General features: G+C 65.0%; 55 protein-coding genes (2 of these 55 running past the window's edge). 29 read left to right on the forward strand and 26 right to left on the reverse strand.

What is annotated here, in order from left to right; all coding sequences use genetic code 11:
* The 6 genes from G4G71_RS03895 to G4G71_RS03920 form a co-directional block, all read right to left on the reverse strand.
* Positions 1-33: the 5' end (the start) of a putative periplasmic lipoprotein gene (locus G4G71_RS03895; protein ID WP_169935478.1), read on the reverse strand. It extends 702 nt beyond the left edge of the window; only the first 33 of its 735 coding nucleotides appear in the window; it begins with the start codon at positions 31-33; its stop codon lies beyond the left edge, outside the window.
* Between the two features lie 60 nt (positions 34-93).
* A complete protein-coding gene (locus tag G4G71_RS03900) occupies positions 94-474 on the reverse strand; it encodes a RidA family protein (protein ID WP_024762056.1) in 381 nt (126 codons plus the stop codon).
* 20 nt (positions 475-494) lie between these two features.
* Positions 495-2603: a bifunctional GTP diphosphokinase/guanosine-3',5'-bis pyrophosphate 3'-pyrophosphohydrolase gene (gene spoT, locus G4G71_RS03905; protein WP_169935480.1), complete on the reverse strand. Its 2109-nt coding sequence runs from the start codon at positions 2601-2603 to the stop codon at positions 495-497.
* 60 nt (positions 2604-2663) lie between these two features.
* The gene (rpoZ, locus tag G4G71_RS03910) at positions 2664-2930 is read right to left on the reverse strand and encodes a DNA-directed RNA polymerase subunit omega (protein ID WP_169935482.1); all 267 of its coding nucleotides are present in this window, start codon (positions 2928-2930) and stop codon (positions 2664-2666) included.
* A 99-nt stretch (positions 2931-3029) separates the two neighbouring features.
* Positions 3030-3641: a guanylate kinase gene (gene gmk, locus G4G71_RS03915; protein WP_169935484.1), complete on the reverse strand. Its 612-nt coding sequence runs from the start codon at positions 3639-3641 to the stop codon at positions 3030-3032.
* Between the two features lie 51 nt (positions 3642-3692).
* Positions 3693-4556: a YicC/YloC family endoribonuclease gene (locus G4G71_RS03920; RefSeq protein WP_054910059.1), complete on the reverse strand. Its 864-nt coding sequence runs from the start codon at positions 4554-4556 to the stop codon at positions 3693-3695.
* 166 nt (positions 4557-4722) lie between these two features.
* Here G4G71_RS03920 and rph point away from each other — a divergent pair, with 166 nt between their 5' ends.
* The gene (gene rph / locus G4G71_RS03925) at positions 4723-5442 is read left to right on the forward strand and encodes a ribonuclease PH (RefSeq protein ID WP_169935487.1); all 720 of its coding nucleotides are present in this window, start codon (positions 4723-4725) and stop codon (positions 5440-5442) included.
* Positions 5443-5477: 35 nt separating this feature from the next.
* Entirely contained in the window at positions 5478-5849 is a 372-nt protein-coding gene (locus G4G71_RS03930; RefSeq protein ID WP_088419871.1) for a DUF4870 domain-containing protein, read from the forward strand.
* Positions 5850-5925: 76 nt separating this feature from the next.
* On the opposite strand, the gene G4G71_RS03935 is transcribed toward G4G71_RS03930, so the two are convergent.
* Positions 5926-6705, reverse strand: coding sequence for an exodeoxyribonuclease III (locus tag G4G71_RS03935; RefSeq protein WP_037009721.1), 780 nt, complete (start codon positions 6703-6705; stop codon positions 5926-5928).
* A gap of 81 nt (positions 6706-6786) precedes the next feature.
* Between G4G71_RS03935 and pyrE the strand changes: the two genes are divergently transcribed.
* Together pyrE and G4G71_RS03945 are read left to right on the forward strand one after the other, a co-directional pair.
* Positions 6787-7428 carry an orotate phosphoribosyltransferase gene (gene pyrE, locus G4G71_RS03940; protein ID WP_054910061.1) on the forward strand — a complete coding sequence of 214 codons (642 nt, stop codon included), beginning with the start codon at positions 6787-6789 and terminating at the stop codon, positions 7426-7428.
* A 20-nt stretch (positions 7429-7448) separates the two neighbouring features.
* Positions 7449-8069 carry a DUF4124 domain-containing protein gene (locus G4G71_RS03945; protein ID WP_169935489.1) on the forward strand — a complete coding sequence of 207 codons (621 nt, stop codon included), beginning with the start codon at positions 7449-7451 and terminating at the stop codon, positions 8067-8069.
* Positions 8070-8086: 17 nt separating this feature from the next.
* On the opposite strand, the gene G4G71_RS03950 is transcribed toward G4G71_RS03945, so the two are convergent.
* The 5 genes from G4G71_RS03950 to coaBC all read right to left on the reverse strand — a co-directional run bounded on the left by G4G71_RS03950 (position 8087) and on the right by coaBC (position 13918).
* On the reverse strand, positions 8087-8533 hold the full coding sequence (locus G4G71_RS03950) for an acyl-CoA thioesterase (RefSeq protein ID WP_024762064.1): 447 nt from the start codon (positions 8531-8533) through the stop codon (positions 8087-8089).
* Positions 8534-8645: 112 nt separating this feature from the next.
* A complete protein-coding gene (argB, locus tag G4G71_RS03955; RefSeq protein WP_024762065.1) occupies positions 8646-9551 on the reverse strand; it encodes an acetylglutamate kinase in 906 nt (301 codons plus the stop codon).
* A gap of 30 nt (positions 9552-9581) precedes the next feature.
* On the reverse strand, positions 9582-12206 hold the full coding sequence (locus tag G4G71_RS03960; protein WP_169935491.1) for a phosphomannomutase/phosphoglucomutase: 2625 nt from the start codon (positions 12204-12206) through the stop codon (positions 9582-9584).
* Positions 12207-12246: 40 nt separating this feature from the next.
* On the reverse strand, positions 12247-12702 hold the full coding sequence (gene dut / locus G4G71_RS03965; protein ID WP_169935493.1) for a dUTP diphosphatase: 456 nt from the start codon (positions 12700-12702) through the stop codon (positions 12247-12249).
* Between the two features lie 7 nt (positions 12703-12709).
* Positions 12710-13918, reverse strand: a complete 1209-nt coding sequence (gene coaBC / locus G4G71_RS03970) for a bifunctional phosphopantothenoylcysteine decarboxylase/phosphopantothenate--cysteine ligase CoaBC (RefSeq protein ID WP_169935496.1) — start codon at positions 13916-13918, stop codon at positions 12710-12712.
* A 140-nt stretch (positions 13919-14058) separates the two neighbouring features.
* Between coaBC and radC the strand changes: the two genes are divergently transcribed.
* Complete coding sequence (radC, locus tag G4G71_RS03975; RefSeq protein WP_024762069.1) at positions 14059-14733, forward strand: RadC family protein; 675 nt, start codon at positions 14059-14061, stop codon at positions 14731-14733.
* Positions 14734-14737: 4 nt separating this feature from the next.
* On the opposite strand, the gene G4G71_RS03980 is transcribed toward radC, so the two are convergent.
* The gene (locus tag G4G71_RS03980; RefSeq protein WP_169935498.1) at positions 14738-16309 is read right to left on the reverse strand and encodes an ABC transporter substrate-binding protein; all 1572 of its coding nucleotides are present in this window, start codon (positions 16307-16309) and stop codon (positions 14738-14740) included.
* A 364-nt stretch (positions 16310-16673) separates the two neighbouring features.
* Between G4G71_RS03980 and rpmB the strand changes: the two genes are divergently transcribed.
* Positions 16674-16910 carry a 50S ribosomal protein L28 gene (rpmB, locus tag G4G71_RS03985; RefSeq protein WP_009614118.1) on the forward strand — a complete coding sequence of 79 codons (237 nt, stop codon included), beginning with the start codon at positions 16674-16676 and terminating at the stop codon, positions 16908-16910.
* Between the two features lie 12 nt (positions 16911-16922).
* On the forward strand, positions 16923-17078 hold the full coding sequence (rpmG, locus tag G4G71_RS03990) for a 50S ribosomal protein L33 (protein ID WP_017520721.1): 156 nt from the start codon (positions 16923-16925) through the stop codon (positions 17076-17078).
* Between the two features lie 122 nt (positions 17079-17200).
* Here rpmG and G4G71_RS03995 read toward each other — a convergent pair whose 3' ends face one another.
* On the reverse strand, positions 17201-17563 hold the full coding sequence (locus G4G71_RS03995) for a cupin domain-containing protein (protein ID WP_024762072.1): 363 nt from the start codon (positions 17561-17563) through the stop codon (positions 17201-17203).
* A 303-nt stretch (positions 17564-17866) separates the two neighbouring features.
* On the opposite strand from G4G71_RS03995, the gene G4G71_RS04000 reads away from it, so the two are divergent.
* Positions 17867-19360 carry an aldehyde dehydrogenase gene (locus G4G71_RS04000; RefSeq protein ID WP_169935500.1) on the forward strand — a complete coding sequence of 498 codons (1494 nt, stop codon included), beginning with the start codon at positions 17867-17869 and terminating at the stop codon, positions 19358-19360.
* A 157-nt stretch (positions 19361-19517) separates the two neighbouring features.
* The gene (locus G4G71_RS04005) at positions 19518-20687 is read left to right on the forward strand and encodes an MFS transporter (RefSeq protein WP_169935502.1); all 1170 of its coding nucleotides are present in this window, start codon (positions 19518-19520) and stop codon (positions 20685-20687) included.
* Here the strand turns inward: G4G71_RS04005 and G4G71_RS04010 are convergent.
* The 3 genes from G4G71_RS04010 to dadR form a co-directional block, all read right to left on the reverse strand.
* A complete protein-coding gene (locus tag G4G71_RS04010; RefSeq protein WP_169935504.1) occupies positions 20684-22237 on the reverse strand; it encodes a phospholipase D family protein in 1554 nt (517 codons plus the stop codon). The genes G4G71_RS04005 and G4G71_RS04010 overlap by 4 nt on opposite strands.
* A 67-nt stretch (positions 22238-22304) precedes the next feature.
* On the reverse strand, positions 22305-23624 hold the full coding sequence (locus G4G71_RS04015) for an NAD(P)/FAD-dependent oxidoreductase (protein WP_169935506.1): 1320 nt from the start codon (positions 23622-23624) through the stop codon (positions 22305-22307).
* Positions 23625-23789: 165 nt separating this feature from the next.
* The gene (gene dadR, locus G4G71_RS04020; RefSeq protein WP_015479539.1) at positions 23790-24278 is read right to left on the reverse strand and encodes a transcriptional regulator DadR; all 489 of its coding nucleotides are present in this window, start codon (positions 24276-24278) and stop codon (positions 23790-23792) included.
* 163 nt (positions 24279-24441) lie between these two features.
* Here dadR and G4G71_RS04025 point away from each other — a divergent pair, with 163 nt between their 5' ends.
* From G4G71_RS04025 to G4G71_RS04065, 9 genes are all read left to right on the forward strand, one after another.
* Positions 24442-27006 (forward strand): intermembrane phospholipid transport YdbH family protein, encoded by a 2565-nt coding sequence (locus G4G71_RS04025; RefSeq protein ID WP_169935508.1) that lies wholly within the window; start codon positions 24442-24444, stop codon positions 27004-27006.
* Between the two features lie 17 nt (positions 27007-27023).
* Positions 27024-27215: a YnbE family lipoprotein gene (locus G4G71_RS04030; protein WP_024762075.1), complete on the forward strand. Its 192-nt coding sequence runs from the start codon at positions 27024-27026 to the stop codon at positions 27213-27215.
* 15 nt (positions 27216-27230) lie between these two features.
* Positions 27231-27575 (forward strand): YdbL family probable chaperone protein, encoded by a 345-nt coding sequence (locus G4G71_RS04035; RefSeq protein WP_024762076.1) that lies wholly within the window; start codon positions 27231-27233, stop codon positions 27573-27575.
* 361 nt (positions 27576-27936) lie between these two features.
* Positions 27937-29232, forward strand: a complete 1296-nt coding sequence (gene dadA, locus G4G71_RS04040; RefSeq protein ID WP_169935510.1) for a D-amino acid dehydrogenase — start codon at positions 27937-27939, stop codon at positions 29230-29232.
* Entirely contained in the window at positions 29207-29560 is a 354-nt protein-coding gene (locus G4G71_RS04045) for a RidA family protein (RefSeq protein ID WP_169935512.1), read from the forward strand. The genes dadA and G4G71_RS04045 overlap by 26 nt, the downstream gene beginning before the upstream one ends.
* An 82-nt stretch (positions 29561-29642) precedes the next feature.
* Positions 29643-30722, forward strand: coding sequence for an alanine racemase (gene alr / locus G4G71_RS04050; protein WP_054910072.1), 1080 nt, complete (start codon positions 29643-29645; stop codon positions 30720-30722).
* Between the two features lie 163 nt (positions 30723-30885).
* Entirely contained in the window at positions 30886-31434 is a 549-nt protein-coding gene (locus G4G71_RS04055) for a cupin domain-containing protein (RefSeq protein ID WP_037009703.1), read from the forward strand.
* 185 nt (positions 31435-31619) lie between these two features.
* Positions 31620-32048, forward strand: coding sequence for a c-type cytochrome (locus G4G71_RS04060; protein ID WP_338110203.1), 429 nt, complete (start codon positions 31620-31622; stop codon positions 32046-32048).
* Positions 32049-32247: 199 nt separating this feature from the next.
* Entirely contained in the window at positions 32248-34089 is a 1842-nt protein-coding gene (locus tag G4G71_RS04065; protein WP_240964936.1) for an acetyl-CoA hydrolase/transferase C-terminal domain-containing protein, read from the forward strand.
* A gap of 165 nt (positions 34090-34254) precedes the next feature.
* On the opposite strand, the gene G4G71_RS04070 is transcribed toward G4G71_RS04065, so the two are convergent.
* Both G4G71_RS04070 and rep read right to left on the reverse strand, forming a co-directional pair.
* Positions 34255-34830 (reverse strand): xanthine phosphoribosyltransferase, encoded by a 576-nt coding sequence (locus G4G71_RS04070; RefSeq protein ID WP_024762083.1) that lies wholly within the window; start codon positions 34828-34830, stop codon positions 34255-34257.
* Between the two features lie 224 nt (positions 34831-35054).
* On the reverse strand, positions 35055-37064 hold the full coding sequence (gene rep / locus G4G71_RS04075; protein WP_169935514.1) for a DNA helicase Rep: 2010 nt from the start codon (positions 37062-37064) through the stop codon (positions 35055-35057).
* Positions 37065-37357: 293 nt separating this feature from the next.
* Between rep and G4G71_RS04080 the strand changes: the two genes are divergently transcribed.
* Positions 37358-39034, forward strand: a complete 1677-nt coding sequence (locus G4G71_RS04080; protein ID WP_169935516.1) for a putative bifunctional diguanylate cyclase/phosphodiesterase — start codon at positions 37358-37360, stop codon at positions 39032-39034.
* Here G4G71_RS04080 and G4G71_RS04085 read toward each other — a convergent pair.
* Complete coding sequence (locus G4G71_RS04085) at positions 39031-40425, reverse strand: NorM family multidrug efflux MATE transporter (protein ID WP_169935519.1); 1395 nt, start codon at positions 40423-40425, stop codon at positions 39031-39033. The genes G4G71_RS04080 and G4G71_RS04085 overlap by 4 nt on opposite strands.
* Before the next feature lie 137 nt (positions 40426-40562).
* On the opposite strand from G4G71_RS04085, the gene G4G71_RS04090 reads away from it, so the two are divergent.
* From G4G71_RS04090 to G4G71_RS04105, 4 genes are all read left to right on the forward strand, one after another.
* The gene (locus tag G4G71_RS04090) at positions 40563-41483 is read left to right on the forward strand and encodes a LysR substrate-binding domain-containing protein (RefSeq protein WP_169935522.1); all 921 of its coding nucleotides are present in this window, start codon (positions 40563-40565) and stop codon (positions 41481-41483) included.
* A 48-nt stretch (positions 41484-41531) separates the two neighbouring features.
* Positions 41532-42440: an AraC family transcriptional regulator gene (locus G4G71_RS04095; RefSeq protein WP_169935524.1), complete on the forward strand. Its 909-nt coding sequence runs from the start codon at positions 41532-41534 to the stop codon at positions 42438-42440.
* Between the two features lie 184 nt (positions 42441-42624).
* Entirely contained in the window at positions 42625-43677 is a 1053-nt protein-coding gene (locus G4G71_RS04100) for a haloacid dehalogenase-like hydrolase (protein WP_169935526.1), read from the forward strand.
* A 722-nt stretch (positions 43678-44399) separates the two neighbouring features.
* Positions 44400-44876 carry a BRO-N domain-containing protein gene (locus tag G4G71_RS04105; RefSeq protein WP_169935528.1) on the forward strand — a complete coding sequence of 159 codons (477 nt, stop codon included), beginning with the start codon at positions 44400-44402 and terminating at the stop codon, positions 44874-44876.
* A 118-nt stretch (positions 44877-44994) separates the two neighbouring features.
* Here G4G71_RS04105 and G4G71_RS04110 read toward each other — a convergent pair whose 3' ends face one another.
* From G4G71_RS04110 to G4G71_RS04120, 3 genes are all read right to left on the reverse strand, one after another.
* The gene (locus G4G71_RS04110) at positions 44995-46266 is read right to left on the reverse strand and encodes a hypothetical protein (RefSeq protein WP_169935530.1); all 1272 of its coding nucleotides are present in this window, start codon (positions 46264-46266) and stop codon (positions 44995-44997) included.
* Between the two features lie 538 nt (positions 46267-46804).
* Positions 46805-47608, reverse strand: a complete 804-nt coding sequence (locus tag G4G71_RS04115; protein WP_169935532.1) for a TlpA disulfide reductase family protein — start codon at positions 47606-47608, stop codon at positions 46805-46807.
* Between the two features lie 82 nt (positions 47609-47690).
* Positions 47691-49139, reverse strand: a complete 1449-nt coding sequence (locus G4G71_RS04120) for an aminotransferase-like domain-containing protein (RefSeq protein WP_169935534.1) — start codon at positions 49137-49139, stop codon at positions 47691-47693.
* Between the two features lie 184 nt (positions 49140-49323).
* Between G4G71_RS04120 and G4G71_RS04125 the strand changes: the two genes are divergently transcribed.
* Positions 49324-49554, forward strand: a complete 231-nt coding sequence (locus G4G71_RS04125; protein WP_024762090.1) for a DUF1127 domain-containing protein — start codon at positions 49324-49326, stop codon at positions 49552-49554.
* Between the two features lie 28 nt (positions 49555-49582).
* A complete protein-coding gene (locus G4G71_RS04130) occupies positions 49583-50071 on the forward strand; it encodes a RidA family protein (protein WP_169935536.1) in 489 nt (162 codons plus the stop codon).
* Here the strand turns inward: G4G71_RS04130 and G4G71_RS04135 are convergent.
* Both G4G71_RS04135 and G4G71_RS04140 read right to left on the reverse strand, forming a co-directional pair.
* Entirely contained in the window at positions 50068-51558 is a 1491-nt protein-coding gene (locus G4G71_RS04135) for a YifB family Mg chelatase-like AAA ATPase (protein WP_169935538.1), read from the reverse strand. The genes G4G71_RS04130 and G4G71_RS04135 overlap by 4 nt on opposite strands.
* A gap of 39 nt (positions 51559-51597) precedes the next feature.
* The gene (locus tag G4G71_RS04140) at positions 51598-51879 is read right to left on the reverse strand and encodes an accessory factor UbiK family protein (protein ID WP_169935540.1); all 282 of its coding nucleotides are present in this window, start codon (positions 51877-51879) and stop codon (positions 51598-51600) included.
* Between the two features lie 403 nt (positions 51880-52282).
* Here G4G71_RS04140 and glnK point away from each other — a divergent pair, with 403 nt between their 5' ends.
* From glnK to sutA, 4 genes are all read left to right on the forward strand, one after another.
* Entirely contained in the window at positions 52283-52621 is a 339-nt protein-coding gene (gene glnK / locus G4G71_RS04145; protein WP_003457590.1) for a P-II family nitrogen regulator, read from the forward strand.
* A 41-nt stretch (positions 52622-52662) separates the two neighbouring features.
* Entirely contained in the window at positions 52663-53997 is a 1335-nt protein-coding gene (locus G4G71_RS04150) for an ammonium transporter (protein WP_169935542.1), read from the forward strand.
* Between the two features lie 106 nt (positions 53998-54103).
* Positions 54104-54529, forward strand: a complete 426-nt coding sequence (locus G4G71_RS04155) for a secondary thiamine-phosphate synthase enzyme YjbQ (protein WP_169935544.1) — start codon at positions 54104-54106, stop codon at positions 54527-54529.
* Between the two features lie 78 nt (positions 54530-54607).
* Entirely contained in the window at positions 54608-54940 is a 333-nt protein-coding gene (sutA, locus tag G4G71_RS04160; RefSeq protein ID WP_054910833.1) for a transcriptional regulator SutA, read from the forward strand.
* Positions 54941-55093: 153 nt separating this feature from the next.
* Here sutA and G4G71_RS04165 read toward each other — a convergent pair whose 3' ends face one another.
* Positions 55094-55668, reverse strand: partial view of an HAD family hydrolase gene (locus G4G71_RS04165; protein WP_169935546.1) — the 3' portion only. It continues 118 nt past the right edge of the window; 575 of the gene's 693 nt are visible here — the last part of the coding sequence; its start codon lies beyond the right edge, outside the window — the gene reads right to left on this strand; the stop codon is at positions 55094-55096.

Below are 55668 nucleotides of genomic sequence, written 5' to 3' on the forward strand. Positions count from 1 at the left end.
GATCAGGGCGCTCAGGATCAGGGCGCGACGCATGTTTGCTCCTTGCAGACAAAGGAACGGGGCCGCTGGGGCCCCGTAGGTGTTTCGTGACGCTTATTCGAGGACGACGATGGCGTCCATCTCGACCTGGGCGCCTTTGGGCAGGGCGGCGACGCCGATGGCGGCGCGGGCCGGGTAGGGCTGGGTGAAGTACTTGCCCATGATCTCGTTGACCTTGGCGAAGTGCGACAGGTCGGTGAGGAAGATGTTCAGCTTGGCGACGTCGTGCAGGTAGCCACCGGAAGCCTCGATAACGGCTTTCAGGTTCTCGAAGACCTGGACGGTCTGCTCTTCGAAGCCCTCGACCAGTTCCATGGTTTTCGGGTCCAGCGGGATCTGACCGGAGACATAGACGGTGTTGCCGGCCTTGATGGCCTGGGAGTAGGTACCGATGGCGGCCGGGGCTTTGTCGGTATGGATTACGGTCTTGGTCATGTCGACTCCTTAGGGTGGGATCAGCTGCGCATGCGGGTGATGCGGATCACGCCCTTGAGCGCGCGCAGCTTCTTGATGACGCGGGCCAGGTGCACACGGTCATGCACGCTGACGACGAGCTGGACCACGCTGATGCGGCCGTCGCGCTCGTCCATGCTGATCTTCTCGATGTTGCCGTCGGCGGCGTTGACGCTGGTGGCGAGCAGGGCGATCAGGCCGCGCTGGTGTTCCAGTTCGACGCGCAGTTCGACGTTGAATTCGCCGGTGACATCCTTGGCCCAGCTGAGCTGGATGCATTTTTCCGGATTGTGGCGAATCTCGCTGATGTTCCGGCAGTTCTCCAGGTGCACGACCATGCCCTTGCCGGCCGACAGGTGGCCGACGATCGGGTCGCCCGGAATCGGCGTGCAGCACTTGGCGTAGCTGAGTACCAGGCCTTCGGTGCCGCGGATGGCCAGCGGGCCCTCGGCGCTCGGCGCTTCCTCGCCTTCGCTGGACAGCAGGCGACGCGCGACCACGTAGGCCATGCGGTTGCCCAGGCCGATCTCTTCGAGCAGGTCCTCGAAGACTTCCATGCGGTATTCGCTGAGCACGCCCTGGATGCGTTCCTGCGGGATCTTTTCCAGGTGGCTGTCGAAGCCGGCCAGGGTCTTGTTCAGCAGGCGCTCGCCGAGGTTGATCGACTCGGAGCGGCGCTGCAGCTTGAGCGCGTGGCGGATGTGCGTGCGCGCCTTGCCGGTGACCACGAAGTTGAGCCAGGCCGGGTTCGGCCGGGTGCCCGGCGCGGTGACGATTTCCACCGTTGCGCCGCTCTGCAGCGGTTCGGACAGCGGCGCCAGGCGGCGGTTGATGCGGCAGGCGATGCAGCTGTTGCCGACGTCGGTGTGCACCGCGTAGGCGAAGTCGACCGCCGTGGAGCCCTTGGGCAGCTCCATGATGCGGCCCTTGGGCGTGAAGACGTAGACCTCGTCCGGGAACAGGTCGATCTTCACGTTCTCGATGAATTCCAGCGAGTTGCCGGCGCGCTGCTGCAGTTCGAGGATGCCCTTCACCCACTGGCGGGCGCGGGCGTGGGTGCCCTTGGGCGACTCGTCCTCGCTGGACTTGTACAGCCAGTGCGCGGCGATCCCGTGGTTGGCCATCTCTTCCATCTCGCGGGTGCGGATCTGGATCTCGATGGGCACGCCGTGCATGCCGAACAGCGTGGTGTGCAACGACTGGTAGCCGTTGGCCTTGGGAATCGCGATGTAGTCCTTGAAGCGACCGGGGAACGGCTTGTACAGGTTGTGCACGGCGCCGAGCACGCGGTAGCAGGTGTCGACCTTGTCGACGATGACGCGGAAGGCGTAGACGTCCATGATCTCGTTGAACGCCTTGCGCTTGCCGCGCATCTTCTTGTAGATGCTGAACAGGTGCTTCTCGCGGCCCAGGACCTGGCCTTCCATGCCCTCGCGGGCGAGGCAGTTGACCAGCGATTCCTGGATCTTGCCGACGATCTCGCGGCGGTTGCCACGGGCTTTCTTCACCGCCTGGCGGATGCGCTCGGAGCGCATCGGGTGCATGGCCTTGAAGCCCAGGTCCTCGAATTCCACGCGCATGCTGTGCATGCCCAGCCGGTTGGCGATGGGCGCGTAGATTTCCAGGGTTTCCTTGGCGATACGCCGGCGCTTCTCGCCGGACAGTACTTCCAGCGTGCGCATGTTGTGCAGGCGGTCGGCCAGCTTCACCAGGATCACGCGGATGTCGCGCGCCATGGCCATGGCCATCTTCTGGAAGTTCTCGGCCTGCGCCTCGGCCTTGGACTCGAAGTTCATCTGGGTCAGCTTGCTGACCCCATCCACGAGTTCCGAGACGGTTTCGCCGAACTGCGCGGTGAGCGCTTCCTTGGCGATGCCGGTGTCCTCGATCACGTCGTGCAGCATGGCCGCCATCAGGCTCTGATGGTCCATGTGCATGTCGGCGAGAATATTGGCGACGGCGAGCGGATGGGTGACGTAAGCCTCGCCGCTGCGGCGGCGCTGCCCGTCGTGGGCCTGCTCGGCGTAGTAGTAGGCGCGGCGGACCAGGTTGACCTGGTCCGGGCCCAGATAGCTCGACAGACGATCAGCGAAGGCGTCTATGCTCGGCATGGGTCTACCCCCTGCCGAGCGGCCAGTCGTGGTGTGCCAATTCGTCGGCCGGACATCGACTTACAGGGCCTCGTGGTTGGCCTCGTCTTCGAAGGCAGCGAACAGCGGTTCTTCTTCAACCACGTCCTCCAGCAGAACGATTTCGTTGTCAATCAGGCCGGAAGCGATTTCGCGCAGAGCAACGACGGTGGGCTTGTCGTTTTCCCACGGTACCTTGGGCTCTTTGCCGCCGGTAGCCAGTTGGCGCGAACGCTTGGTGGCGAGCATGACCAGCTCGAAACGGTTATCGACGTTGTCCAGGCAGTCTTCAACGGTGACGCGGGCCATGGTGTTCCTCGTTACTAAATGGAAGCCCGGAGAAAGCCGGGCGGACTGAGTAGTTTAAAAAATCGCCAATCTTTATGGAAGTGCCTTCTCTCGGCTGCTTCAGGCCAGCAAACGCTGCAGCAGATCGGTGTGGCGCTGCTGCTGGGCATCCTGGCGCAGCTGGCGGGCGCGGAAGATCGCCTTGAGGTCTTCCAGCGCGTGGGCGAAGTCGTCGTTGATCACCAGGTGATCATATTCCACATAGTGGCTCATTTCACTGACGGCTTCCTGCATGCGCCGCTCGATCACCTCGTCGCTGTCCTGGCCGCGGTTGGTCAGGCGCTGGCGTAGGGCTTCCTGGGTCGGCGGCAGGATGAAGATCGACTGCGCCTGGGGCATCAGCCGGCGCACCTGCTGCGCGCCCTGCCAGTCGATCTCCAGGATCAGGTCGTTGCCCTCGGCAAGGGTCTTTTCCACCCAGCGCTGAGAGGTACCGTAGAGGTTGTCGAAGACCTGCGCGTGCTCGAGGAACTCGTTGCGCTCGAGCATGGCCTTGAAGGTGTCATGGCCGACGAAGTGGTAGTTCACCCCGTCCACTTCGCCCGGACGCATGCCGCGGGTGGTGTGGGAAACGGAGACGCGCACGTTGGGCATGGCGTCAAGCAGGGCCTTGACCAGGCTGGTCTTGCCGGCGCCCGACGGCGCGGAAACGATGTACAGGGTGCCGGACATGGCGCTTTCCTGGAGTAACGGTTGACTGAATGGAAGCCGGAGGCGTCCGGCTTACTCGATGTTCTGGACCTGCTCGCGCATCTGCTCGATCAGGACCTTGAGGTTGACCGCCGCCTGGGTCGAGCGCGGGTCGAAAGCCTTCGAACCCAGCGTGTTGGCTTCGCGGTTGAGTTCCTGCATCAGGAAGTCCAGGCGGCGGCCGGCAGCTCCGCCGGCCTTGAGCACGCGGCGCACTTCGGTGACGTGGGTGGTCAGGCGGTCGAGTTCTTCGGCGACGTCGCTCTTCTGCGCCAGCAGGACCATTTCCTGCTCCAGGCGCTGCGGGTCGAGCTCGGCCTTCATCTCGTTGAAGCGATCGAGGATCTTCTGGCGCTGGTTGGCGAGCATCTGTGGCACCAGCTCGCGCAGGTTCACCACTTCTTCCTGCATGGCGCTCAGGCGTTCGTCGATGATCTTCGCCAGGTCCGCGCCTTCGCGGGCGCGGCCGGCCTTGAGCTCGTCCAGGGCCTGATTGAAGGCGGCCAGCGCGCTGGCATTGAGCGCCTGCGGATCGGCGGCATCGCCCACCAGCACACCCGGCCAGGCCAGCACGGCCAGCGGGTCGAGCGGGGCGGGCTGCTGGATCAGGCCGGCGACGGTCTCGGCGGCGGCGACCAGTTGCGCGGCGCGTTCGCGGTCGACTTGCAGCGGCTTGCCGGCGTTTTCCTCGTTGAAGCGCAGGGTGCATTCCACCTTGCCGCGCGACAGGCCCTGGCGCAGCGCCTCGCGCACCGCGCCTTCGAGGTCGCGGAAGGCTTCGGGCAGGCGCAGGTTGGGCTCGAGGTAGCGATGGTTGACCGAGCGCAGTTCCCAGCTGAGGGTTCCATGGGTGCCGGCGCGCTCGACGCGGGCGAAGGCGGTCATACTGTGGACCATGGAATTACCTCGCTTGAAGACTGTGGGAAACGGCCGACAGGTCGTCGGAAACCGGCAATTGTAACCCAGCGTAGCGCGCCGTCGCACGCCGGCGGTGGTTGCGTCCGTCCGCTGGCCTCTATAATGGCCGACATTCCCCCGCCAGCAATCTGTACAGGATGCCTCCATGAACCGTCCCAGTGGCCGCGCCGCCGACCAACTGCGCCCGATCCGTATCACCCGCCATTACACCAAGCACGCCGAGGGCTCCGTGCTGGTCGAGTTCGGCGACACCAAGGTGATCTGCACCGTCAGCGCCGAATCCGGCGTGCCGCGCTTCCTCAAGGGCCAGGGCCAGGGCTGGCTGACCGCCGAATACGGCATGCTGCCGCGCTCCACCGGCGAGCGTAACCAGCGTGAAGCTGCGCGCGGCAAGCAGGGTGGCCGCACCCTGGAAATCCAGCGCCTGATCGGCCGTTCCCTGCGCGCCGCGCTGGACCTGACCAAGCTGGGCGAAAACACCCTGTACATCGATTGCGATGTGATCCAGGCCGACGGGGGCACCCGCACCGCGTCCATCACGGGCGCCACCGTGGCGGTGATCGATGCGCTGGCCGTGTTGAAGAAGCGCGGCGCGCTCAAGGGCAACCCACTCAAGCAGATGATTGCCGCCGTTTCCGTGGGCATGTACCAGGGCGAGCCGGTGCTGGACCTGGACTACCTGGAGGATTCCGCCGCCGAGACCGACCTGAACGTGGTCATGACCGATGCTGGCGGCTTCATCGAAGTCCAGGGCACTGCCGAGGGCGTTCCCTTCCAGCCGGCTGAGCTCAATGCCATGCTGGAGCTGGCCCAGAAAGGCCTGCAAGAGCTGTTCGAACTGCAGCGCGCCGCACTGGCGGACTGATCCGCACTCGATACCCAACGGCAAGGAGCGAAAGGATGAGCGACGAAGTACCGGTACAGCAGGTTCAGCCGAGCCAGGAAGCCCGCCAGTGGGCGATGTTCTGCCACTTCGCCGCCTTCCTCGGCTTCATCTTTCCCTTTGGCAACCTGCTCGGGCCGCTGATCGTCTGGCAGATCAAGCGTGAATCGGACCCGTTCGTGGACCGCCAGGGCAAGGAGGCACTGAACTTCCAGATCACCGTGAGCCTCGCGGTGGTGGTCAGCTGCCTGCTGATGCTGGTGGTGATCGGCTTCTTCCTGCTGGGGCTGGTGAGCATCGGTGCGCTGGTGCTCACCATCATTGCCGGGATCAAGGCCAACGAAGGGCTGGATTATCGCTATCCCTTCACCTGGCGCCCGATCAAATAGGGACTGAACTCCAGGCACGAAAAAGCCGGCTCGAAGCCGGCTTTTTTCTGTCCGCCTTTCGGCGGCACGACGGGGCTCAGATGCTCAGCGTCCAGTCGTAATCGACGATCAGCGGCGCATGCTGGGAGAAGCGCGGCTGACGCGGCAGCTTGGCGCCGCGCACGAAGCGGCGCAGACCCGGCGTGAGGATCTGATAGTCGAAACGCCAGCCCAGGTTGAGCAACTCGGCCTGCTCGCTTTCCGGCCACCAGCTGTACTGGTCGCCTTCGCGGTTGACCTCGCGCAGGGCGTCGACATAGCCCATGGTGCCGAAGATCTCATCCATCCAGCCACGCTCCGGCGCCATGAAGCCCGGAGATTGCTGGCATTCGCGCCAGTTCTTCACGTCCAGCTTCTGGTGCGCGACGTAGAGCGAGCCGCAATAGATGTATTCGCGGCGCTTGCGGCGCTGCTTGTTCATGTACTGGGCGAAATCGTCCATGAACTTGAACTTGTGGTTCAGGTTCTCGTCCCCTTCCTGCCCGGTAGGCAGCAGGAGAGTGGCGATACTCACCTTATCGAAATCGGCTTGCAGGTAGCGCCCGTAACGATCGGCCATCTCGAAACCCAGGCCGCTTATGACAGCCTTGGGTTGCAGACGACTATAGATTGCGACGCCGCCCTGACTGGGCACTTCGGCATCGCAGGCGTACAGGAAGTAGCCATCCAGTTGGTAGGACGGGTCATCCAGATCGAAAGCGGAGGCGCGGGTATCCTGCAAGCAGATCACGTCGGCATTCTGGGCTTGCAGCCAACTGAGCAAACCACGCTCGGCTGCAGCCTGAATACCATTCACGTTCACACTGATGATCCGCATAAATGGCCCCCAAAATCACGTGTGTGTATGATACCCGAGCTCAAACGGTTTAGCTAAATTCATACCGGCCGGTTCTCTCCCATGCACGCATATCAACGCGATTTCATCCGCTTCGCCATCGAGCGCGGCGTTCTTCGCTTCGGCGAGTTCACCCTCAAGTCCGGGCGCACCAGCCCGTACTTCTTCAACGCCGGTCTGTTCAATACCGGGGTTGCGCTGTCCCAGCTGGGTCGTTTCTACGCCAGCGCGGTGGTCGACAGCGGCATACCTTTCGACGTGTTGTTCGGCCCGGCCTATAAAGGAATCCCGCTGGCGGCCGCTACAGCGATTGCGTTGGCCGAACAGCATGGCCGCGACCTGCCCTGGTGCTTCAACCGTAAGGAAGCCAAGGACCATGGCGAAGGCGGCACGCTGGTCGGCGCCCCGCTGACCGGCCGCGCGCTGATCATCGATGACGTGATCACCGCCGGCACTGCGATCCGCGAGGTCATGCAGATCATCGACGCCCAGGGTGCCCAGGCAGCCGGCGTGCTGATCGCGCTGAACCGCCAGGAGCGCGGCAAGGGCGAGTTGTCGGCGATCCAGGAAGTTGAACGGGACTTTTCGATTCCGGTCGTAAGCATTGTCTCGCTGGAGCAGGTGCTGGAATATCTGGCCGGTGACGGTCAGCTCAAGCAGCATCTGGCGGCTGTCGAGGCCTATCGGGCGCAGTACGGTATCTAACCGCAACCAGGACGTAGGGCATGGCCAAGCAGGGTGCTTTCCGCTACAGGGTGTTGATGGGGCTTCTGGGAGCCATGCTCGCAGGCCAGGTTACGGCTGCCGGGCAGCCGACCAGCCAGGTCGAGATGTACCGCTACGTCAATGACAAGGGCATCACCGTCATCGACCGGCTGGGCGTCCCTCCGCAATACATCGGCAAGGGCTACCAGGTGCTCAACGACCAGGGCCGGGTCATCCGCGAGGTTCCGCCGGCACCGACCGCCGCCGAGATCGAGCAGCGCAAGGCGGACGCCGCCCGCGCCAGCTCCGATCAGCAACTGATGCGCATGTATACCAGCGTGGAAGACGTCGACCGTGCCCGTGATCGCAAGCTGGCCGAGCTGGATGGGCTGGCCAGCGTGGCCAAGGGCAACCTGCAATCGCTGAAGATGCAGCAGGCCAACCTGCAGGCCCGTGCCGCCGACCAGGAGCGCGCCGGTCGCCAGGTGCCGGACGACCTGGTCGCGCAACTGAACAACCTGCGCGACGATGAACAGCGCCTGCAGCAGGATATCGCTCGCTACCAGCAGTTGCGGGTTCAGGCGCAGAGCAGCTTTGCCTCCGATCGGGCGCGCTTCGCCCAGATATCCGGCGGTAATTGAAGAGCCTGCCGCCGCGCTTACTGCTGCGGCGAGACGCGTTCGAATTCGTTGATCTTCCCGCGCAGCCAGTCCGGCAGGGGCTGGCTCGTCCGATCCTCGCCGGCATAGGCGTAGATCAGTTCCCCCAGCGTCAGCAACTGTTCGTCGCACCAGATCGACACCTGGAAGGTCAGGCTGCTGCGACCCAGGCGGCTGACGCGCACGCCCATTTCCAGCCAGTCGTCGAAGCGCGCCGGCGCCAGGTACTCCAGGGTGGTCTTCACCGCGAACAGGTCGCCGCCGCCACGCAGCAGGTCGGCCGGGTAGCTCACGCCCAGGTGGCGGTAGTACTCGGTGGTGGCGACGTCGGCGTAGGTCAGGTAATTGCCGTTGAAGACGATGCCCTGCGGATCGACCTCCGACCAGCGCACGCGCAAGCCATGGAAGAAGCTGAAGTCGTTGCGGGAAACGGGAGACGCGGCCATGTCAGAAGGACTCCTGTAGACCTGTTCGAGGCCGGGCATCCATGGGGCTGAAGCGGCCTGGAACAGGCAAAAAAACACCCGCGAGGATCGCTCCTGGCGGGTGTCGTTGCGATCAGCGCTGCTTGCGGTTGGTGATCAGCGTGCCGACACCGCTGTCGGTGAAGATCTCCAGCAGCACGGCGTTGGGCACGCGGCCATCGATGATGTGCGCACTGGTCACGCCGCCTTGGACCGCTTCCAGGGCGCAGCGAATCTTCGGCAGCATGCCGCCGTAGATGGTGCCGTCGGCGATCAGCTCGTTGACTTGCTCGGTGGTCAGGCCGGTGAGCACCTGACCCTGCTTGTCCATCAGGCCGGCGATGTTGGTGAGCAGCATCAGCTTCTCGGCCTTCAGCGCTTCCGCCACCTTGCCGGCCACCAGGTCGGCGTTGATGTTGTAGGACTCTCCGTTGGCGCCCACGCCGATCGGCGCGATGACCGGGATGAAGTCGCCCTGCACCAGCATGTTCAGCAGGTCGACGTTGACCCCGGTGACCTCGCCCACGTGGCCGATGTCGATGATTTCCGGCTTGGTCATTTCCGGCGTCTGGCGGGTGACGGTGAGCTTCTTCGCGCGGATCAGCTCGGCGTCCTTGCCGGTCAGGCCGATGGCGCTGCCGCCATGACGGTTGATCAGGTTGACGATGTCCTTGTTCACCTGGCCGCCGAGGACCATCTCCACCACGTCCATGGTCTGCGCGTCGGTGACGCGCATGCCATCGATGAAGTGGCTTTCGATCGACAGGCGGCTGAGCAGGTCGCCGATCTGCGGACCACCACCATGGACCACCACCGGGTTGATGCCGACGGCCTTCATCAGCACCACGTCGCGGGCGAAGCTGTTCTTCAGCTCGTCCGTTTCCATGGCGTTGCCGCCGTACTTGATCACCAGCGTCTTGCCGACGAAACGGCGGATATAGGGCAGGGCTTCGGCAAGGACGCGGGCAACCTGGGCGGCGTCATCGCGGCTCTGGGTCATGGTGGGCTCCGGCATAATGCTACGTAAGTGTCAGAAGGGCAGGCTGAGGGCGGGATCGACCGCTTTCAGCTGGGTGCGGAACACTTCCTTGATGCGTTCCAGTTCGTCCTGGGAATCCGCCTCGAAACGCAGGACCAGCACCGGGGTGGTGTTGGAGGCGCGTACCAGGCCCCAGCCTTTGGGGTAATCCACACGTACGCCGTCGAGGGTGGTGAGGTTGGCTTCACCCCACTGGCCGCGGGCCTGCAGCGCCTCGATCAGGGCGAACTTGCCCTCGTCGGTGACGGTGATGTTGATTTCCGGGGTGGAGATGTCCATCGGGAATGCGGAGAACACGCGCTCGGCATCGCGTTTGTCGAGGCTGATGATTTCCAGCAGGCGCGCGGCGCTGTAGATGCCGTCGTCGAAACCGTACCAGCGCTCCTTGAAGAAGATGTGGCCGCTCATCTCGCCGGCGAGCAGGGCGCCGGTTTCCTTCATCTTCTTCTTGATCAGCGAATGGCCGGTCTTCCACATCACCGGGCGGCCGCCGTAGCCGCTGATCAGGGAGATCAGGCGACGGGTGCATTTGACGTCGAAGATGATGTCGGCGCCCGGGTTGCGCGAGACAACGTCCTTGGCGAACAGCATCAGCAAGCGGTCCGGATAGATGATGGTGCCTTCGTTGGTCACCACGCCCACGCGGTCGCCGTCGCCGTCGAAGGCCAGGCCCAGGTCGGCGCCGGTTTCCTTGACCTTGGCGATCAGGTCTTCCAGGTTTTCCGGCTTGCCCGGATCCGGGTGGTGGTTGGGGAAGGTGCCGTCGACATCGCAGTACAGCGGGATCACGGTGCAGCCCAGGGCCTCGATCAGCTGCGGGGCGATCACGCCGGCCACGCCGTTGCCGCAGTCCACCACCACCTTCAGCGGTTTGGCCAGGGCGATGTCGTCGCGGATCTGCTTGAAGTAGCGCGGCAGGATGTCGATCTGCTGCACGCTGCCCACGCCAGAGGCGAGATCACCGTTCTGGATGCGCTCGCGCAGGGCCTGGATCTGTTCGTTGGCCAGGGTTTCACCGGCTACGACGATCTTGAAGCCGTTGTAGTCCGGCGGGTTGTGGCTGCCGGTGAGCATGACGCCGGATTTGCCTTCCAGTACGTTGGCCGCGTAGTACAGCACTGGCGTGGGCACCATGCCCACGTCGGTGACCTGGCAGCCGCAGTCGAGCAGGCCCTGGATGAGGTGCTGGACCAACTCGGGGCCGGACAGGCGGCCGTCACGGCCCACGGAGACGCACGGCTCGCCGCGCGCAAGGCTTTCGGAACCGATCGCACGGCCGACCCAGTAGGCCGTCTCGGTGGTCAGGGTGTCGCCGACCACGCCACGGATGTCGTAGGCGCGGAAGATGCTGGCGGGCAGTTGCGGGGCTTTGGGCGTGCTCATAGCGGGTGTGTGCTCCAATCCCAGGAGATCCTGGTCTTCATCAAGAATGTCGATGTCCAGAATGTCGGTGTTCTGGAATAGCGGATCGACCAATGGCGATTCAGTGGCAGCGGCCGGGGCACTGGCAGCGGTGGCAGCCGGGACCGGCTGAACGGCTGCTGCAGGCGCGGAAGGGGCGCTGGCACTGGGTGTTTCGGTTTTACGGCGTGGCTGGCGGGCCAGCGCCTGAGCCAGTGCCCGCAGGCTCGGCAGGCTCAGCTCAGGAGCTTTGGCAGTGCGTTGGCCGGCGAGTTCCTGAATGAACTGCCCCAGGGCCTGGGCATCCTTGCTGACCCGGCGCTGCATCGCACTTTGCGCAAGGTAGAGGCCAAGCAGGCTGCCCACCAGTGCCAGCAGAGCGGCGATACCCAGCAGGGTTGGCGAGTACAGATGGTCGGTGACGGTCGGGCCGGGGGTGAAGCTCAGCTTCCAGTTCGGATTGCCACTGGGCAGCGCTACCGGAGCAGCGTCGCTGGCCTCCCCGCGTTGCAGCAGCAACTGGGCCGGCGAGTTGCCGAACTGCTGGGAAATCTGCAGCTGGCCGATATCGGCGGACATCGGCGGCAGGTTGCCGAGCAGGCGCTGCAGATCGACGACCAGCAGCAGCGAACCCTGGATCGAGTTATCCGCGGCGCGCAGGGCAACCGGGCTGTAGACCATCCAGCGAGTGCCGACCTTGTAGGCCTCCGGCGCCACAGCTTGGCCGCTTTCGACGCGGTGCAGCATATCTAGCGCGGCGTAGTTCAGCGGGCCGGGGCGGGCGGTGTCCTGCACGGCCTGACCATTGGCGTTCAGGTGGACGTCCACCAGTCCGTCCAGATGGCCCTGGGTCAGCGCCTTCTCCAGCGCGGCGATGCGCGTCGGGTCATTGCTCTGCAGGGCGGGCAGCAGTTGCGGGTCGCCCGCCATGGCGCGGCTGTCGGCGGCCAGCAGATTCAGGGACTGGCGCAGCGCGCCGGCCTGGCTTTCCGACCAGGCGTTGCTCAGCTGGGTGACGTGTGCCTTGTCGGCCTGGCCGAACAGGCTGAACCACAGCAGCGCGCCGGCCGCCGCCACACCGCCCACGGTAAGGACGAGGGATGGCAGCAGTGGTTTGAGGTCGACCTTGGGGGCCGATCCCTTGACGGGCTTCTCCGCCGGTACGAGTTCCGGCAGTTCGGCGCTGTCCTTGGCAGTGCGTTGGAAAAGTTTCATGCAACGTCTCCTCGGCGATTCATCCTGAAAGGGGTAGGGGTCAATGGCTGCCGGAGTGCCCGAAGCCGCCGGCACCGCGCTGGCTTTCGTCGAAGCTCTCGACCAGCTCGAAATGCGCCTGCACCACCGGCACCAGCACCAGCTGCGCGATGCGCTCGCCGATGGCGATCTTGAAAGCGGTATTGCCGCGGTTCCAGCAGGAGACCATCAGCTCGCCCTGGTAGTCCGAGTCGATCAGGCCGACCAGGTTGCCCAGCACGATGCCGTGCTTGTGGCCCAGGCCCGAGCGCGGAAGGATCAGCGCGGCCAGGCCAGGATCGGCGACGTAGATGGACAGGCCGGTGGGGATCAGCACGGTCTGGCCCGGCTCGAGGATGAGGTCTTCCTTGAGCATGGCGCGCAGGTCGAGGCCGGCGGAACCCGGGGTGGCGTACTGAGGCAGCGGGAAGTCGCTGCCCAGGCGGGAGTCGAGGATCTTGGCTTGCAGGGAATGCATTGAGTTCTCAGTGTTGATTGATGCGTTCGGCGATGAAGGCGACCAGCTGACGGGCAATCTTGCCCTTGCTGGTCTGGGCGAACGCAGTCTTGTGCAATTCGCGGTCGATGACCGTGATGGCGTTCTCTTCACTATTGAAGCCGATTGACGGATTTGCCACGTCATTGGCGACAATCAGGTCGAGATTCTTGTCCTTGAGCTTGCGCGAGGCGTACTCGAGCAGGTTCTCGGTCTCCGCCGCGAAGCCGACGCTGAAGGGCCGGTCTTCGCGCAGCGAGAGGGTGGCGAGGATGTCGGGATTGCGCACCAGCTGCAAGAGCAGGCCATCACCCTTGGTGGGATCTTTCTTCAGCTTTTGCGTTGCGACCAGTTCCGGGCGGTAGTCGGCCACGGCGGCAGAGGCGATCAGGATGTCCGCCGGCATCGCCGCTTCACAGGCGGCGAGCATGTCGCGGGCGCTGACCACGTCGACGCGGCTCACGCGGTCCGGGGTCGGCAGGTGCACCGGGCCGGTCACCAGGGTCACGCGGGCGCCGGCCTCGGCGGCCGCCTCGGCCAGGGCGAAGCCCATTTTCCCGGAGCTGTGGTTGGTGATGTAGCGCACCGGGTCGATGTTTTCCTGGGTCGGGCCGGCAGTGATCAGGATGTGCTGGCCGGTCAGTGCCTTGAACTCGAAGCAGTCGGCGGCCAGTTGCGCCAGTTCTTCGGCTTCCAGCATGCGCCCGGGGCCAACGTCGCCGCAGGCCTGGCTGCCGGCAGCGGGGCCGAAGAAGTGCAGGCCGCGGCTGCGCAGCAGCTCGGCGTTGACCTGAGTGGCCGGGTCGCGCCACATGGCCTGGTTCATCGCCGGAGCGAGCGCGACCTGGGCATCGGTGGCCAGAACCAGGGTGGTCAGCAGGTCGTTGGCCACGCCTTGGGCCAGGCGCGCCATGAGGTCGGCGGTGGCGGGGGCGATCAGTACCAGGTCGGCCCAGCGAGCCAGTTCGATATGCCCCATGGCCGCCTCGGCGGCAGGGTCGAGCAGGTCCAGGTGTACCGGATGGCCGGAAAGGGCCTGAAGGGTGAGCGGGGTGATGAACTCGCGGCCGCCCTGGGTCATCACGACACGCACCTCGGCGCCCTGGTCGCGCAACCGGCGGACCAGTTCGGCGCTCTTGTAGGCGGCGATACCGCCGCCGACGCCCAGAACGATGCGTTTACGATAGAGCCGCTGCATAGGCCAGCCTTAAATACGGAAATGGATGACGCGCGCTGAAGCCGACGACGCCTCCCCAGGCCTCCGGCTGCGCGCAGCGAGGGGGCTAAGATAGCACAGCGCCTGCGCGGGAACAGCGGGCGGCCTGACCGGGAGGTTCCTTGAGTATTCGTGATTGGCCTGCGGCGGAGCGCCCGCGGGAAAAGCTTCTCGAACGGGGCGCGGCGAGCCTGAGCGACGCTGAGCTGCTGGCAATCTTCCTGCGTACCGGCGTGGTCGGCTGCAGCGCCGTCGACCTGGCGCGGCGCCTGCTCAGCGAGTTCGGCAGCCTGCGGGCCCTGCTGGAGGCCGATCTGGAATCGTTCTGCAGTCACCTGGGGCTGGGCGTCGCCAAGTTCGTGCAGTTGCAGGCCGTGCTGGAAATTGCCCGGCGCCACCTGGCCGAACAGCTCAGTCGCGACTCGGCGCTGGAAAGCCCTCAGGCCGTGCGCGACTTTCTCAAGGCACGGTTGCGCCACGAGCACCACGAGGTGTTCGCCTGCCTGTTCATGGACAATCGCCACCGGGTGCTGGACTTCGAAGTGCTGTTCCACGGCTCCATCGACAGCGCCAGCGTCTATCCCCGGCAGATCGTCAAGCGCGCGCTGGCGCACAACGCTGCCGCGCTGATCCTGGCGCACAACCATCCCTCGGGGATTTGCGAGCCGAGCCACTCCGACCGCCTGCTGACCCGCCGCATCATCGAGGCGCTGGCGCTCATCGACGTACGTGTGCTGGATCACTTCATTGTCGGTGACGGCGAGCCGCAATCAATGGCCGAGCTGGGGATGGTCTAGCGCGTTACAGCTGCACCTTCGAGAAATCCTGGCGACCGAAGGGACTGACTGCATAGCCCTTCACGTTCTGGCGGGTGAGCGCCGAGGCTGTCGGGTGCGCCAGCGGCAACCACAGCGCCTGCTCGTGGATGATCTGCTGGGCCTGGTGGTACAGCGCGCTGCGCTTGGCCTGATCGGCGACCGCCTTGCCCTGGCTGATCAGGCTGTCGAGCTTCTCGTCGCAATAACGGGCGAAGTTGAGGCCGGACTTCACGCTGGCGCAGGAGAATTGAGGGGTGAGGAAGTTGTCCGGGTCGCCGTTGTCGCCGGCCCAGCCCATGAACAGCAGGTCATGTTCGCCGGCCTTGGCACGGCGAATCAGCTCGCCCCATTCGATCACGCGAATCTCGGCCTGGATGCCGATCTGCGCCAGGTCTGCCTGCAGCAGTTGCGCGCCGACGCTGGGGTTGGGGTTGAGCAGGCTGCCGGAGGGGCGGGTCCAGAGGGTGGTCTTGAAGCCGTCCTTGTGCCCGGCCTCGGCCAGCAGGGCGCGGGCCTTGTCTAGGTCGCGGGGATAGCCTTGGATGTCCTTGGCGTAGCTCCAGGTGTTGGGCGGGTAGACGCCGTCGGCGACGGTGGCGCTGCCGGCGAACACGCTCTTCAGGTAGGTGCCTTTGTCGAAGGCGAGGTTGATCGCCTGGCGCACCTTGGGGTTGTCGAGCGGCGGGTGCTGGCTGTTGATGCCGACGAAGGCGGTCATGAACGCCGGGGTCTGTTCGACCTTGAGCTCGGCGCTCTTGGTCGCGGCTTCGACGTCCAGCGGTTTGGGCGACAGGGCGATCTGGCATTCGCCGCGCTTGAGTTTCTGCAGACGCACGCTGGCGTCCGGCGTAATGGCGAACACCAGGTTATCCACAGCCGGCTTGCCGCCGAAGTACTCGGCGTTGGCGCTGTAGCGCACCACGGCGTCCTTCTGGAAGCGCTTGAAGACGAAGGGCCCTGTGCCGATCGGCTGGGCGTTGAGCTTCTCCGGGGTGCCGGCCTTCATCAGCTGGTCGGCGTATTCGGCGGAGTAGATGGAGGCGAAGCCCATGCTGAGCATCGCCAGGAAGGTCGCGTCCGGGTGGTTGAGGGTGAAGCGCACATGGCGCTCATCGACCCTCTCCACGGCTTTTACCAGGCTCGGCAGCTGCATCGACTGGGCATGGGGGAAGCCGCTCTGCGCGACCTTGTGCCAGGGTTGGGCCGGGTCGAGCATGCGCTGGAAGCTGAACACCACGTCGTCGGCGCTCAGCGCGCGGCTGGGCTTGAAGTAGTCGGTGTGGTGGAAGGCTACGCCCTCGCGCAGCTGGAAGTCGTAGGTCAGGCCGTCATCGGAGACCTTCCAGCTCTCGGCCAGGCTCGGCACCACTTCGCCGCGGGCGGCATCGAAGTCCACCAGGCGGTTCATCAGTACATCGGCCGAGGCGTTGGTGGTGGTCAGCGAGTTGTACTGCACCACGTCGAAGCCTTCAGGGCTGGCTTCGGTGCACACGCTCAGCGAGGCTGCGCTGGCGAGGGCGGGAGAAAGAAGGAGGGCGAGAAGGGCAAGACGCATGACGGACTCCGTGTAAGCTGGCAAGATGCCCATCCGCGAGGCTGGGCGGGTCATGCAAGGCTGTTGGCAGCCTCGAAGGAGCTACCCTAGACCAAGCCGCTGCCCGTCACAACGATGACAGGCGACGAACGGCACCAGTGCCGCGGCCCGCGGGGGCTGGCGTCGGCTTTTCCGAGTCATGCTTTCCCTTGCAGCGTGAAGTGACTTTCTGATATAAAGCTGCGCTCTTTTCTGGGGCCCTGCCTGATCCTGCGACTCGATCGCGGCGAAGCGGCAGTTAAGACCCCGGTGAAACTGAGAATCCTATTGAGTTAAGCAGCCAACCCATGCCGGGTTTGGCATGTGGTTTACAGAGGGCTGAGCCATGTCGAGAGTTTGCCAAGTGACCGGTAAGGGTCCGGTTACCGGGAATAACATTTCCCACGCACACAACAAAACCCGTCGCCGTTTCCTGCCGAACCTGCAGCATCACCGTTTCTGGGTTGAATCCGAGAAGCGCTTCGTGCGTCTGCGCGTTTCCGCCAAAGGCATGCGTATCATCGACAAGCGTGGCATCGAGGCCGTTCTGAACGACCTGCGCGCCCGCGGCGAAAAATTCTAAGGAGCTGCAGTCATGCGCGAACTGATCCGTTTGGTGTCCAGCGCCGGTACCGGCCACTTCTACACCACCGACAAGAACAAGCGTACCAAGCCTGAGAAAATCGAGATCAAGAAATACGATCCGGTTGTTCGCAAGCACGTGATCTACAAGGAAGCCAAGATCAAGTAATTGATCTTCGCCCTTGTGAAGAAACCCGCCCTTGTGGCGGGTTTTTTCTTGCCTGCGGTTTCTCACGGAACCGCAGGCACAAAAAAGCCCGCCGATCGGCGGGCTTTTTCATGTTCGGTGGATCAGGCCTTCTGCTCGAAGATCACGTAGACCTTGCGGCACGGCTCCAGCACCTCCCAGGTGCCGCTGAAGCCGGCGGGGATGACGAAGCGGTCGCCGACGCGCACGGTCTTGGCACCGCCATTGGCGTCACGGATCACCGACACGCCCTGGAGAATCTCGCAGTACTCGTGCTCGGTGTAGCTGACGTTCCAGTGGCCCGGCTCGCCTTCCCAGATGCCCACGTTGAACTGGCCGCAGTCGCTGGCGTAGTGGTTGCGCACGTTCTGCGCCGGGTCGCCCTTGATGATGCGGTCCGGGGCGGGGCGGTAGTGTTCGGGGGCGGTGGTGGCCTGGGCGAAATCGACGATCTGCTCGACGTTCATGGCGGTCTCGGTTCTTTAGAGTTGTTGGCGAGAGTGCGTGCGGGCACGCGCAGCGCTGTTGGATATTTACTCCGAAGCGGCTGTCGGAAAACCATCAGCCGACGAATCAGGGCAGTCTATGTTTAATAAAACGAACGTGACAAGGCCATTTGGCCGCTTAGTGTAAAAAATATTGAAAATTGGCGGCCTCCGGTTTAGGGTTGCCAACAGCATGCGTTTGCTCCGCCTTGCGGAATATTTGACAGTGCGCCCACGCCGGGCGCCTGCACCTGAATAAGTACATTAATAAGAGGACACGTTGTCATGGGTACCCTCACTCGCGCCGATTGGGAAGCTCGCGCCAAGGACCTGCAGATCGAAGGCCGCGCCTTCGTCAACGGTGAATACGTCGACGCCGCATCCGGCGCCACCTTCGACTGCATCAGCCCTGTGGATGGCCGCTTCCTGGCCAAGGTCGCCAGCTGCGACCTGGCCGATGCCGAGAGTGCCGTGCAGGTCGCCCGTGCCGCGTTCGATTCCGGCGTGTGGTCGCGCCTGGCCCCGGCCAAGCGCAAGAAGGTCATGATCCGCTTCTCCGAGCTGCTGCTGGAGAACGCCGAGGAACTGGCCCTGCTGGAAACCCTCGACATGGGCAAGCCGATCAGCGACTCGCTGAGCATCGACGTGTCCAGCGCCGCCAACAGCCTGCGCTGGAGCGGTGAAGCGATCGACAAGATCTACGACGAAGTGGCTGCCACCGCCCACAACGAACTGGGCCTGGTCACCCGCGAGCCGGTCGGCGTTGTCGCTGCCATCGTGCCGTGGAACTTCCCCCTGCTGATGACCTGCTGGAAGCTCGGCCCGGCGCTGACCACCGGTAACTCGGTGATCCTCAAGCCTTCCGAGAAGTCTCCGCTGACCGGTATCCGCATCGCCCAGCTGGCCATCGAGGCCGGCATCCCGAAAGGCGTGTTCAACGTCCTGCCGGGCTTCGGCCACACCGTGGGCAAGGCCCTGGCCCTGCACATGGACGTCGACACCCTGGTGTTCACCGGTTCGACCAAGATCGCCAAGCAGCTGATGATCTACGCCGGCGAATCCAACATGAAGCGCGTCTGGCTGGAAGCCGGCGGCAAGAGCCCGAACATCGTCTTCGCTGACGCCCCGGACCTGAAAGCCGCCGCCGAAGCCGCTGCCAGCGCCATCGCCTTCAACCAGGGCGAAGTCTGCACCGCCGGCTCTCGTCTGCTGGTGGAGAAGTCGATCAAGGCCGAGTTCGTGCCGATGGTTGTCGAAGCCATCAAGGCCTGGAAGCCGGGCAACCCGCTGGACCCGGAAACCAACGTCGGTGCGCTGGTCGACACCACCCAGATGAACAACGTGCTGAGCTACATCCAGGCTGGCCATGACGATGGCGCGAAACTGGTGGCCGGCGGCAAGCGCACCCTGGAAGAAACTGGCGGCACCTACGTCGAGCCGACCATCTTCGACGGCGTGACCAACGCCATGCGCATCGCCCGTGAAGAGATCTTCGGCCCGGTGCTTTCGGTCATCGAGTTCACCGATGCCGAAGAAGCCGTGCGCATCGCCAACGACACTCCGTACGGCCTGGCCGCGGCGGTGTGGACCAGCGACCTGTCCAAGGCCCACCTGACCGCCAAGGCGCTGCGCGCCGGCAGCGTGTGGGTGAACCAGTACGACGGCGGCGATATGACCGCTCCGTTCGGTGGCTTCAAGCAGTCCGGCAACGGCCGCGACAAGTCGCTGCACGCCTTTGATAAATACACCGAGCTGAAAGCCACCTGGATCAAACTCTGATCCTCGGCTGAAGCAGGTCGGCCCCGATCCAGGGGCCGGCTCTGACAAAGAGCCACACCCGCGGCCGGGTTTCCCTCAGGGAAACCCGGCCGCTGTGCATTGCGCATCGGGCACCCTCGCGCCTGGCGTGCGCTCCGGATGGAACGGGAGAAAGACAATGCGTTGGGGTCCTTATTTTGCTGTGTGTGCTGCCGTGATCAGCATCGGTCTGGCCCTGGGCCTGACCATGCCGCTGGTTTCTCTGCGTCTGGAGGGCTGGGGTTACGGCAACTTCGCCATCGGCGTCATGGCGTCCACGCCTGCGGTTGGCGTGCTGCTGGGCGCGATGATCGCCGGCCGCCTCGCCGCGCGGGTCGGCACACCGCTGCTGATGCGCATCTGCCTGATTTCCGGGGCCTTCTCGGTGGGCCTGCTGGCATTGCTGCAGAGCTATCCGATCTGGCTGTTCCTGCGCCTGCTGATCGGCGTGCAACTGACTGTCGTGTTCATCCTCGGTGAAAGCTGGATCAACCAGTTGGCCATCGAGAAATGGCGCGGCCGCCTGGTCGCCCTGTATGGCACCGGCTACGCGCTGAGCCAGCTGTCCGGCCCGGTGCTGCTGACCTTCATCGGTACCGCCGACGACCGTGGTTTCTGGTTCAGCGTCTGCCTGCTGGTGGGCGGTTCCCTGTTGCTGCTCGGCCGTACCGGCGCGCCCAAGGTCGACCCGCACAGTGCCAACGGCCGCGGGTTGTTCAGCTTCTGCGCCCAGCTTCCGGCGATCGCCTGGGCGGTGGTGCTGTTCGCCGGCTTCGAGGCCATGATCCTCACCCTGCTGCCGGTGTATGGCATCCAGCAGGGCTTTACCCAGGCGGTGGCGCTGGCGATGGTCAGCACCGTGGTGGTCGGCGATGCGCTGCTGCAACTGCCCATCGGCTGGCTGGCCGACCGCATCTCCCGGCAGACGTTGTTCAAGGGCTGCGGCATCGTGCTGTTCCTCAGCAGCCTGGCCATGCCGCTGCTGCTGCACCATAGCGCCATCTGGCCGGTGCTGGTGCTGTTCGGCGCCAGTGCGGGCGGGTTGTTCACCCTGTCGCTGATCCTGATTGGCGAGCGCTACCGTGACGACGCGCTGGTTCGCGCCAACGCGCATATCGCCCAGCTCTGGGGAATTGGCTGCCTGATCGGCCCCCTGGCGACCGGCGCGGCCAGCCAGTGGATCAGCGGCCATGCGCTGCCGCTGGTGATGGCACTGGGCGCTGCCGGTTTCGTGGTGCTGGTGTCCTATCGCGGCTTGCCGCCGGTGATGCGCGCGACCGACGCCGAGCTGCAGCAGGAGCGCTCCTAGAGCATCTTCTCCAGCCCGATGGCGCCGGCGATCCATACGTTGAGCCGGCGCCAGGCGTTGCCCGGCTCACGGTCCAGCGCCACCAGCTTGCCGCCACGCTCCTCGATCCAGACCAGCTTCGGCGGGTCGCTGTTCGGCGCGATCTTCACCTGGTAGCTGACGCTCGGCGACATACTGGCCAGCGCCAGGCGGCGCACCTGATCGGCCAGCTCCGGGCTGTCGACGATGATGCCGACCTCGGTGTTCCACAGCACCGAACGCGGGTCGAAGTTCAGCGAGCCGACGAACACCTTCTGCTGGTCGAACACTGCTGCCTTGCTGTGCAGGCTGGCGCTGCTCGAGCCGCGGACCATCCACGGCGCGCCGGACAGGCGCTGGTCCGGGTCGGCGCGCAGCTCGTAGAGCTTCACCCCATGCTCAAGCAACTCCAGGCGATAGGGCGCGTAGCCGGCATGCACCGCCGGCACGTCGGTGGCTTCCAGCGAGTTGGTCAGCAGGCGCACGCTGACGCCGCTTTCGGCGCGTTGGGTCAGGTAGTCGACGCCGGCGCTGGTCGGCACGAAGTAGGCCGAGACCAGGATCAGCTCTTTCGACACTTCGTCGAACAGCGGTTGCAACTGGGTGCTGAGCAACTGCTCGCCTTTCGGATCGCCCTGGTCGAGTACCTTGAGTGGCGTATCCCAGACTGCCTTGCCCGGCGCCCAGACCAGGTCGTCCAGCCAGTTCTGCAGGTGCGGGCGGTCGCTGTTGCGATTCAGCCGGGCGATATAGCTGGAGCTCTTCACCCGTTCCTTCGCCAGGTAGTGATCCAGCTTGCGGCGCATGCGATTGAGCTCGTCGAGGTCCGGCTCGCCCCACAGGTAGTCCTCGACGGGCCGGCTGATGCGGCTGTTCCAGTACTGGTCGAAGCTCTGCCCCAGCGATTGCGCCACCGGCCCTACGCCCATCAGGTCGAGGTCGCTGAAGTTCATCTCGGCCTTGGCGTCGAAGTACTCGTCGCCCAGGTTGCGGCCGCCGACGATGGCCACGCTGTTGTCTGCCAGCAGCAACTTGTTGTGCATTCGCCGGTGCTGCTCGGAGAGGTTGAACAGCCGCCCGAGGTTGCGCGTGACGCCGGTGCTGCGGCCCAGATGCAGCGGATTGAACAGGCGCACCTGAATGTTCGGGTGGGCGGCGAGGGCGCCCAGTTCGTAATCCCAGCCATCGCTGCTGGTGTCGTCGATCAGGATGCGCACGCGTACGCCGCGATCCGCCGCGTGCAGCAGTTCGCGGATCAGCGCGCGGGTGGTGAGGCCGTCGTGGACGATGTAGTACTGGACGTCGAGGCTGCGCTGGGCCTTGCGGATCAGCTCGGCGCGGGCGAGGAAGGCGTCGACGCTGGAAGCCAGCAGGTGGAAGCCGGACTGGCCGGGATGGGCGGCGGCGCGCTCGCTGATCTCATTGTCCAGCCGCGTGCCCTGCACCGGCAGCACGTGCGAGGGCTCGGGCGGCGGCGCACTGGCGCAGCCGCCCAGGGCCAGCAGGATCAGCAGGAGCAGGCGTGGAAGCAAGGGAAGTCTCCGACAAGCCCGCCGGTGACGGGCTGCGGAAGATTCTAGCCGCTGCAGCGCGCAGGGGTCAGCCGCCGAGGGTTTCCTTGAAGCGGTACCAGGCCATGCCCAGGGCCAGCAATGGCGAGCGCAGCAGCTTGCCGCCGGGGAAGGTGATGTGCGGCACCTTGGCGAACAGCTCGAAGCCGCTGCCCTGCTGGCCGGCAATGGCCTCGGCGAGCAGCTTGCCGGCCAGGTGCGTGGCGTTCACGCCATGGCCGGCATAGGCCTGGGCGAAGTACACATTGGGCTGGTCGGGCAGGCGGCCGATCTGCGGCAGGCGGTTGGCACCGATGCCGATCATGCCGCCCCACTGGTAGTCGATGCGCAGGTTTTCCAGGTGCGGGAAGACCTTGAGCATCTTCGGTCGCATATAGGCGGCGATGTCCGCCGGATCACGCCCGGAGTAATGGCAGGCACCGCCAAACAGCAGGCGGTTGTCGGCGGAAAGACGGTAGTAGTCCAGCGCTACGCGTTGGTCGCACACGGCCATGTTCTGCGGCAGCAGCGCATGAGCCTGTTCGGCGGACAGCGGCTCGGTGGCGATGACGTAGCTGCCGGCCGGCAGCACCTTGCCGTCGAGGTAGGGATTCAGGCGGTTCTGGTAGGCGTTGCAGGCGATCACCAGGGACTTGGCGCGCACGCTGCCCTGGGCGGTACGCACGCGCACTTCGCTGCCGTAGTCGATGCCGGTGACAGCGGAGTTCTCGAACAGCTTCACGCCCAGGCGCTGCGCCGCGGCGGCTTCGCCGAGGGCGAGGTTGAGCGGGTGCAGGTGGCCCGAGCCCATGTCCACCATGCCGCCGACATAGAGATCGGAGCCGACGATGGAGCGCATCTCCTCTTTCGGGACCATGCGCAGTTCGTGGCGGTAGCCGAGGCTCTTCAGTTCATCGAAGTCTTCCTGGAAGCCTTCGACGTCGGAAGGCTTGTTGGCCAGATCGCAGTAGCCCCAGGTCAGGTCGCAGTCGATGGCGTATTTCTCGACGCGGCGGCGGACGATTTCCACCGCCTCCAGACCCATCAGCTTGATGGCATGGACGCCATCGGCGCCGATCACCGGCTCGAACTGCTCCAGGCCGTGGCCGACGCCGCGGATCAGCTGGCCGCCGTTGCGGCCGCTGGCGCCCCAGCCGATCTGGTGGGCCTCCAGCAGGATGACCGAGAACCCGCGCTCGGCCAGCTCGATGGCCGTATTCAGCCCGGAGAAACCACCGCCGATGACGCACACGTCGGCCCTTTCCTCGCCGGCCAGGGGCGGTACTTCGAGGCGGCGATTGACGCTCGCGGCGTAGTAGGACGGGGCGTGGCGGTCGGTGTGTACCGGCTGGTGAACGCGGGCGTTCATGTGCGATATCCTGATTTTTGTGTTGTTAAAATTTTACGCAGGATAAACGCCGACTTCCCGCCCAGCCAATAGGCAGCGGCGCAAAAAGCGCTGGGAAGTCGTAAATAAACTCGATGAGCCTGCCGCGAACGGCGGGGAATCAGTCCGGCTTTTTAGTCCGGCTATTTAGTCGGGGATAGGCAGGGTGAGGCTTTCCTTCACCTCTTCCATCACGATGTAGCTCTTGGATTCGCGCACGTGGGGCAGCTTGAGCAGGATGTCGCCCAGCAGCTTGCGGTAGGAGGCCATCTCCGAGATACGCGCCTTCACCAGGTAGTCGAAGTGGCCCGACACCAGGTGGCACTCCAGCACGTGGGGCAGTTTGAGCACCGAGCGGCGGAAGTCCTCGAAGGTGTCACCGGATTTGTAGTCCAGGCTGATTTCGACGAACACCAGCAGGCTCGCTTTCAGGTACTGCGGGTTCAGCCGGGCGTTGTAGCCCATGATGATCCCCTCGCGCTCCAGCCGGCGCACGCGCTCGGTGCACGGCGTGGTGGAGAGGCCGACGCGCTCGCCCAGTTCGGTGAAGGAGATGCGACCCTCTTCCTGCAGGATGCGCAGGATATTGCGGTCGATCTTGTCCAGTTCGCGGCGGCTTTGGTGCTGGGTTCTCATGGGAAAGACTCTGGGATGAGCTTTGGGGGAATGTCGGCAATATAGTCGGTTGTGCAGGGAATATCACTGGCATCCCTTGAACTTCCCGCGCCGGGCGGCCAGCCTGTAGGCCAGAGTTCTGCCGTTTCCGGCTGTAATCGCCTGTTCTTTCCGGAGCCTTCGCATGTCGTTCCCCCGCCTGCGCACCGTCCTCCTGCTGCTGTTGCTGCTCCTGGCACTGGCGGTCGGCGCGGCGTGGCTGGCGGTTCCACGTCTGCTGGCCAATGCCGGGGTGAGCATCGAGCAGTGGCAGGGTCTGAGCGTTTCGCGACAAGGGCTGACCTTGGAACAGATGGCTCTTCAGCGGCAGACACCCGATGGCGCGCGGTTGGCCATCCAGTTGCGCGAGGTCCGCGTCGGCTGGCCCGAACATGCCGATGGCCGCTGGCGCTTGAAGGAACTGGCCGCCGGCAGGATCGATGTCCGCCAATGGCCGGGAGAGAGGGCGGAAGATGAGGATGCTGCCCTGCCGGACCTTGCGCAGCTCAACCGCTGGTTGGCGCTGCTGCCCGGGCGGCTGGCGCTGGAGCAGGTTTTCCTCGAGCTGCCCTGTGCCCGCGAACAGCGCTGCACCCTCAATGGCAGCGCCCACTGGCAGCAGATCCAGGGCGGCGCCGCGGCGCTGGGCGGCGAGCTGCGCCAGGGTGGGCAGCAGCTCGCCTTCAATGGCCTGTTGCAGCCCGGCGACGGGCAGTGGCGCTTGCAACTGGACAGCTTCCTCGATAACGAACAGCTGCTGTCGCTGGATTCGACCTGGGCGCCGGGCGCCCGCCAGCTCAGCGGCAACCTTGCCAGCCCCGCCGTGCCGCCGGTGCAGGCGGTGCGCAACTGGCTGGGCATGTGGTTGCCAACGCCGAACCTGCCGCTGCCTATTCCCGAAGCCGGCCGTCTGCGCCTGAGCTGGAATACGCAGCTGGCTGGCAGCGCCGCGTGGCCGGACTGGCCCGGCCTGCGCGATGGCCGCGGCAACATCGATCTTTCCCTGCAATTGCCGCAACCCTGGCCGCTGCCAGGCCTGGGCAACCTGCAGGGCGACCTGCGGCTGATCGCCAGCGGCACCGACGTTGGCTGGCGGCCCTCGGTGCTCAGCGGCGATCTGCGCCTGTCCGACCTCTACGGCGACTGGCTGCAGGTGCTGCCAGTGGGCCTGCGCCCGGCACGAGTGACGCTGCACATGGAGCCCGGCGTGGATGAAGAGGCCGGTAGTGTTCGCGCCGACCTGCACGCCGTGGGCGCCGCCGACCTGCGCCTGCGTTCCCGCGTGGCATTGCTGGAAGCGACGCCACTGGCGCTGCAACTGATGGACTCGCGGCTGGAGGGCAAGGTCCCGCACCTGGAACTGGCCGGCTTGCGTGGCGACACCAGCCGACTCGACCTGAGCTTCGAGGGGCGCGTCGACCAGCAGTCAGCCAACTTCGCCTTCGCCGATGGCGCGCAACTCCAGGTCGGCACCCTGGCCGGCCCACAGTCGCTCAAGGCGAGCAAGCTCAGCGCCGTTCTCGGCAAGGGCACGCTCGACCTGGGCTATGCGGCCGATACACCAGCCACCCTGCAACTGAATGCGCCGCTGAAACTGGCCGTGGGCGAACTGCGCCAGCCCCACGTCAAAGCGCTTTCCTGGAATGCCCTCGGGACGCTGGCGGCGAGCCTCGACAGCCAGCAGTTCAAGGGCCGGCTGCTGAACAGCGGCGGGCTGAACGCCGAAGTCGATCTGAACAATTCCGCCAAGCAGGGTGTTGCGCTGGTTGCGCGCCAGCCGGAGTTCTTCCTGCGCACCGGCAACCCGTTGGAGAAGTCCCTTGGCGACTGGCCGGCGCTGCTCAGCCTGAACAACGGCAAGGCCAGCTTCGACCTGAATTGGCGCCTGCCGCCGGGTAGCGCGCCGCAGAGCCTGGACCTGAACCTGCGCGGGCAAGGTCTGGAAGGCGTGTACGACCGCAGTGAGGTCCACGGCCTCGACCTGCAGGCGAAGTTCGCGCTGAAAGGCTCGCAGATGGAGCTTCAGCTGCCGCAGGTGAAAGTCGCCTCGCTCAACCCCGGCGTGACGCTGGGGCCGCTGTCGCTGCAGGGCAACTACAAAGGCTCGCTGGACGCGCCGCTGGCCGGGCGGGTCGACTGGCAGCAGGTGGAGCTCGGTTTGTTCAACGGTCGTGCATGGCTACCGCCGGGGGCTGTGGATCTTTCCTCGCGCCGCGAGGGTCTGACGCTGAAGCTGGAAGGGCTGGCGCTGGAGGCGATCCTGGCGGCGTACCCGGCGGAAGGGCTGTCCGGCAACGGCATCATCGACGGCAACCTGCCGCTGGGCCTGCATGACGGCAAACTGGTCATCCACGGCGGGGAAGTCGCCGCGCGGCAGCCGGGAGTGCTGCAGTTCCGTTCGGAGAAGATCCGCTCCCTGGGCCAGAGCAACCCGGCCATGCAACTGGTGGCCACGGCCATCGACGATTTCCGTTACGACAAATTGAGCAGCCGCGTGGATTATGATGAATCGGGCAAGCTGCTCCTCGCCCTGAGCCTGAGCGGGCGCAACCCCGCGCTGGAACAGGGCCGGCCGATCAACCTCAACGTCAACCTGGAGGAGAACGTGCCCAAGCTGCTCACCAGCCTGCAACTGAGCGACCGGGTCAGCGACACCATTCGCAAGCGCGTGCAGGAACGCCTGCGCAACGACCCGGCCGCTGCGCCATGACCGCAAGGAGAACCCCGATGCGCCTTCGCGCCGTTTTACCCTTCCTGCTTCTGGCAGGCGTCGTCCAGGGCTGCACGCCCACCGTGCAGCTGGCCGCGCCCAAGGAGCCGATCAACATCAACCTCAACGTGAAGATCGAGCACGAGATCTATATCAAGGTCGACAAGGCGCTCGACGGCATCATCAACGAGAACAGCGGCCTGTTCTAAAGAAGGAGCCTTTGCATGAGATTGCACCGCAAACTGGGCGTCGCGCTGGTCGCCCTCTGCCTGAGCCTGCCGGTCATGGCCATGAGCCTGGAGCAGGCGATGTCCGCCCTGGGTGGCGCCAAATCCCAGGGGCTGGTCGGCGAGCAGACCGACGGCTACCTGGGCGTCGTGAAGAATGGCGGTGACGCCGCCGATATCGCTGCGCAGATCAACGCCGCGCGCCGTGCCGAGTACCAGAAGGTCGCCGGCCAGAGCGGCGCCAAGCTGGCTGACGTGGAAGCACTGGCCGGCAAGAAGGCCATCGAACGTACGCCATCGGGGCAGTACGTGCAGGTCAATGGTCAGTGGGTACGCAAGTAACCGCGCCAAGGGGATATCCCTGCTCGCCGCCGCTTCGGGCGGCGAGTCCGGGAAGCCGCTGCGCAAGCAGGTAATTCCCGTCGGGGAACGGCCCGGCGCGAGAAGTTCTGGCCAATCCCGCTCTGTTCGCTATTTCATCTGGGTCTGGTGAGGTTTTCACCAGATCCTCGACCATTCGGTCTCGGGTGAAAATGCCGTAATCCTGGTGGATGTCCCTCCGTGAAAGCGACTTTTGCCAGGATTTTTCGTCAAATACCGCATCGCAATCAGTGAATATCTCTGAGCCTGACTTCCTATACTGCGCGCATCTACGTTCAGAATAAGAAACGTCTGCGCCCCTGGCGCGACGTAGGAGGCAAAGATGCGCGTTCTGGTGCTTGGCAGCGGTGTGATCGGTACCGCCAGTGCTTACTATCTCGCCCGTGCCGGCTTCGAAGTGGTCGTCGTCGACCGCCAGCCCGGCCCGGCCCTGGAAACCAGCTTCGCCAACGCCGGCCAGGTGTCGCCTGGCTACGCCTCGCCGTGGGCCGCCCCGGGCATCCCGCTCAAGGCCATGAAATGGCTGCTGCAGACCCACGCCCCGCTGGCCATCAAGCTGACCGGCGACCCCAGCCAGTACACTTGGATGTGGCAGATGCTGCGCAACTGCAACGCCAAGAGCTACGCGGTGAACAAGGAGCGCATGGTGCGTCTGTCCGAGTACAGCCGTGATTGCCTCGACGAGCTGCGTGCCGAGACGGGCATCACCTACGAAGGCCGCTCCCTGGGCACCACCCAGTTGTTCCGCACCCAGGCTCAGCTGGATTCCGCCGCCAAGGACATCGCCGTCCTGGAAAGCACCGGCGTTCCTTATGAAGTGCTGGACCGCGCCGGTATTGCCCGCGTCGAGCCGGCCCTGGCCAAGGTGGCCGACAAGTTGGTCGGCGCCCTGCGCCTGCCCAACGACCAGACCGGCGACTGCCAGATGTTCACCACCAAGCTGGCCGAGATGGCCAAGGCCCTGGGCGTGGAATTCCGCTTCGGCCAGGACATCCAGCGCCTGGACTTCGCTGGCGACCGCATCAACGGCGTCTGGGTCGATGGCCAACTGGTCACCGCCGACCGCTACGTGCTGGCGCTGGGCAGCTACTCGCCGCAGATGCTCAAGCCGCTGGGCATCGACGCCCCGGTCTACCCGCTCAAGGGCTACTCGCTGACCGTGCCGATCACCAACCCGGACATGGCGCCGACCTCGACCATTCTCGACGAGACCTACAAGGTCGCGATCACCCGCTTCGACCAGCGCATCCGCGTCGGCGGCATGGCGGAAATCGCCGGCTTCGACCTGTCGCTGAACCCGCGTCGCCGCGCCACCCTGGAAATGATCACCACCGACCTCTATCCGGAAGGCGGCGATGTCAGCCAGGCCGAGTTCTGGACCGGCCTGCGCCCGGCTACCCCGGACGGCACCCCGATCGTCGGTGCCACCCGCTACCGCAACCTGTTCCTCAACACCGGCCACGGCACCCTGGGCTGGACCATGGCTTGCGGCTCGGGTCGCTACCTCGCCGACCTGATGGCCAAGAAGCGTCCGCAGATCAGCACCGAAGGTCTGGACATCTCCCGCTACGGTTCCACTTCGGAGGCTCAGAATGGCCATCCAGCGCCTGCACACTAATCAGCGGATGAGCCAGGTCGTCGTCCACAACGGCACGGTGTACCTCGCCGGCCAGGTGGCGGATGACCTCACCGCTGGTGTCGAGCAACAGACCCGTGAAGTCCTCGCCAGCATCGAGCGCCTGCTCGATGAAGCCGGCACCGACAAGTCGCGTGTCCTCTCGGCAACCATCTATCTGAAGGACGTCGCCGCCGACTTCGCCGGCATGAACGGCGTCTGGGACCAGTGGGTCCCGCAGGGCTGCGCCCCGGCGCGCGCCACCGTCCAGGCGGCGCTGTGCTACCCGGAGATCCTCGTCGAGATTTCCATCGTCGCTGCACTGCCCTGATCGTTTTTGCGTGGCCCGGCCGGAGCGCCGGGTTTTTTTCGTCTGCAGTTTCGTACCACGTTGATAAAAAGAGAGCCTCGCCATGCGTCCCGCCCGTGCCCTGATCGATCTCGCCGCCCTGCGCCACAACTACCGCCTGGCTCGTGAAGTCACCGGCGCGCGAGCGCTGGCCGTGGTCAAGGCCGACGCCTACGGCCACGGTGCAGTGGTCTGCGCCCGCGCCCTGGAAGGCGAGGCTGACGGCTTCGCCGTGGCGTGCATCGAGGAAGCGCTGGAGCTGCGCGAAGCCGGCATCCGCGCGCCGATCCTGCTGCTCGAAGGCTTCTTCGAGGCCAGCGAGCTGGAGCTTATCGACGCCCATGATTTCTGGTGCGTGGTGCACTCGGCCTGGCAGCTGGAAGCCATCGAGCGCGCGCGCCCGAGCAAGCCGCTGACCGTCTGGTTGAAGATGGACTCGGGCATGCACCGCGTCGGCTTCTTCCCGCAGGACTACGCCGCCGCGCTGGCGCGCCTGAAGGCGTTGCCCCACGTGGCCAAGGTCGTGCTGATGAGCCACTTCTCCCGCGCTGACGAACTGGACTGTGCCCGCACCGAAGAGCAGGTCGCCGCCTTCCAGGCCGTGCGCGAAGCCGCAGGCCAGGGGCATGAGATCAGCCTGCGCAACTCCCCCGGCATCCTCGGCTGGTCCGAAGTGCCCAGCGACTGGGTGCGCCCCGGCATCATGCTCTACGGCGCCACTCCGTTCGAGCAGGCCCATCCGCTGGCGGACCAACTGCGCCCGGTGATGACCCTGGAATCCCAGGTCATCAGCATCCGCGAGCTGCCGGCCGGCGAGCCGGTGGGGTACGGCGCGCGCTTCATCGCCGACCGCCCGGTACGTGTCGGCGTAGTTGCCATGGGTTACGCCGATGGCTATCCGCGCCACGCGCCGGACGGCACGCCGGTGTTCATCGATGGCAAGCCCAGCCGCATCATCGGCCGTGTGTCCATGGACATGCTCACCGTGGACCTGACCGACCTGCCGCAGGCAGGCCTGGGCAGCCGCGTCGAACTCTGGGGCCCGAACGTCCCCGCCAGCCAACTGGCTTCCCTGTGCGGCAGCATTCCCTATCAGCTGTTCTGCAACCTCAAGCGCGTCCCGCGGGTCTACAGCGGCGAGTGACGGATACCGCCCGTAAAGTTTGCGCAGGATCGTCGGGCGATCTGTTGTAAATACTGAACGGTGTTGCCATGATACGTGGCACTTGGAACCCGCTCGGCTCAAGCCGCTGCGGGTTCTGCCTTTCAGAGCCTGCCTGATCACAAGAATAAGGAGGACCCCACCCTTGGACGTCGGTGCTCGTCTGCAAGCCATCCGTAAGCTCAAAGGTTTGTCCCAGCGCGAACTCGCCAAACGGGCGGGTGTGACCAACAGCACAATCTCGATGATCGAGAAGAACAGCGTCAGCCCCTCCATCAGTTCGCTGAAGAAAGTGCTGGGTGGTATTCCGATGTCCCTGGTCGAGTTCTTTTCCCTCGATCTTGAGCAGAGCAGCAACACTCCTGTGGTCTACAAGGCAGACGAACTCAGTGACCTGTCCAGTGGCTCGATCATCATGAAGCTGATCGGCAAGGACTACCCCAGCCGCGCCATCACCCTGCTCGACGAGACCTATCCGCCGGGCTCCGACACCGGTGACGACATGTACGCCCACGAAGGCGAAGAGACCGGCGTATTGGTCGAAGGCCGTCTGGAACTGACGGTCGGCGACGAGACTTTCGTCCTCGAATGTGGCGACAGCTACTATTTCGACAGCACCAAGCCGCACCGCTTCCGTAATCCGTTCGAAACTCCGGCACGACTGATCAGCGCGACCACACCGGCAAATTTTTGAACAGCCGGTAGGACCGGCCAGATCAGCTGCGACCTAATGCCGCAAAGCCCGGTAAGAAAGCCCGGCAAGGTGGCGCAATGGTTTCGAGCTTCGAAGCTTTGCCGTTATACTTGCGCCCGCTCGCGCGGCCCGAGACTGTGACTGCACCGCGACCGGGCGTGATAAGCCACGATGAGGGTGAAAGGGTGAACCTGATTAGAAAAATCCTGGCAGCCCAAGCTGCCGTACTGGCCCTGTGGGCAGTGAGCGTTCAGGCCGCGACCAACGATGACGCCATTGCCAAGCGTCTCGAACCTGTCGGCAAAGTCTGCGTCCAGGGCAAGGAGTGCGAAGGCGTTGGCGCCGTGGCTTCTGCTGGCGGTGGCGGTGCTCCGCGTTCGGGCGAAGAGATTGTCGGCAAGGTCTGCACCACTTGCCATGGCAGCGGCCTGCTGGGCGCGCCGAAAGTCGGCGACAAGGCTGACTGGGGCAAGCGCGCGAAAGAGCAGGGCGGTATCGACGGCCTGCTGGCCAAGGCTATCTCGGGTATCAACGCCATGCCGCCCAAAGGCACCTGCGCTGATTGCTCCGACGACGAGCTGAAAGCTGCGATTCACCACATGTCCGGCCTGTAACAGCCGACCTGTGCGAAAAAGCCGCCCAAGGGCGGCTTTTTCATGCCCGCGATTTGTCGCTGCGCGTGTCGCGGGAGCAACTTTTGCGTAAAGCCGGTCCAAACTCCTGTCGTGGACAACGAACCCGGAGGGATGCCCGGTGCAATCCTGCTCGATCGAAACCGCTGTTGAAGAACTGTTGCACCGCCTGGACGGGCACATCCGTCTCGGGCTTCCGCTGGGCCTGGGCAAACCCAACCGACTGGCGAACGCGCTGTACCGGCACGTGCGCGAGAATCCGCGCCGGCAACTGACGTTCTACACGGCGCTGTCCCTCGGCCGCCCGCAGGCCGGCGGCGAACTGCAGCGGCGCTTCCTCGAACCCTTCGTCGAGCGCATCTACGGCGACTACCCCGAACTGGACTACCTGCACGACCTGCGCAGCGGCAACGTGCCGGAAAACATCCGCGTCGAAGAGTTCTACCTGCAGCCCGGCAGCCTGCTGGACAGCGCCCCGGCGCAGCAGAACTACATCAGCTGCAACTACAGCCACGTGGCGCGGGACATCAACGCCAAGGGCGTCAATGCCGTTGCCCAACTGGTTGCGCGCGACCCGGCGCGGCCGGGCAAGCTGAGCCTGGCGTGCAATCCGGACATCACCCTCGACCTGTTGCCGATGCTGCTGCGTCGCCGCGCGGCAGGCGAAACCATCGTCATTATCGGCGTCGTCCACGACCAGTTGCCGTACATGCCCGGCGACGCCGAAGTGGACGAGGACTTCTTCGACCTGCTGGTCGATGCACCGGGCGACAACAGCACGCTGTTTTCCACCCCCAACCTGCCAGTGGGCCTTCAGGACCACTGCATCGGCCTGCACGCCAGCGCCCTGGTGCGCGACGGTGGCACCTTGCAGATCGGCATCGGCTCCATGGGCGATGCCTTGACCTCGGCGCTGCTGACCCGCCAGCGCGACAACGATGGCTATCGTGCGCTGCTCGACGGCCTCGACTCCACCGCCCGCCACGCCGGACTGATCGAGCGCGACGGCGGGCTGGGCGCTTTCCAGCACGGGCTGTATGGCTGCAGCGAAATGTTCGTTCCCGGCCTGCTGGCCCTGGCCGAGGCCGGTGTGCTCAACCGCCGGGTAGCGGCGCGCCCCGGCGCCGCGCCAACCGAGCCGGGCGTCTGGCTGCACGGCGGCTTTTTCCTCGGTCCGCAGGCCTTCTACCGGCGCCTGCGCGAGATGCCCCGCGAGGAGCTGGCCGGCATCGGCATGACCGGCATCGGCTTCGTCAACAACCTGTACCGCGACGAAGAGCTCAAGCGCGAGCAACGCCGGGATGCACGCTTCATCAACAGCGCCTTCACCGTCACCCTGCTGGGCGCCGGCGTGGCCGACCAACTGGAGGACGGCCGGGTACTCAGCGGTGTCGGCGGGCAGTACAACTTCGTCGCCCAGGCCCATGAACTGGAAGGCGGGCGCTCCATCCTGATGCTGCGCAGCTGGCGCGAGTCCGAGGGTGAGCTGAGCTCCAACATCGTCTGGAGCTACGGCCACACGACGATTCCCCGGCATCTGCGCGACATGGTGGTGACCGAGTACGGCGTCGCCGACCTGCGCGGCCGCAACGATGCCGAGGTGATCGCCGCCATGCTGTCCATCGCCGACTCACGCTTCCAGGATGCGCTGATCGCCCAGGCCCAGGAGGCCGGCAAGCTGCCGAAGGATTTCGCGCTGGACGAGTGCTATCGCGACAATACCCCGGAGCGCTTGCGGGACGCGGCGCGGCAGCATCGTCATCTGCTGCCGGAGTTTCCCTTGGGTTGCGACTTCACCGAACAGGAGCGCGAGTTGTTGCGCGCGTTGGGTTGGCTCAAGAGCAAGCTGAAGCTGAGCGAGATTCTCGAACTGGGCAAGGCGACTCTCGATGCGCCGGCGCCGGAGGCCTACCCGGCGCACCTGGAGCGCATGGGGCTGGCGAATCCGGATGGGTTGCGCGAGGAACTGTACCAGCGCCTGGTGCTGGCCGGTCTGAAAGCCAGCGCCGAACAAACCTTGTAGGCGCGAGGGGGCGCCATCGTTATGGCTTGCGAAGCTCTCCGGGATGGCAACGGTGCGGTGCGGTTCGCGAGCAAGCTCGCTCCTACAGGACATGCCAGGTCCGTCGAGCGGGCATGAAAAAAGGCGGGCCCTGTCGGCGCCCGCCTTTTTTCGTGGTGCGGTGGATCAGTCTTCGAGGAACTCGACCTGACCGTTGGCCAGGGACTTCACCCGAGCCAGGGATTCCACGCGGTAACCCTCGCTTTCCAGAAGGGAGCGGCCTTCCTGGAAGGACTTCTCGATGACGATGCCCAGGCCGGCGATGCTGGCGCCCGCCTGCTGGATCAGGTCGATCAGCGCCTTGGCGGCATGGCCATTGGCGAGGAAGTCGTCCACCACCAGCACGTGGTCGGCGGCGGTCAGGTGCTTGGCCGAGATGGCGATGGTGCTTTCGGTCTGCTTGGTGAAGGAGAACACCTTGGAGATCAGCAGGTCGTTCTTCAGCGTCAGCGACTGGAACTTGCGGGCGAAGATCACCGGGATGCCCAGCTCGAGGCCGGCCATGATCGCCGGGGCGATGCCCGAGGCCTCGATGGTAACGATCTTGGTGATGCCCTGGTTCTTGAAGCGTTCGGCAAATTCATGGCCGATCTGCTTCATCAGCGCCGGGTCGATCTGGTGGTTGAGGAAGGCGTCTACCTTGAGGACCTGTTCGGAAAGAACGATGCCTTCGCTGCGAATTTTGTCTTTGAGAGTGTTCACGGGGGTGCTTCCGGAGCGGCTGTCGCTGATGAAGCGCGTAATTCTACAATGCTCGTGGGGTTCTGCGCGACGTTCCGACCAATGCAATTGCTGATCGAATGGACAGTTTTTCGATGGATGGCCGCGCGTGATCCCGGTGCGGTGCCTTTCTGTAGGAGCGAGCTTGCTCGCGAACCGCACGGCGAAGAGCTTCGCGAGCAAGCTCGCTCCTACAGGGAACAGCCTCAGCGCTTGAGCATCGCCCGGATATCCGCCAGCGCCGAATTGCCCTTGGCTACCTTGACCTCCTGCGGCGCGTCTTCCTGGCCTTCCCAGACCAGGTCTTCGGGCGGCAGCTCGTCGAGGAAGCGGCTGGGAGAGCAATCGATGATTTCGCCGTACTGCTTGCGCTTGGCGGCGAAGGTCATGGCCAGGTTCTTCTTCGCCCGGGTGATGCCCACATAGGCCAGGCGCCGCTCTTCCTCGATGGTGTCGGCCTCGATGCTGGAGCGGTGCGGAAGGATTTCCTCTTCCACGCCGAGAATGAACACGTAGGGGAATTCCAGACCCTTTGAGGCGTGCAGGGTCATCATCTGCACGCCGTCGGCGCCTTCTTCCTCTTCCTGCTGGCGCTCGAGCATGTCGCGCAGCACCAGCTTGGCGATGGCCTGCTCGATGGTCATGTCGCCTTCTTCGTCGCGCTCCAGGGTGTTCTTCAGCGCTTCGATGAGGAACCAGACGTTGCCCATGCGGAAATCGGCAACCTTGTCGCTGGAGGCGTTCTGCCGCAGCCAGTTCTCGTAGTCGATGTCCATCACCATGCTGCGCAGCGCGCCGATCGGGTCGCTGCCGGCGCATTGCTCGCGGACCTTGTCGATGAAACGCTTGAAGCGCTGCAGACGCTCGATGTAGCGGGCGTCCAGGTGTTCGGACAGGCCAAGCTCGCCGGAAGCATTGAACATCGAGCAACCGCGCTCGGTGGCGTAGTTGCCCAGCTTCTCCAGGGTGGTGGAGCCGATCTCGCGGCGTGGCACGTTGATCACCCGGAGGAAGGCGTTGTCATCGTCCGGGTTCACCAGCAGGCGGAAATAGGACATCAGGTCCTTCACCTCCTGGCGTCCGAAGAAGCTGGTACCGCCTGACAGGTGATAGGGAATCTGGTGGTGCTGAAGTTTCAGCTCGATCAGCTTCGCCTGATAGTTGCCCCGGTAGAGGATGGCGAATTCGCTGTAGGGCCGCTGCGTCTTCAGGTGGATGGTGAGGATTTCCATGGCCACCCGCTCGGCCTCGGACTCCTCGTTGCGGCAACGGATCACCCGGATCGGGTCGCCTTCGCCCATCTCGCTCCACAGCTGTTTCTCGAACACGTGGGGATTGTTGGCGATGAGGATGTTGGCGCATTTGAGGATGCGGCTGGTGGAGCGGTAGTTCTGCTCCAGCATCACCACCTTCAGCGAGGGAAAGTCATCCTTGAGCTGCATCAGGTTTTCCGGGCGCGCGCCGCGCCAGGCGTAGATCGACTGGTCATCGTCACCCACCACGGTGAAGTGCGCGCGCTGCTGCACCAGCATCTTCACCAGCAGGTACTGGCTGGCGTTGGTGTCCTGGTATTCGTCCACCAGCATGTAGCGCACGCGGTTGCGCCATTTTTCGAGGATCTCCGGGTGCTCCTGGAACAGCTTCACCGGCTGCAGGATGAGGTCGTCGAAGTCCACCGCGTTGTACGCCTTGAGCGTGCGCTGGTAATGCAGGTAGACCATGGCCGCGGTCTGTTCCTTGGGATTGCGCGCCTTTTCCAGCGCCTCTTCCGGAAGGATCAGGTCGTTCTTCCAGCTGCCGATCAGGTTCTTGATCTCGTCCAGACCGTCATCGCCGGAATATTCCTTCTGCATGATGTCGGTCATCAGCGCCTTCACATCGCTCTCGTCGAAGATCGAGAAGCCGGGCTTGTAGCCCAGGGCCGCGTGTTCCTTGCGGATGATGTTCAGGCCCAGGTTGTGGAAGGTCGAGACGGTCAGGCCCTTGCCTTCGCCCGGGCGCAGCAGGGTGCTGACGCGCTCCTTCATCTCGCGGGCGGCCTTGTTGGTGAAGGTCACGGCGACGATGTACTGGGCGCGGATGCCGCATTGCTGCACGAGGTAGGCGATCTTGCGGGTGATCACGCTGGTCTTGCCGGAGCCGGCGCCGGCCAGCACCAGGAGCGGGCCGCCGACGTAGTTCACGGCCTCTTGCTGCCGGGGATTGAGTCGGGACATGAAGGCGGGGGTCTTTAGTGAAGCGGGGGCGTATTCTAGCAGGCCCTGCCGGGCGTCGGGGTGCCGCTCGGAATAGCGGCGATCTGTGACACGATCGTACTTATGTGTTTTGGATAAATCTGTACATGTATTAGGCTTGTGACAGCATTACTTGAAGAAAACTCTTAAGAGTTTCTCTGAAGTTTCGTCTACATCCGTGGGATGTCCGGATGGCGTCGCTTCAAAACCGGGAGAAATGGGCGCAGGGATGGTGCCTGGAGTTTCTCCCCTTTCTAGAGATACATGGGGGTCGCTTGGCAGCGTCGGTCGAACCAACGCGCCTGCTCCTGCTGGCGGAAGCGCCGCAGTGGGCCCAGCTACTGCGCGGGCATCTGGCCGCGTTGGGGCCGGGCTATTCGCTGATCACGGCCCCCTCCTGGCAAGCCGCCAGCGCCCTGTTCGACGAGGATCAGGTCGGCCTGGTGCTCGCCACGCCTGCCAAGTTGCCGTCCGCCCACCAGTGCCACCTGCCGCTGATCCTGCTGCTGGAGCGCGAGCCCGCGGAAGAGCCCGTTGGCGTCGCCGACTACCTGGTGGCCGAATCCCTCAGTGTCGAAGTCCTGCGCCGTACCCTGCGCTACGTGCGTGAGCGCACTTCGCTGCAGAACACCCTGCAGAGCCTGGCCGAACAGGACCCGCTGACCGGCATCGCCAACCGCCAGGGTTTCCAGACCCTGCTTGCCGCCCGTCTGAGCGAGAGCGAAGGGCGCGGTCTGGCGCTGGGTCACCTGGACCTGGACAACTTCCGCCACGTCAACGACGCACTCGGCCACCAGGCCGGCGACCGCCTGATCCTGCAGGTGGTGGCACGGCTGAAGGCGCACCTGGACAACGGCGACCACATCGCCCGCCTGGGCAGCGACGAGTTCGCCCTGCTGCTGGACACCCGCCGCGACCCGGCACGGGTGGAGAAGGTCGCCGAACTGATAGTCGAGTCCCTGGGCGAACCCTACTGGGTCGAGGGTGAAAGCCTGCTGCTGGGCTGCAGCCTGGGCATGGCCCACGCCCGCGCCGGCGAAGCCGCCGACCCGCTGCTGTGGCACGCGCACATCGCCATGCAACAGGCCAAGTCGCGCCAGGGCTGCACCTTCCACATCTTCGATGAGCGCATCAACCGTGGCGCCCGCAGCCTCGCCGATCTGGAAAGCGAACTGCGCCGGGCGCTGCGCCGCGATGAGCTGGAGCTGCACTACCAGCCGCGCCTGGACCTGCACACCGGGCAGATCGTCGGCCTCGAAGCCCTGGTGCGCTGGCGCCATCCCGAGCGCGGCCTGCTGACACCGGGCGACTTCGTGCCGCTGGCCGAGGAAAGCGGGCTGATCGTGCCGCTGGGCTACTGGGTCATCTCCCGCGCCCTGCGCGACATGCAGTGGCTGCGCGGGCGCGGCCTGCCGCCGCTGCACATGGCGGTGAACCTGTCGTTCCGCCAGTTCCAGGACAGCCAGCTGCTGCCGACCCTGGAGCGGCTGATCCGCGAGCGCGGCGTCGACGCCCAGTGGCTGGAGTTCGAACTCACCGAAACCGCCGTGATGCGCCGCAGCGACCAGGTCCTGCAGACCATGCAGGCCCTCGGCCGCCTGGGCGTGCGTTTCTCGCTGGACGATTTCGGCACCGGCTTCTCCTCCTTCGTGCACCTCAACAGCCTGCCGATCACCCTGCTGAAGATCGACAAGAGCTTCGTCGGCGGTATGCACGAACGCACGGAAAACCTGCAGCTGGTGCGCGCGATGATCAACCTGGCGCACAACCTCAACCTGGAAGTGGTCGCCGAAGGTGTCGAGACCGCCGCCCAGCAGGACGAGTTGCGCCAGTTTGGCTGCGACCAGGTCCAGGGTTACTGGATCAGCCGGCCGCTGCCATTGTCGGAGCTGGCGCGTTTCCTGGTCTTCGGCGCCAACCGTGCGCTGCGCCTGCAGGACTCGGTCAGCTAGCGACCAGTTGGCACGGCCAGGGCCGCGGCAGGCGTACGCGGACGCAGCAAGCGCGACGTCTTCGCCTCGAAGGCCAGCGTCAGCCCGATGGCCGCACAGGCCAGGCCCGACGCCAGCCCCCACCACACGCCACTCGGTCCCCAGCCCAGTGGGAAGGCCAGCAGCAACGCCATCGGCACGCCCACCAGCCAGTAGCCGGCCAGCCCGACGAGGAAAGTGGTGCGCGCATCCTTCAGGCCGCGGATCGCGCCCATGGCGATGCACTGGGTGCCGTCGAACAACTCGAACCACGCGGCGATGGCCAGCAGGCTGACCGCCAGTTGCACCACATCGCGGTTGGCCGGGTCGTTGTGGTCGATGAACAGGCCGATGACCAGCTCCGGTGCCAGCCAGAACAGCGCGGCGAAGGCGAACATGCAGCTGGCGCCGAAGCCGATGCCCAGCCGCCCGGCGCGGCGCGCTTCGACCAGCCGGCCGGCGCCGTAGTGCTGGCCGATGCGGAAGGTCACCGCGTAGGAAAGCCCCATGGGCACCATGAACGCCACGTACACCGACTGGATGGCGATCTGGTGCGCCGCCAGCGCGGTGCTGCCGATCACGCCCATGCACAGCGTCGCCACGGTGAACATGCCCGACTCCACCGCGTAGGTGCCGCCGATGGAAATGCCCAGCCGCAGCGATTCGCCGATCACCTTGAAGTCCGGCTTCGACAATCCCTTCAGCAGTGGGTAGGGCGCGTAGACCCGGTGCCAGCGCAGGTACAGGGCGAAGATCACCGGCAGCGCATTCATCACCACGGCGGTGACCATGCCGATCCCCGCCAGCCCCAGGCGCGGCAGGCCGAACAGTCCCTCGATGAAGGCGTAATTGAGGGCGAAGTTGGCCAGCGCGCCGATCAGGCTGATGGCCATGACCGGGCCGGGCCGCTCGATGGCGCTGGTGAAACCGCGCAGCACCATGAAGGCCATGTAGCCGGGCAGGGCGAAGACGATGCTGTGCAGAAAACTCATGGTGCCGGCGACGGTTTCCGGCGCCTGGCCGAAGGCGATCAGGATCGGCCCGAGGTTCCACAGCAGCAGGCCCGCCAGCAACGCCAGCGCGCCACCGATCCACAGGCCGGCCTGGGTCGCTTCGACCACGCCGCGGGCGTCCTTCGCGCCATGCCGGATCGCTACCAGGTTGCCGGTGGCCGCGACCACGCCGACGCAGAAGGTCGAGACCAGTGCATAAGTGGACGCGCCCAGTCCGCCTGCGGCCAGCGCCTCGCGGCCGAGCTTGCCCATCATCACGGTGTCGGTGAACACCATGGCGACGTAGGCCAGCTGTGCGGCGATCAGCGGGCCGGCCAGGCGCAGGATGGCGGCGAGTTCGTCACGGTACGGGCGTTTCATGAGTCAGGCTCAGCAAGCGGCAGGCGCCGCATCGATAGGAATGGCCCATTCTCCGGCCGTTGTGGACGCGGGCACAAAAGGAAAAATGCGATGCCATCCATGAGTCATACTCATGTTTAAGACAGCCGGAGCCCGCCATGAACCGCCAGTTGCCGCCCCTTTACGCCCTGCGCGCCTTCGAGGCTGCCGCGCGGCACGCGTCCTTCACCCGCGCCGCCGAGGAGCTGGCGATCACCCAGAGCGCGGTGAGCCGGCACATCAAGACCCTGGAAGAACACTTTGCCTGCCGGCTGTTCCAGCGCCGCGGCCGCCAGCTGGAGCTGACCGAAACCGCGCGGATGCTGCTGCCCGGCCTGCGCGACGGTTTCGATGCGCTGGAGCGCGCCTGTGCCAGCCTGCGCGCGGACGAAGGCGTGCTGCGGCTGAAGGCGCCGTCGACCCTGACCATGCGCTGGTTGCTGGCGCGGCTGAGCAAGTTCCGCATGCAGAACAGCGATATCGAGGTGCAGCTGACCAGCGCCTGGATGGACGTGGATCGCGTCGACTTCGTGCATGAGCCCTTCGATTGCGCGGTGCTGCTGAGCTCGGGGCACTTCCCGCCGGACTGGGAGGCCGCCTTGCTGTTTCCCGAATGGCTGATTCCCGTCGGCTCGCCCGCGCTGCTGGCGGATGGCCCCTGGGACGCCGAGCGGCTGGCCGGCGCCGAACTGCTGCACCCCACCCCCGACCGTCGCGATTGGCGGCGCTGGTTGCAGCGCATGGGCCTGGGGGAGCAGGTCTCGCTCAAGGGCGGACAGGTATTCGATACCCTCGAACTGGGCATAGTCGCCGCGACCCGCGGCTACGGCGTTTCCATCGGCGACCTGGTGATGGTCGCCGAGGATGCCAACCAGGGCCGCCTGGCACTGCCCTGGCCCAGTGCCGTCGCCAGTGGCGAGAGTTATTACCTGGTCTGGCCCCGCGCGCGTCGGGACCAGGGGCGCCTGCGGCGGCTGCGCGAATTCCTCCAGGCGGAGATGCAGGCGATGCAGATGCCGGCGGTGGACTACTTCGAATGACCTGTCGCTGCGGATAATCTGTCAGCCGTTGCCTTCGCCGGGAATCCCATGAACTCCATCGACCACCTCATCCAGCTCGCCGGCCTGCGCGGCAGTCTCGACCTGCGTTGCCGCTTCCTCGGTGACTGGGCGCTGGACCACGAGCCCTTGCCCGAGGGGACGGCGCAGTACCACGTGGTGCTGTCCGGCAGCTGCCGGGCGGAAATGCCCGACGGACAAGCCCTGGACCTCAAGGCAGGCGAGGTACTGGTCCTGCCCGATGGTGCAGCCCACCTGTTGCGCAGCCAAGGCGCTCGGGTGGTCGCGCAGTCGCCGGAAGTCCACGAGGAGGGCCTGTTGCCGGTCCATCGCCTTGGCACCGGCGAAGGCGAGCTGGACATGCTTTGCGGCAGCTTCCATTACCAGCGCGGCTCGCTGCTGATCGGCTCGTTGCCGAGCGTCCTGAAGGTGTCCTGCCAGGACAATGGACTGGGTGAAGCTCTGGCCGCACTGGTCGGCCTGCTGCGCGCCGAGGCGGACGGCAACCAGGCCGGTGCGCGTTTCCTGGTCGATGCATTGTCCTCGGCGCTGTTCACCCTGATCCTGCGCGTCTACCTGCAGGAGCACACCCCCAGCAGCGGCACCCTGGCATTGCTCGCCGACAGGCGCCTGAGCCGCGCCTGGCAGGCCATGCTCGACGATCCTGCCCACGAATGGACCATCGAGGCCCTGGCTGAGCGCGCGAACATGTCCCGCGCCACTTTCACGCGCCAGTTCACCCAGGTTGCCGGGCAGTCGCCCTGGGCGCTGCTGACCACAGTTCGCATGGAACTGGCCTACCGCCTGCTGAGCACCTCGCAGCTGAGCCTCTCCGACATCGCCGCCCAGGTCGGCTACCAGTCCCAGGCCTCCTTCACCAAGAAGTTCAGGGACACGTATGGCGAGGCCCCCGGCCGCCTGCGCCGTGCGGTGAACTAGACCAGTCGTCGCTGCCGGCAAAGCCGCGTGGCGCGTATGGATATGTCCTGCCGCCTTCGCGACGGTTCGCGTCGCTGCCGTCGCAGAGCTGAAACAGCGCTTTGCTAGGGTCATTGCTGGACTAGTCCAGTGAGGGCCCGTTTCGGGCCTTCCCCATTCCAACAACACCACTCGGGGGAATTCCATGAAGCCCATGCGCACCTTGCTAGCCGGCCTGATCCTGGCCGGTCTCGCCAGCACCACGTTTGCTGCCACTGAGCTGAAGCACTGGCCGGCGCCCGCCGCCAAACAGCTCGACGCCCTGATCGCTGCCAACGCCAACAAGGGTGCCTTCGCGGTCTTCGACATGGACAACACCAGCTACCGTTACGACCTCGAGGAATCGCTGCTGCCCTTCCTGGAAATGAAAGGCGTGCTGACCCGCGAGAAGCTCGACCCCTCGCTCAAGCTCATCCCCTTCAAGGACGTGAACGGCCACAAGGAAAGCCTCAACAGCTACTACTACCGCCTCTGCGAAGTCGACGACCTGGTCTGCTACCCCTGGGTTGCCCAGGTGTTCTCCGGCTTCACCCTCAAGGAGCTCAAGGGCTATGTCGACGAGCTGATGGCCTACGGCAAGCCGGTGCCCAGCACCTATTACGAAGGCGATGTGGTCAAGACCATCGAGATCAACCCGCCCAAGGTCTTCACCGGCCAGACCGAGCTGTACAACAAGCTGATGGAGAACGGCATCGAGGTCTATGTGATGACCGCCGCCCACGAGGAACTGGTGCGCATGGTCGCCAGCGATCCCAAGTACGGCTACAACGTGAAGCCGGAGAATGTCATCGGCGTCACCACCCTGCTCAAGGACCGCCAGAGTGGCGCGCTGACCACCGCGCGCAAGCAGATCAGCGAGGGCAAGTACGATCCCAAGGCCAACCTGGACCTGGAGATCACCCCCTACCTGTGGACCCCGGCGACCTGGATGGCCGGCAAGCAGGCGGCGATCCTCACCTACATCGACCAGTGGAAGAAGCCCATCCTGGTCGGCGGCGATACGCCCAGCAGCGACGGCTACATGCTCTTCAACGGTACCGCCGAGAACGGCGTGCACCTGTGGATCAACCGCAAGGCCAAGTACATGGACCAGCTCAACGGCATGATCAAGAAGAATGCCGAGGCCCAGGCCAAGCTTGGCCAGCCGGTGACCGCCGACAAGAACTGGGTGATCGTCACGCCGGAAGATATCCAGTAAGCGCGTTCGCCTGTGTAGGAGCGGACTCCGTCCGCGATCGGTCCGCATCGCGCCGGATGCCATCGCGGACGAAGTCCGCTCCTACGCCCCTTTCCGGTGCTTGCACCATGGCTGCTCTGGTAGGGCGCATAACGCGCCAGCGTTATTCGCCGCGAAATGGCCGGCACATAACCCGTTCCGAGTTATGTGCCCTAAGCCATTGCCCAGCTCCTGCGCTGTCGGGCAGATCGGTTCGCGAGCAAGCTCGCTCCTACAGGTGTGCTCCGCTCCTTGTAGGAGCGAGCTTGCTCGCGAACCGCTTGGTGCCCTTCCTTCAGGCGGACGCTGGTGCAGGGGATCTTCCGGTGAATTTCCCGACAGCCTCGCAGTTCCTGAAAGTCTTCGCGCTGGGGCGGTAAAGCGGCTGCGCTGCGCTTGGGAAGGTCCCTACACTGCCGCGGCGTTGCGGTCCTACAAGTTCACTGCTTAGCGTTTCGCCCTGCCACGGCGTCATCGTGGCCAGGTGTGGAAACCTGAACATTCGACAGTGATCGTCATGGGTTGGGCAATCCGGCACCTATTCGGTGCCGGATTCGCTTCGCACTCCATGGCGGGCCGTGTGAGGCGGGCTTCGGCCCGACCGGCTATCGCTGTCTAATGTCCGGTTTCCACCCTTGCACGGTCCGCCTCCCTCTGTCGGCAGTTCCGGGCGGCGGCTTCCTGAATGAGCAAGGAGCTTCTGCATGAACCTTTCGATTTCTCCGGCCGACCAAGGCCTCACCCCGACCTGTTTCGTCCGCCATAACCGGCAGTTGCGCGCTCTGATGATCGAGCAGCAGGCGTGGTTCGTGGTACGTGACCTCGGCAAGCTGCTCAGCTACAAGATATCCGCGCCCTTCATTGCCCGTCTCGATGGCGATCAGAGCCGCCGTGAGCGCCTCGTTGGCAATCCCGAACCGGAGCTGCTGGTCAGTGAAAGCGGCTTCTACGCCCTGCTGCTGGTCTACTGCTACCACCCGGAGAACCGTAGCCTGCGCCAGTGGTTGACCAATGAAGTGCTGCCTGCCCTGCGCGACCAGCCCAACCACGACGCGCGCCTGCCGCGCCGGCGCATGCAGCATCTGCTGGGTGAAGCGCTGCCGGTGATGGATTGGCAGGGCAGCCTGTGGGTGCGCTGGCACGATGCCGTAGGGCTGATGGAAAACCACCTGCGCGCCTGACTCCGGCCGCGCTTCATGGCCTGGCGGCCCACTGCTGAGGGCCGGAAAGAAACCGCCCAGCAGGGATGCTGGGCGGTTGCCTGCTGCCACCGCTATCGGCTGGCAGCATCGGGCCCGGTCAGGCCAGTGCGGCTTCGTGGTGCAAGGGAAGAACCGACTCCAGCGCCAGGGCCGTGTTGAACACCGGATGGTAGGAGCCACCTTCCGCCTGCTGTACCTGCACGGCGTGATCGCCGGAGAACGACAGGGCGTCACGGCCGACCTGCAGGAGATCGCTCAGCTTGAGGGCGGCAAGCTTCTGCGAGTTCTGAATGACCATGCCGAGATCGGACTGCGCAGTCGCCCCGGAGCCGTCGGCGCTGAACAGCGAAGTGCCAGCAAGGTTGAACTTGCCCTGGGCGTCCTGGCTTTGCGCATCGACGCTGGACTTGCCAGCCAACGAGTGGCTGTCCGCACTGAACAGGCCATCGAACAGTGCGGTGGAAGCCTTGGCACCGTTCAGGACAGCCAGCCCCAGCGCTGTCTTGCCCGTCACGCCGTCCTTGCTGGCATCGAAGAGCGAGTTGTTGGCGAAGTCGAGTGCCTTGCTCAGGCCATCCTGCACCTTGACGCCCAGGTTCGCCTGGCCGGCGGCGCCGTCCTTGCCGAGGCTGGCGATACCGTCGAACAGGGTGGCGGAGGACTTGGTGCCATTCTGGGTGGTCAGGTCCAGCGCGGTCTGGGCGGCAGCGCCATCCTTGTTGAGGTTGAATACCGAGCTGTTGGCGAAGTCGAGAACCTTGCTCAGACCATCCTGCACCTTGACGCCCAGGTTCGCCTGGCCGGCGGCGCCGTCCTTGCCGAGGCTGGCGATACCGTCGAACAGGGTGGCGGAGGACTTGGTGCCATTCTGGGTGGTCATGTCCAGCGCGGTCTGGGCGGCAGCGCCATCCTTGTTGAGGTTGAACACCGAGCTGTTGGCGAAGTCGAGAACCTTGCTCAGACCATCCTGCACCTTTACGCCCAGGTTCGCCTGGCCGGCGGCGCCGTCCTTGCCGAGGCTGGCGATACCGTCGAACAGGGTGGCGGAGGACTTGGTGCCATTCTGGGTGGTCATGGCCAGCGCGGTCTGGGCGGCAGCGCCATCCTTGTTGACGTTGAAGGCCGAGCTGTTGGCGAAGTCGAGTGCCTTGTTCAGGCCATCCTGCACCTTGACGCCGACGTCCGCCTGGCCGGTCAGGCCGGATTTGGTGGCATTGAAGAGGCTATCAAGCGCGGTGGTGGTGGTCTTGGCGCCGTTCTGCGTCACCAGGCCCAGGCCGAGCTTGCTGGTGGTACCTGTCTGCGAGCTGTTCACCAGGGAGTTGATCGCGAGGTCCAGCGCCTTGCCGGCGGCATCCTGGGTTTTCACCTGAACGTCCGTCTGCGCTGTTCCAGCGGCCTTGTCCACAATGCTGTTGACAGCAACTTCGGTATTCTTGGTGGCGACGTTGAGGTTGAAATTCAATTTGGACGAAGTTGAGCTCGAAGTGCCTGTGCCCAGTCCAAGAATATTAAATAGACCCATCATGTATTTCCTTCGATAAAGTGCAAAACAGTGCCGCCGCAGGCCGTGCCTGCGGACGACACGTCATCAAATGAATTGATGCCGCGCCATCGTAGTGAATGGCTTCGCAGGGCGTTTTTGCTTTAGAGGGAAATCAGAATATTCTCTCTGGCTAACAGAGGTTTCTCAGGAAAACCGTAATAAAATCAAAGCTTATTGGTGATTTCTGTTGTCCTGAAGTTGCGCCGATATGTGAGGTTTTCAGTTTGATAGAAGTCTGATATTTCGCAGCAGTATTGAATGTAAATGGAGTCATGCTGCCGTTATTCTCTGTGATGCATATATCAGTTGCTTAATAAGCTGATGTTATTCATTTCCCGTCGGATTCAACGTATTGGGCTGATCACTCCTTGAGCTGACCCAGCCCGTACTCCAGGCTGGCGGCGGAAAGCTCGCCCATCTGGCTGTGCTTCAGGCGTCCCTGGGCGTCGTAGAACAGCGTGGTGGGCATGCCGTAGGAACCGGTGAGCTGGCCCAGGCGGTTGCCGCTGTCGAGCAACACCGCCGCTTCGCTCAGGCCCTGGTCGCGCAGGAACCGCTGCACGGCTTCGGCGTTCTCACCCTGGTTGACCAGCAGGAAGCGCACATCGCTGCGCTGCTTCTGCGCGGCCTCCAGCACCGGCATTTCGCGCCGGCACGGCGGGCACCAGGTGGCCCAGAGGTTCACCACCATGGGCCGGCCATCCAGCGCGCGCAGGTCCACGGCCGCACCGCGCAGGTCCCTCACCGTGAGCTCGGGAATCTGCTGGCTGCGATCCAACGCCGAAGTCACGGCTTTGCCGCCGCCCCACAGGCACACACCGACCACGGCCGCGACGGCCAGCGGGCGGCGCAGCTCCGTTCTGCGCCAGGCCAGCAGTGCGCCGATCAGAGCGGCAGCGATCACTCCCGGCAGTGCGAGAAAGCCGCCGTCGCGAATATCCACGATGCTTGCCGGCATCGCCGCGTACTGCTCGAAGTAGCGCGCGACGAAGGCCAGCCGCGCCACCAGCAGGCCGCCGAGAAGCATGGCGAACAATGCGCCTTCGGGATTGGCGCCGCGCTTGCGCCCGGCCAGCCAACCGGCCAGCAGGGCGCCGAAGAAGCCGAGGTAGAGCAGGACATGGGGCAGGGGAAGGGCCAGTGGGCCGAGGGTCAGACTGGTCAAGGCAGGAGCCCGGCAAAAGGAAACCAAGGTACAGCAGGGCGCGGCCACGGGGCAGCGCCGGGCTGTGGATAAATGTTTCGCCTCAGGCCGGCAGCGGCTCGGCCTGCTGCTCGCGCAACTCGGCGGTGAGTCGCCCGGCGCAGGCGCCGACCTTGCGCACGGCAGCCTCGATCAGCGGCAGGTCGCGGTTGGAGTAGTTCATGCGGATGCAGTTGCGGTACTTGCCCGAGGCGGAAAAGATGTTGCCCGCCGCAACCTGCACGTTGTCGCGGCGCAGCTCCTGGTTCAGCCGCACGCTGTCGAACTGCGGGTCGAACTCGACCCAGAGCATGAAGCCGCCGCGCGGCCGGGTGACCCGCGCGCCTTCGGGGAAGTAGCGGCCGACCCACTCGGTCATCAGGTCGCGGTGGCGCTGGTACTGCGCGCGCATGCGGCGGATATGCGGCTCGTAGTGGCCGCCGCCGACGAATTCGGCCAGGGCCATCTGCGGCTGCGGCGCGCAGGTGCCGCTGGCGATGTACTTGAAGTGCAGGATGCGATCCAGGTAGCGCCCCGGCACCACCCAGCCGGTACGCAGGCCGGGTGCGACCGTCTTGGAGAAGGAGCTGGCCAGCAGCACGCGGTCGTCGGTGTCGAAGGACTTGATGCTGCGCGGGCGCGGGAAGGCGTAGGCCAGTTCGCCGTAGACGTCGTCCTCGAGGATCGGCACGTCGTAGCGCGCCGCCAGCGTCAGCAGGGCGCGCTTGCGGGCGTCGGGCATGATGTAGCCCAGCGGGTTGTTGCAGTTGGGGGTGAGCAGGATCAGCTTCACCGGCCACTGTTCCATGGCCAGTTCCAGCGCTTCCAGGCTGATGCCGTTGGTGGGGTCGGTGGGAATTTCCAGCGCCTTCAGGCCATACGCCTTGAGCGCCTGCATGGCGCCGTGGAAGCTCGGCGAGTCGATGGCGATGATGTCCCCCGGCTCGCAGATGGCGCGCAGGGTGATGGCCAGCGCTTCCTGGCAGCCGGTGGTAATGACGATTTCACTTGGCGGCACTTGGCAGCCGGAATCGAGCATCAGCCGGGCGATCTGTTCGCGCAGCGGCAGCGACCCCTGGATGCCTTCGTAGCCGAGGCTTTGCAGATCGGTTCGGCGCGCGGCATGGACCATCGCCCGTTGCAGCGGCTTGAGCGACGGGCTGGCGATATCCGGGGTGCCGCGCCCGAGCTGGACGAAGTCGCCGCCCGGCGCGCGGCGCACCTGTTCCAGTACCTGGTCCCACTGCGAGACATCCACTGGCCGTTGCGCCGGGCGAGTCATCGCCGGCATTGGCGGCAGCTCGCGACGTTCCGGCACGAAGTAGCCGGACTTCGGCCGCGGCTCCACCAGGCCGTCATCCTCCAGTACGCGGTAGGCCTGCTGCACGGTGCTGATGCTGACGCCGTGCTCTTCGCTCAGTGCGCGCACCGAGGGCAGGCGATCGCCGGGGCGATACAGGCCTTGCTCGATGCGTTCGCCGAGGGTGGCGGCCAACTGCGCGTAGCGTTTCATGACAGATCTCCCGTGCCGGGTCGGTTCGGCTCGATGCAGTACAGATCGGGAAAAAATACGCCATTCAGACCGATTTCGCCCAGCTCTGTATGGAAAAAACTCTGCCTTGTTGAATCTGTAATGATTTTCCCCGATTCGCCACGCTAGCCCCACGTCCGAAGAGCCCGACTGGAGGAGCGACGACATGAGCGGCCTGAGCGATGTGCGGCTGACCCTTTATCAACAGGAACTGCTGGAAATTCCGGGCACCCGCGTGGCGCCGCGTGAGCACGGCGAAAGCCGCTGGCAGCAGTTCTGGCGCCGCGTGCGCACCCGCAAGCAACTCCTGGAACTCTCCGACGAGCAACTGCGCGACATCGGCATCAGCCGCGAGCAGGCGAAGCTGGAAGCGATGCGGCCATTCTGGCGCTGCTGATCACCTACAGACCATTCAGGGAGCACTTATGAGCGAGACGCGCGCTGCTGCGTTTGAATGGATCGCCGCCGAACTCGGCTACGACTTCAGCGGTGAAATGAAGATCGGTGGCAACTACGTGCCTTTCCTCATCGACGGAAACCAGGTGCACCTGAGTGGGCAGATTCCGCGGGTAGGCGATGAAGTCGTCGTCACTGGTCGGGCGGGCAGTGAGGTGTCGCTGGCCGATGCCCAGCTGGCCGCCAAGGTCTGCGTGATGCGGGCGCTGGCATTGCTGCGGCAGGCGCTGGGTGATCTGGATAACGTCCGCAAGGTGCTGCAGCTCAATGTGTTCGTGCAGTCCGCCGAGCATTTCACCCAGCACAGCGAGGTGGCCGATGGCGCTTCGGCGGTGCTGTATGAGGTGCTGGGCGCGGCTGGCGTGCATACGCGTACTTCGGTCGGTGTCTATCAGTTGCCGAAGAATGCAACGGTCGAGTTGAGTCTACTCGCGGTTGCCGAGGATTTGGCGCGTTAATGCCCCGCGCGGTATTGCAGCGCTTCGGCCAGGTGCGGGCGGGCGATGTTGTCAGCCTGCTGCAGGTCGGCGAGGGTACGAGCGACCTTGAGAATCCGGTGCAGGGCGCGCAGTGACAGGTTCAGGCGCTCGCCGGCCTTCTCCAGCCAGGCCTGGTCTTCTGGGGTCAATGCACAATATTGGTGCATCTTCTTCAGCGTGAGAAAGGCGTTCGCGCAGCCCTGGCGGGCGAGCTGGCGCTGGCGGGCGGCGGCGACCTGAGTGGCCAGTTCCGCGCTGCTGGTGCTCGGGCCGCTGGGCGCGAGGCTGGTGCTTTCCCGGCTGACGGTGAGGTGCAGGTCGATGCGGTCCAGCAGCGGCCCGGAGAGCTTGGCGCGGTAGCGCTGGATCTGCTCGGGCGAACAGCGGCAGCGGCCGCTGGGGTCGCCGAGATAGCCACAGGGGCAGGGGTTCATCGCTGCCACCAGTTGGAAGCGTGCCGGGAAGCGCACACGACCGTTGGCGCGGGCAATAACTATTTCTCCCCCTTCCAGCGGTTCGCGGAGAACCTCCAGGACCTTGCGATCGAACTCCGGCAATTCATCCAGGAACAACACACCCTCGTGCGCCAGGGTGATCTCGCCCGGTTGCGGGCGGCTGCCACCTCCGACCAGCGCCGGCGCGGAAGCGGTGTGGTGCGGCTGTCGGAATGGGCGCTGCGGCCAGTGGGTCAGCGGCCCGCGCCCCGCCACGGAATGGATCGCCGCAACCTGCAGAGCTTCGTCTTCGTCCAGCGGCGGCATCAGGCCGGGCAGGCGGCTGGCGAGCAGGGTCTTGCCGGTGCCGGGCGGCCCACTGAATAACAGGTTGTGTGCGCCGGCGGCGGCTACCAGCAGGGCTCGCTTGGCGGCAGTCTGGCCTTGCACTTCCGACAGGTCGGGATAGGGCGGCGTAATCCGCAACAAACCGTTCGCCTCATAAGGACGCAGGCGCTCCTGGCCGCTGAAGTGCGCGGCCAGTTCCAGCAGATGGCTCACGGCGTAGACGGTCAGGCCGCTGGCGAGGCTGGCTTCTTCGGCGTTCTCCTTTGGCACCACCAGCGCGCGGCCGGCGGCGCGGGCAGCCAGGGCGGCGGGCAGCACACCGGGGACCGGTCGCAGCGTGCCGGAGAGCGCCAGTTCGCCCAGGCATTCCAGTTCATCCAGCCCGGCGGCGTCGGCCAACTGGCCGCTGGCGGCGAGGATGCCCAGGGCAATGGCCAGGTCGAAACGCCCGCCGTCCTTCGGCAGGTCGGCCGGGGCGAGATTCAAGGTGATGCGGCGGGCGGGAAAATCGAAGCCGGCGTTGAGCAGGGCGCTGCGGACGCGGTCCTTGCTCTCCTTCACGGCGCCTTCGGGCAGGCCGACCAGGGTCAGTGAAGGCAGGCCGTTGGCGAGGTGCGCCTCGACGGTGACGCCGGGCGCTTCCACGCCGACCTGGGCGCGGCTATGGACGATGGCGAGGGACATGGATCACTCCTGGATCGCATGCCGCCCGCCAGGCGGGGCTTAATTTTCGGAGGCGGGTGCGGCGGTGTCGGCAGGGGAGAGCTTCGCTTCCATCTCCGCGACCTTGGCTTCCAGTGCCTCGAGGCGGGCGCGGGTGCGCGCGAGGACGACCATCTGGCTGTCGAATTCGTCGCGGCTGACCAGGTCGAGCTTGCTGAAGGCGCTCTGCATCAGAACCTTGAACTGGGCTTCCAGCTCGGCCTTCGGCAGGGGCGATTCGCCACCGAACAGGCGTCCGGCTTGTTGGCTGATGGCATCGAGGAAGGCTTTGGGCGGCAGCATGGTTCATGGGTTCCGGATTGAATCAGAGCGCAGTCTATCACGCAGCCGACGCCGCCTGCGGCGCGTGGGGTTGCACGCTTTTTGAGCAGTGTGCCCGCTCGCCGTGCGCGCTTTCGGTGCGCCCGAGCGGCGCTGGCGAATCGCCAGAAACCTCGCTTTTACGCCAAGTGCCTGATGGCACGGGCATTTCCACGAACTGGCAAGCTTCATGCTTTGGGGCATACATGGCGTGCACCGATGCAGTTCCGGTGCGGCAGGCGAGGCAGGGGATCGCTTCGATCAACGCAGTCGGAGTGCTGAGGTAGGGCGGCCGGCGCATTACAAAAGCCAGACACTGCGCTTAGACTTGTCTCCGGGTTCGTTCTTCCTGGGGCGGGTCCACCAAAACACGGGAGAGAGTTACATGAAGCTAGTCACAGCCATCATCAAGCCGTTCAAGCTGGACGACGTTCGTGAGTCGCTGTCCGAGATCGGCGTGCAGGGCATCACTGTGACCGAAGTCAAAGGCTTCGGCCGGCAGAAGGGCCACACCGAGCTGTACCGTGGCGCGGAATACGTTGTCGATTTCCTGCCGAAGGTGAAGATCGACGTCGCCATCGCCGATGACCAGCTGGATCGTGTTATCGAAGCCATCACCAAGGCCGCCAACACCGGGAAGATCGGTGACGGCAAGATCTTTGTCGTAAATCTGGAACAGGCCATTCGTATCCGTACCGGCGAAACCGGCACCGACGCGATCTAAGCCAAGCCCACACCGAACCCCACGCCCCAGGAGAAACAACAATGACTCTGCGCAAATACGCAGGGCTAGGCGCCCTATTGCCCCTCGCAATGCCCGGTCTGGCCTTGGCCGACGAGGCTGCGGCCCCCGTCCTGAACAGCGGCGACACCGCCTGGATGCTGATTTCCAGCGCCCTGGTGCTGCTGATGACCATCCCCGGCCTGGCCCTGTTCTACGGCGGCATGGTGCGTGCCAAGAACGTCCTGTCGATCATGATGCAGTGCTTCGCGATCACCGCGCTGATCAGCATCCTCTGGGTCGTCTACGGCTACAGCCTGGCCTTCGATACCGTCGGTATGGAGAAGGGCGTGGTCAACTTCGCTTCCTTCGTCGGCGGCCTGGACAAGGCCTTCCTCAGCGGCCTGACCAGCAACGGCCTGACTTCCGCTGCCGCGCTGTTCCCGGAAAGCATCTTCGTGATGTTCCAGATGACCTTCGCGATCATCACCCCGGCCCTGATCGTCGGCGCCTTCGCCGAGCGCATGAAGTTCTCCGCCATGCTGATCTTCACCGCGCTGTGGTTCACCCTGGTCTATGCACCGATCGCCCACATGGTCTGGAGCGGCGACGGCGGCCTGCTGTGGGACTGGGGCGTGCTGGACTTCGCCGGCGGCACCGTAGTGCACATCAACGCCGGTATCGCAGGCCTGGTGGCGTGCATCGTGCTGGGCAAGCGCAAGGGCTACCCGACCGCTGCCATGGCGCCGCACAACCTGGGCTACACCCTGATCGGCGCCGCGCTGCTGTGGGTGGGCTGGTTCGGCTTCAACGCCGGTTCCGCCGCTGCTGCCAACGGCACCGCTGGCATGGCCATGCTGGTCACTCAGATCGCCACCGCGGCCGCCGCCCTGGGCTGGATGTTCGCCGAGTGGATCACCCACGGTAAGCCGAGCGCCCTGGGCATCGCTTCGGGTGTGGTTGCCGGCCTGGTGGCCGTCACCCCGGCCGCCGGTACCTGCGGCCCGATGGGCGCCATCGTGATCGGCCTGGCTGCCGGCGTGATCTGCTTCTTCGCTGCCACCAGCCTCAAGCGCGCAGTCGGCTATGACGACTCCCTGGACGCCTTCGGCGTGCATGCGGTCGGCGGTATCGTCGGCGCCCTGCTCACCGGCGTGTTCGCAGCGCCGGCCCTGGGCGGCTTCGGCACCGTGACCGACATCGGCGCGCAGCTGTTCACCCAGTTCAAGGGCGTGGCCTTCACCATCGTCTACACCGGTATCGTCAGCTTCGTGATCCTCAAGGTCCTGGACCTGGTCATGGGCCTGCGCGTCACCGAGGAAGAGGAAACCGTGGGTCTGGACCTCTCCCTGCACAACGAACGCGGCTACAACCTGTAAGGGTTCGCGCAAGTTCGACGAAGGGCGCCCTCGGGCGCCCTTTGCTTTTTCGATCAGCACGCTAGAATGCGCGCGCATCACCGTTAGCGACGGAGAAGTGCCCGCCATGTGGCAGCAGAAAATCATCACCCTGCGCCCTCGCCCGCGAGGTTTCCACCTGGTCACCGACGAGATACTGGCCGCGCTGCCGGAACTGTCGAAGTGCCGGGTGGGCCTGCTGCACCTGCTGTTGCAGCACACCTCCGCCTCGCTGACGGTCAACGAGAATGCCGATCCCTCGGTGCGTCGCGACTTCGAGCGGTTCTTCAATCGCCTGGTGCCCCAGGGTGAAGGCGGCTATGAGCATGACTACGAGGGGCCGGATGACCTTCCGGCGCATTTCAAGTCGAGTCTGCTGGGCTGTCAGCTGACGCTGCCGATACAGCAGGGAGGCTTGGCAATGGGCACCTGGCAGGGTATCTATCTGGGCGAGCACCGTGACCACGGCGGCCCGCGCAGGATAGTGGCGACCTGGCAGGGCGAGCTTGTATGAATTTTTTCCGGCGGCGTTCGTCAAAGCGCGCAGCTGGGCTATAACTAACGTGCTTTGCAGCACCACAGAGGTTGAACAATGAGCGACGAAGAACTGGAACAGGACGAGCTGGACGGCGCTGACGAGGATGATGGCGAGGAACTCGCCGCAGCCGACGACGGCGACGCCGAAGCAGACAGCAGCGATGGGGATGAAGCCCCTTCTTCCAAGGGCGGTGGCAAGAAAGCCAAGGCCGCTGCGGAAGAAGAGGAACTGCCCTCGGTCGAAGCCAAGCAGAAGGATCGTGATGCACTGGCTCGCGCGATGGAGGAATTCCTCACTCGCGGCGGCAAGGTGCAGGAGATCGAGCCCAACGTCGTGGCCGACCCGCCCAAGAAGCCGGATAGCAAATACGGCAGCCGCCCTATCTGATATCTGACGCGACATGAAAAAGCCCCGCCGCTCCGTCTGGAGCGGCGGGGCTTTTTCATGTCCGTTTGTTGCGATTTTTCATGTGCGTAGGAGCGGACTCCGTCCGCGATGGCGTCCGGCGGGATGCGAACCTATCGCGGACGGAGTCCGCTTCTACAGTCTTGCCAGGACGCCCGGCAGCTCTGCCAGGTTGTGGATGATCGCACTGGGCGCTTCCTCGCCATCCCACGCCTTGCGCGCCGGGTTGAACCAGATTGCCTTCATGCCTGCGCGGCGCGCGCCGGCAATGTCGTCGCTGGGGTGGTCGCCGATGTGCACGGCATTTTCCGCCGCCACACCGCCACGCTTGAGCGCTTCCTGGAACGGATGCGGGTCGGGCTTGCCGACGCCCAGCTCTTCCGCGCACAGGGCGAACTGGAAGTAATCGGCCAGGCCCAGTCGGCGCACATCGGCGTTGCCGTTGGTGAGCACGCCGAGGATGAAGCGGTTGGCCAGTTGCTCCAGGGTCGGGTGCACTTCGGGGAACAGTGCCACTTGGTGTCGCGCCTGGAGGAAGGTCTGGAAGCCGGCCTCGGCCAGCTCCGTCGCCTCGGGCTGTGGATAACCCGCGTCGAGCAGCGCGTGGAACAGGATGCGCCGGCGCAGCTCGCTCAGGCGGTGCTTGAGCATCGGGTCCTGCTGCATCAGCCGCGAGCGGATTGCCCACAGGTGCTCGATGGGTACCGGGC

This window comes from Pseudomonas multiresinivorans (genome assembly GCF_012971725.1).
Classification (GTDB): domain Bacteria; phylum Pseudomonadota; class Gammaproteobacteria; order Pseudomonadales; family Pseudomonadaceae; genus Pseudomonas; species Pseudomonas multiresinivorans.

Bases quoted from the DNA above. Each gene is read 5' to 3' on its own strand.
- G4G71_RS03900 (WP_024762056.1), bottom strand. From the start codon at position 474: ATGACCAAGACCGTAATCCATACCGACAAAGCCCCGGCCGCCATCGGT.
- spoT (WP_169935480.1), bottom strand. From the start codon at position 2,603: ATGCCGAGCATAGACGCCTTCGCTGATCGTCTGTCGAGCTATCTGGGC.
- rpoZ (WP_169935482.1), bottom strand. From the start codon at position 2,930: ATGGCCCGCGTCACCGTTGAAGACTGCCTGGACAACGTCGATAACCGT.
- gmk (WP_169935484.1), bottom strand. From the start codon at position 3,641: ATGTCCGGCACCCTGTACATCGTTTCCGCGCCGTCGGGCGCCGGCAAG.
- G4G71_RS03920 (WP_054910059.1), bottom strand. From the start codon at position 4,556: ATGGTCCACAGTATGACCGCCTTCGCCCGCGTCGAGCGCGCCGGCACC.
- rph (WP_169935487.1), top strand. From the start codon at position 4,723: ATGAACCGTCCCAGTGGCCGCGCCGCCGACCAACTGCGCCCGATCCGT.
- G4G71_RS03930 (WP_088419871.1), top strand. From the start codon at position 5,478: ATGAGCGACGAAGTACCGGTACAGCAGGTTCAGCCGAGCCAGGAAGCC.
- G4G71_RS03935 (WP_037009721.1), bottom strand. From the start codon at position 6,705: ATGCGGATCATCAGTGTGAACGTGAATGGTATTCAGGCTGCAGCCGAG.
- pyrE (WP_054910061.1), top strand. From the start codon at position 6,787: ATGCACGCATATCAACGCGATTTCATCCGCTTCGCCATCGAGCGCGGC.
- G4G71_RS03945 (WP_169935489.1), top strand. From the start codon at position 7,449: ATGGCCAAGCAGGGTGCTTTCCGCTACAGGGTGTTGATGGGGCTTCTG.
- G4G71_RS03950 (WP_024762064.1), bottom strand. From the start codon at position 8,533: ATGGCCGCGTCTCCCGTTTCCCGCAACGACTTCAGCTTCTTCCATGGC.
- argB (WP_024762065.1), bottom strand. From the start codon at position 9,551: ATGACCCAGAGCCGCGATGACGCCGCCCAGGTTGCCCGCGTCCTTGCC.
- G4G71_RS03960 (WP_169935491.1), bottom strand. From the start codon at position 12,206: ATGAAACTTTTCCAACGCACTGCCAAGGACAGCGCCGAACTGCCGGAA.
- dut (WP_169935493.1), bottom strand. From the start codon at position 12,702: ATGCATTCCCTGCAAGCCAAGATCCTCGACTCCCGCCTGGGCAGCGAC.
- coaBC (WP_169935496.1), bottom strand. From the start codon at position 13,918: ATGCAGCGGCTCTATCGTAAACGCATCGTTCTGGGCGTCGGCGGCGGT.
- G4G71_RS03980 (WP_169935498.1), bottom strand. From the start codon at position 16,309: ATGCGTCTTGCCCTTCTCGCCCTCCTTCTTTCTCCCGCCCTCGCCAGC.
- rpmB (WP_009614118.1), top strand. From the start codon at position 16,674: ATGTCGAGAGTTTGCCAAGTGACCGGTAAGGGTCCGGTTACCGGGAAT.
- rpmG (WP_017520721.1), top strand. From the start codon at position 16,923: ATGCGCGAACTGATCCGTTTGGTGTCCAGCGCCGGTACCGGCCACTTC.
- G4G71_RS03995 (WP_024762072.1), bottom strand. From the start codon at position 17,563: ATGAACGTCGAGCAGATCGTCGATTTCGCCCAGGCCACCACCGCCCCC.
- G4G71_RS04000 (WP_169935500.1), top strand. From the start codon at position 17,867: ATGGGTACCCTCACTCGCGCCGATTGGGAAGCTCGCGCCAAGGACCTG.
- G4G71_RS04005 (WP_169935502.1), top strand. From the start codon at position 19,518: ATGCGTTGGGGTCCTTATTTTGCTGTGTGTGCTGCCGTGATCAGCATC.
- G4G71_RS04015 (WP_169935506.1), bottom strand. From the start codon at position 23,624: ATGAACGCCCGCGTTCACCAGCCGGTACACACCGACCGCCACGCCCCG.
- dadR (WP_015479539.1), bottom strand. From the start codon at position 24,278: ATGAGAACCCAGCACCAAAGCCGCCGCGAACTGGACAAGATCGACCGC.
- G4G71_RS04025 (WP_169935508.1), top strand. From the start codon at position 24,442: ATGTCGTTCCCCCGCCTGCGCACCGTCCTCCTGCTGCTGTTGCTGCTC.
- G4G71_RS04030 (WP_024762075.1), top strand. From the start codon at position 27,024: ATGCGCCTTCGCGCCGTTTTACCCTTCCTGCTTCTGGCAGGCGTCGTC.
- G4G71_RS04035 (WP_024762076.1), top strand. From the start codon at position 27,231: ATGAGATTGCACCGCAAACTGGGCGTCGCGCTGGTCGCCCTCTGCCTG.
- dadA (WP_169935510.1), top strand. From the start codon at position 27,937: ATGCGCGTTCTGGTGCTTGGCAGCGGTGTGATCGGTACCGCCAGTGCT.
- G4G71_RS04045 (WP_169935512.1), top strand. From the start codon at position 29,207: ATGGCCATCCAGCGCCTGCACACTAATCAGCGGATGAGCCAGGTCGTC.
- alr (WP_054910072.1), top strand. From the start codon at position 29,643: ATGCGTCCCGCCCGTGCCCTGATCGATCTCGCCGCCCTGCGCCACAAC.
- rep (WP_169935514.1), bottom strand. From the start codon at position 37,064: ATGTCCCGACTCAATCCCCGGCAGCAAGAGGCCGTGAACTACGTCGGC.
- G4G71_RS04085 (WP_169935519.1), bottom strand. From the start codon at position 40,425: ATGAAACGCCCGTACCGTGACGAACTCGCCGCCATCCTGCGCCTGGCC.
- G4G71_RS04090 (WP_169935522.1), top strand. From the start codon at position 40,563: ATGAACCGCCAGTTGCCGCCCCTTTACGCCCTGCGCGCCTTCGAGGCT.
- G4G71_RS04095 (WP_169935524.1), top strand. From the start codon at position 41,532: ATGAACTCCATCGACCACCTCATCCAGCTCGCCGGCCTGCGCGGCAGT.
- G4G71_RS04100 (WP_169935526.1), top strand. From the start codon at position 42,625: ATGAAGCCCATGCGCACCTTGCTAGCCGGCCTGATCCTGGCCGGTCTC.
- G4G71_RS04105 (WP_169935528.1), top strand. From the start codon at position 44,400: ATGAACCTTTCGATTTCTCCGGCCGACCAAGGCCTCACCCCGACCTGT.
- G4G71_RS04120 (WP_169935534.1), bottom strand. From the start codon at position 49,139: ATGAAACGCTACGCGCAGTTGGCCGCCACCCTCGGCGAACGCATCGAG.
- G4G71_RS04125 (WP_024762090.1), top strand. From the start codon at position 49,324: ATGAGCGGCCTGAGCGATGTGCGGCTGACCCTTTATCAACAGGAACTG.
- G4G71_RS04130 (WP_169935536.1), top strand. From the start codon at position 49,583: ATGAGCGAGACGCGCGCTGCTGCGTTTGAATGGATCGCCGCCGAACTC.
- G4G71_RS04135 (WP_169935538.1), bottom strand. From the start codon at position 51,558: ATGTCCCTCGCCATCGTCCATAGCCGCGCCCAGGTCGGCGTGGAAGCG.
- G4G71_RS04140 (WP_169935540.1), bottom strand. From the start codon at position 51,879: ATGCTGCCGCCCAAAGCCTTCCTCGATGCCATCAGCCAACAAGCCGGA.
- glnK (WP_003457590.1), top strand. From the start codon at position 52,283: ATGAAGCTAGTCACAGCCATCATCAAGCCGTTCAAGCTGGACGACGTT.
- G4G71_RS04150 (WP_169935542.1), top strand. From the start codon at position 52,663: ATGACTCTGCGCAAATACGCAGGGCTAGGCGCCCTATTGCCCCTCGCA.
- G4G71_RS04155 (WP_169935544.1), top strand. From the start codon at position 54,104: ATGTGGCAGCAGAAAATCATCACCCTGCGCCCTCGCCCGCGAGGTTTC.
- sutA (WP_054910833.1), top strand. From the start codon at position 54,608: ATGAGCGACGAAGAACTGGAACAGGACGAGCTGGACGGCGCTGACGAG.